Origin of the sequence: Lichenihabitans sp. Uapishka_5 (genome assembly GCF_033947565.1) — a bacterium.
In the GTDB taxonomy this organism is placed as follows: Bacteria; Pseudomonadota; Alphaproteobacteria; order Rhizobiales; family Beijerinckiaceae; genus Lichenihabitans.
In genome coordinates, this window is the sequence record NZ_JARPVX010000030.1 from 1 (window position 1) to 40,779 (window position 40,779).

The following is a 40,779-nucleotide window of genomic DNA, read 5'->3' on the forward strand; positions in this document are numbered from 1 at the left end:
TTTCTTCGATGGCTATAAAAGCAATCCCGGTTTCGCCATGGACTGCCTCGAGGCGTCACGGGTGCCGGCAAGACGGAGGTGTATTTCGAGGCCGTGGCGGCCGCCCTGCGGGCCGGACGCCAGGTGCTGATCGCCATGCCGGAGATCGCCCTGACGGCCCAGGCGCTCGACCGCTTCACGCAGCGTTTCGGCACCCGCCCGGCCGAATGGCATTCGGCCGTGTCGAGCCGCCGGCGCGCCCGGGTCTGGGCCGGGGTGGCGAGCGGTGACGTGAAGGTCGTGGTCGGGGCACGCTCGAGCCTGTTCCTGCCCTTCGGCAGCCTTGGCCTCGTCGTGGTCGATGAAGAACACGATCCCGCCTACAAACAGGAAGACGGGGCGGTCTACCATGCCCGCGACATGGCCGTGGTGCGCGGCCGTATGGAGGGCATTCCCGTGGTGCTGGCCTCGGCCACGCCGGCGCTCGAAACCCGCGTCAACGCCGCCGAAGGGCGCTACGGCCATGTGGTGCTGGCCGGTCGCGTCGGCGGCCGCACCCTGCCGGCGCTTGCGGCCGTCGATCTGCGCAAGACGCCGGCGCCGCGCGGCGCCTGGATCTCGCCGCCGCTTGCGACCGCGGTCGAGGAGGCGATCGGCCGCGGCGAGCAGGCCCTCCTGTTCCTCAACCGGCGGGGCTATGCACCCCTGACGCTCTGCCGCACCTGCGGCCACCGGTTTCAATGCCCGAACTGTTCCACCTGGCTGGTCGAGCACCGCTTCCGCAACGCATTGATGTGCCACCATTGCGGCCATGTGGAACGGCGGCCGACCCAATGCCCGGACTGCGGCAACCCCGACACGCTGGTGCCCTGCGGCCCCGGCGTCGAGCGGCTGGCCGAGGAGGTGACGCAACGCTTCCCCGACGCGCGGGTGCTGCTGTTGTCGTCCGACGCGCCGGGCGGTGCCGATCACATCCGGGCGCAGCTCGCCGCCATCGCGGCCCACGAGGTCGACATCGTGATCGGCACCCAGCTGGTCGCCAAGGGCCACAACTTCCCTGACCTGACGCTGGTGGGCGTGGTGGATGCCGATGTGGGGCTCGCCAACGGCGACCCGCGCGCCGCCGAACGCACCTTCCAGATGTTGCAGCAGGTGACGGGCCGGGCCGGTCGCGGCGCCAAACCCGGCCGCGGCCTGATCCAGACCTGGGAGCCCGACCACCCGGTGATGCGGGCGCTGGTGTCGGGCGACGCGGAACGCTTTTACACGGCCGAAACCGACGCCCGACGGGCCGCCGGCCTGCCGCCCTTCGGTCGCCTGGCGGCCCTGATCATCTCGGCCGGCAATCGCCATGCGGCCGAAGCCCATGCGCGCGGCCTCGCCCGCGCCTGCATGGCGACCGCTGCGGACTGGCGCGGCGACGGCCACCGGCTCGACACGCTCGGGCCCGCCGAGGCGCCCCTGGCGCTACTCCGCGGCCGCCACCGGTTTCGCCTGCTCGTCATGGCGAGCCGCGCAGTCGACCTGCAGGGCTTCCTCCGTGCTAGCCTCGCGGCAGGCCCGAAAGCGCGCGGCGACCTGCGGGTCGACATCGACGTGGACCCGCAAAGCTTCCTTTAGGGCGTGTCGCGCAGCAGCCGGCGCATCACCTTGCCGGAACTCGTCATCGGCAGGGCTTCGAGGAACGCGACCTCGCGGGGGTATTCATGGGCCGACAACCGCGTCCGGACGAAGCGCTGGATGTCGGTCGCCAGCTCCGGCGATCCGTCGTGCCCCGGGCGCAGCACCACATAGGCCTTGACGATCTCGGTGCGGAGCCGGTCGGGCTTGCCCACCGCGGCCGCGGCCGACACCGCCGGATGACCGAGCAGGCACTCCTCGATCTCGGCCGGCCCGATGCGATACCCCGCCGAGGTGATGACGTCGTCGTCGCGACCCAGGAAGCTGACAAAGCCGTCGAGGTCACAGCGGGCCTGATCGCCGGTGAGCATCCAGGCGCCGGCGAATTTCGCGGCCGTGGCTTCCGGCGCGTTCCAATAGCCGAGGAACATCGCCGGGTCGGGCTGCGCTACCGCGATCTGCCCGACCTCGCCCGGAGCACACGGCGTTGCGTCCGGCCGCACGACGCGCACCGTGTGGCCCGGCAGGGCGCGCCCGATGGTGCCGGGACGGCTGACGCCACCCTGCCCCCACGAGCCCAGCACGTAGTTGCACTCGGTCTGGCCGAACACCTCGTTGACCGACACCCCAAAGGCGTCGCGCCCCCAGGCGGCCGTCTCGGCCCCGAGCGGTTCGCCCGCCGCCGTGATGCTGCGTAGCCGGATGCACTGGCGCGTGCCGCCGTGCGGCTCCACGGCGCGCAGCATCCGCAGGGCCGTCGGCGGCACGAAGGCATTGCGGACCTCGCCTTCGGCCAGCAGCCGCCACACCGCGTCGGGGTCGAAACGCTCCGTCGGTCGCGCCAATACGGGCACGCCGCAATGCAGGCTCGGCAGCACGGCATTCAGCAGCCCGCCCGCCCAGGCCCAGTCGGCCGGCGTCCACATCAGGTCGTCGGGCTTCGGGAAGCCGTCGTGGGTCAGGCAGAAGCCCGGCAGATGGCCGAGCAGCACCCGGTGAGCATGCAGGGCGCCCTTGGGGCCCCCCGTGGTGCCGGAGGTGTAGATCATCAGCGCCGGCGCTTCGGCCGCGGTGTCCACGGCGTCGAAGTCCGGAGACTCGCGCGCCATCAGGTGCGGGAGATCCAGCACACCGGCGTCGGCGCCATCCACCGACATGACGGTGTTCAGGGCCGGCAGGCGTGCTCGAAGGCCTGCAAGCTTGGCGGCGCCTGGACCGTCGGTGACCACGGCCGTGCAGCCCGCATCGGCCAGGCGGAACGCCAGCGTATCGACGCCGAACACGCTGGCGAGCGGCACCACGACGGCGCCGAGCTTATAGATCGCCACATGGGCCGACACGACTGCGGCGCCCTGAGGCAGCAGCACGGCGACCCGATCGCCCTTCGCGACATCTTGCCGGCGCAGCGCCCCGGCGAGCCTGTTGGACCGCTCCCGCAGGGCCGCGAAGGGGGTGATGCGGCTATGGCCGCCGGCGTCGCGTTCGATGATGGCGGGACGCTCGGGCGTCCGCGCGGCCCAGCGATCGCAGATGGCGACACCGATGTTGTAGCGGCCCGGCACCGTCCAGCGGAACGGCGAGGCGGTCGCGTCGGGCTCGAGATCGGCGGATAACAGCATCAACAAGCGTCTTGGCGCCGGCAGGGCTGCGGCGGGGCGGCCATTGAATGTGCTGTCGCCGCGATGCACAAGAGCCGGCAGCGCTGCACACCGCCGGGAGTTGAACACCGTGAGCCAAACCCTGCCGTTCCGGCCCAACGTCGGCATCGCCTTGTTCAACCGGGAGGGACTGGTCATCGCCGGAATGGCGCTCAACGAAGGGCCGGAGAAGGTCGTGGCCGGCTTCGAATGGCAGATGCCGCAGGGCGGCATCGATCCGGACGAGGACATCGAGACGGCGGCGCGCCGCGAGCTGCTGGAGGAGACCGGCATCGGCGCCGTGTCGTTCCTGGCCGCCACGGATACGTGGTGGGCCTATGACTTTCCGCCCTATGCCGGACCGGCGCATTCGCTCAGCGGCTTCCGCGGCCAGATCCAGCGCTGGGTGGCACTGCGGTTCGAGGGCAACGACGGGGACATCAACGTGACGGCGCCCGAAAGCGGCCTGCGGCCCGAATTTTCGGCCTGGAGCTGGATGGCGCTCGGCGCCCTGCCCGATCAGGTGATGCCGCACAAGCGCCCGACCTATCGCAAGGTGGGGGAGGCGTTTTTCCGCTTCACGGCCGAAGCGGGCGCCTGAGGGCCGGGGCGCAAGGCGCGCCCCGGCTTTTCAGCTTAGCGAGCCGACTGCCAGCCCTTGTAGTCGCCGACATTCTCGCGCGTCACGAGCTTCGAGGGCACCAGGGTGGTGAGGCTGTCGGGCTTCTTGCCGGCCAGGATCTCGGTGCCGATCTGAACGCCCTTCTGGGCCAGGAAGTAGGGGTCCTGGCTGGCCGAGGCCATGATCATCGGGCTGTTCGGGTTCTTCAGCGCCGCCTCGATGTCGGGCGCGCCGTCGACCGAGGTCATCACGATGCCGGTACGGCCGAGCTGCTTGGCCGCAAGGTCGGAGCCGATCACCTGCGGGTCGTTGATGGCGAACAGGCCGTCCACCTTGGTGAAGCGGGTCAACAAGCTCTGGGCCACCGACAGGCCGCCGTCGCGCGAGCCCTTGGCGTCCTGGTCGCTCGACAGCACCTTGATGTCGGGCGACGCCGCAAACGCCTTCTTGCAGCCGACGACGCGGTCGATCACCGACGACACTTGCGGGCCGTTCTCGATGATGACGTTCCCCTTGCCGCCGATCTTGTCGATGATGAACTGGCAGGCGATCTGGCCGGCCTGGACGTTGTCGGTGGTCACCACCGCGTCGGCGCCGTCAGCCGCCGTATCGACCGCGATCACCACGATGCCGGCGGCCTGCGCCTTCTGGATGGCGGGCTTGAGGGCCTTCGGGTCGCCCGGGTTGAGCAGGATCAGGTCGACACCCGAGGCGATGAAGTTATCGATCTGCGTGACCTGCTTGCCGAGGTCGTAGTCGTAACCGACCGTCTGCACCTTGACGTTCGGGTTGGTCTTCTTGGCTTCGGCCTCGGCGCCCTTCGACAAGGCGATGAAGAACGGGTTGCCCAGTGAGCCGAGCGAGATGCCGATGGACTTGAGGTCCTTGGCCGAGGCGGCGCCATGGAGGCAGGCCAGCGCGGCGCCGGCGAGGAGAAGTTTCTTCAGCATGGTTTCCTTCCTGGATGGGTTGATCCCGGCGCCTTGGATGGTGCCGGTGTTCCAGCGCGAGGCTGAAATGGGGGATGGCCTCAGGTGCGGGCGCCACCGCTCATGCGGTAGCGGTCGAGCGCCACGGCGCCGATGATCACGAGGCCCTTGATGATGAACTGCCAAACGTCCGAAACGCCGGTGAGGATCAGGCCGTTGGCCAGCACCGCAATGATCAGCGCGCCGACCAGCGTGCCCACGATGGAGCCGACACCGCCCACGAAGCTGGTGCCGCCGAGGATCACCGCCGCAATGGCGTCGAGCTCGTAGCTGGTGCCGAGCTGCAGGCCGTTGGCGGCATACAGCCGGGCGGCCTGCATGACGCCGCCGAGGCCCGACAACAGGCCCGACGCCCCATAGGCGAAGAGCAGCACCGCCCACACCTTGATGCCCGACAGCCGCGCCGCATCCGGGTTGCCGCCCACCGCATAGATGTGCACGCCCAGCACCGTGCGGCGCAGGATGAACCACGACACGACGATGACGAGAACCGCGATGACGATCAGCCACGACACGCCGAACAAGCTGCCATTGCCGATAAAGGCGAACGGCAAGTCGGAATTGAACACCGTCTGATCCTGCCCGAGCAGGCGGGCGATGCCGCGCACGGCCGTCAGCGAGCCGAGCGTCACGATGAAGGGCGGCAGCCGCATGGCCGAGATCAGCGTACCGTTGATGAGGCCGAACACCAGGCCGGTCGCCAAGCCGGCCAGGATCGCCAGGATGCCGAAGCCGATCGTCCCGACCCCGGGCAGCAGCGACACGATCAAGGCCGTCATGGCCGACACGGCCAGCATCGAGCCGACCGACAGGTCGATGCCGCCGGTCAGGATCACAAAGGTCATGCCGGCTGCCAGCACCGTGTTGACGGCGGCCTGCTGGGCCACGGTCGACAAGTTCAGCGGGCTGAGGAAGCGACCGCTCGAAAAAGCTTGCGACACGTTGCCCGTGTCGACGTAGCCGCTGAGGAACTGGAACATCAGGCCGATCAGGATCAGGATCGGCAGCATGCCCACGGCGCGCAGGATCGTCTGCATGTGCTGCTTGGCGGCGACGTTCTTCTGCGTGGCGGCGTCGGTGGTCTTGACGGTCGACATGGCGTCCATCCCTCGTTCTGCGGTCCGGGCCTCTTGGGAGGCCTCATGGTGTTGAAGAAAGCCCGTGCGACACGGGCCTGGTTCAGATCGATCAGGATGCCTTGGCGATGTCGCGGTTGGCGGCGGTCGCCAGCGCGATGATGCTTTCCTGGTTGATGGCTTCGCCGCTGAGCGAGCCCTCGAGGTGCCCTTCGCGCATCACCAGAACGCGGTCGGCGATGCCGATCACCTCGGGCAGCTCGGACGAGATCACCAGCACGCCGGCGCCCGCCTTCGCGAGTTCGTCAATGATCCGGTAGATCTCGGATTTGGCACCGATGTCGACGCCGCGGGTGGGCTCGTCGAGGATCAGCACCAGGGGCTTGGTTTCCAGCAGGCGCGACAACAACACCTTCTGCTGGTTGCCGCCCGACAAGGACCCGACATTGACCTCGGGGCTGGCGACCCGGATCGACAAGGCCTGGATGGCGGCCTTGGCGCGAGCCTTCATCTTGCTGCGGTCGAGGATGCCCGAGCGGGCGTCCTTGCCGCAGATCATAAGGTTGAGGTTGTCCTTGACCGACATGTCGAGCAGCACGCCCTCGGCCTTGCGATCCTCGGTGAGGTAGACGAGGCCCGCGTCGATGGCGTCCTGGGGGCCCTTGATGGCGAGCGTCTTGCCGCCCAACACCACCTCGCCGGTCGTATGGCGGTCGGCCCCGAACAGCATCCGGGCCAGCTCGGTCCGGCCGGCGCCGACCAGGCCCGCAAGGCCCAGCACCTCGCCGGCATGCAGCTCGAAGGACACGTCCTTGACCCGGCGGCCGTCGCCCATGTGGCGGACTTCGAGCACGGGCGCCGCATTCGGGCGGAAATGGTGGTTCTTCTTATAGAACGAGCCGAGGTCGCGTCCGACCATCATCTTGACCACCGACTCGGGCGTCATCGCGTCGTGTTCGAGCGTCCCCACATAGGTGCCGTCGCGCAGGATCGAAACGCGGTCGGACAGCTCGTAAACCTCGGCCATGCGGTGCGATATGTAGATGATCGCGATGCCGTCGGCCCGCAACTGGCGCACCAGCGCGAAGAGCCGGTCGGTTTCGCGCGACGACAACGCCGTGGTGGGCTCGTCCATCACCAGGATGCGGCATTCGGAATGCACCGCACGGGCGATCTCGACGAGCTGCCGCTCGGCGATCGACAGGGTGGCGACGATCGTGCCGGGACCGAAGCTCGCGCCAAGCCGCGCCAGAACGGCGGCCGCGCCCTTGCTCATCGTGGCCCTGTCGATGAAGCCGCCGTTGCGCGGCTCCCGCCCGAGATAAATGTTCTCGGCCACCGTCAGGTTCGGCGACAACGCGAGTTCCTGATAGATGATCGAGATCCCGGCCGCCTTCGACTCGAGCGGTCCCCGCGTCACCAGTGGCACGCCACCGACCGATACGGTGCCGCCCGGGTCCGCCTGATAGGCGCCCGACAGGATCTTCATCAGCGTCGACTTGCCGGCGCCGTTCTCACCCATCAGGGCGTGGATCTCGCCGGGGAGCACCGTCAGCTGGACGTTGTTGAGGGCCTTCACGCCCGGAAAGGTCTTCGAAATGTTACGCATCTCGAGGACGGGGGCGCCGTTGCCCGGGGCCGGGACGGATCTTTCGGACATCACACTCCTCCACGTGAGCGCCAGCCCGTCACGATGAGAGCGGGTATGTGGCCCGTGCAACTCAGCATTGTCAAATACGATTGACAGTGTCGGACATGCTTATCAACATGGCATCACCGAGAGGCGAACCACCGCTGTTGCCCGATTGCGGCGACGCTCAACCACGTTCGCAATCCGGACGCAACAAGCCGTTCCGGCGCGAGACCTTCACGGAGGTGTCCTGTACAAGCACGGCATGCTGAGCCTCCAACCCGACACCCTGCAAGCCGTTGCGTTCGCGTCCCCTTCCCGGTCTTCCGCGCTGCACTCCGCCATCGATCGGGCCGTCGCGGCCCTTACCGACAGGCAGCAACCCGACGGCCATTTCGTCTTCGATCTCGAAGCCGACGCCGCCATTCCGGCCGAATACATCCTGTTGAAGCATTATCTCGGCGAGCGTGATCCCGTCCGAGAGCAACAGGGCGCCGCCTATCTTCGGCGCACCCAGGAAGATCACGGCGGCTGGCCCATGCTGGCACGCGGCCGGCTCAACCTGTCGGCGAGCGTCAAGGCTTATCTGGCGTTGAAGGCCGTCGGCGATTCGCCCGACGCCCCCCACATGGTGCGGGCACGCGCCGCCATCCTGGCGGCCGGCGGCGCGGCCCATGTCAACATGTTCACGCGCATCACCCTGGCGTTGTTCGGCCTCGTCCCGTGGCGCGCCGTGCCGGTGATGCCGGTCGAGCTGATGCATGCGCCCCGCTGGTTCCCGGTCCACCTGTACCGGATGTCCTATTGGGCCCGGACCACGCTGGCGCCTTTGCTGGTATTGATGGCCCTGAAGCCGCAGGCCCGGAACCCGGAACGCGTCACCATCGACGAATTGTTTCCCGTGCCGCCCTTCGCCATCCGCCATTGGCCCAAGGGCGCCAATCAACGAGGCCTCTGGGGGCACCTGTTCGGCGGCCTCGACCGGCTGCTGCGGGCGGCCGAGCCCTTGTTCCCGAAGGCGACCCGGCGCTCCGCCATCGACAAGGCGGTCAGCTTCATCCGCGAGCGGCTGAATGGCGACAGCGGCCTCGGGGCCATCTTCCCGCCGATGGCCTTCACGGTGATGATGTTTGACGCACTCGGCTGGCCGGCCGATCACCCTGAAGTGGCGACGGCACGGCGGGCGCTGGAACTGCTCGTCACCGGCAGCGACGCGGAAGCCTTCTGCCAGCCCTGCGTGTCGCCGGTCTGGGATACGGCGCTGTCGGCCCATGGGCTGATGGAGGCCGTGTCGCCCGACGACGGGCGCGCCCGGGCCGGTCTCGACTGGCTGGCGGCCAGGCAGGTGCTCGACGTGGCGGGCGACTGGGCCGTCCAGCGGCCGGGACTGCGGCCGGGTGGCTGGGGCTTTCAATACAGCAACCCGCATTACCCAGACCTCGACGACACGGCCGTGATCGTGATGGCGATGGACCGGGCCCGCGGCCAGGACGGCGACACCCGATACGACAACACCATCGCACGGGCGGCCGAATGGATCATCGGCATGCAAAGCCGCAACGGCGGCTGGGGGGCCTATGACGCCGACAACACCGCCACCTACCTGAATGCCATCCCGTTTGCGGACCACGGCGCTTTGCTGGACCCGCCGACCTCCGACCTGACGGCGCGCTGCATCTCCATGCTGGCGCAGCTCGGCCATCGCCCGGCCACGAGCGCGCCGTTGCGGCGCGGCCTCGCGTTCCTGATGCGCGAGCAGCACCCCGAGGGCAGCTGGTTCGGGCGCTGGGGCGTCAACTACATCTACGGCACATGGTCGGTGCTTTGCGCCCTCAACGCCGCGGGGCTGGAACCGTCCGATCCCGCCATCGCAAGGGCGATCGCCTGGCTCGAGCGCATCCAGAACTCCGATGGTGGCTGGGGCGAGGACGACGCCGGCTACGAGCTCGACTACAAGGCCTACCAGCCCTCGCCCAGCACGGCCTCGCAAACCGCCTGGGCGCTGCTCGGGCTGATGGCGGCAGGCGGGGTCGACAGCCCGGCCGTGGCGCGGGGGACCGCCTATCTGGTGGCCCAACAGTGCTCAGACGGATTCTGGCCCGAGGAACGCTTCACCGGGGTCGGCTTTCCGCGCGTGTTCTACCTGCGCTACGACGGCTATCCGAAGTTCTTTCCGCTTTGGGCGCTGGCCCGCTACCGCAACCTCAAACACGGCAATGCCGCCAGCGTCATGCTCGGCATGTAGGCGGGACCGGCGCTCAGCCGGCCCGCTTGAGCCCCACGGCACGACCGGCGGCCTCCGGCCGCGGCAAGTCGGCATGCAGGGCCACGAGATCCGCCACCGCGCCTGCCATGGCACCTGTGGCGGCCACGACCTTGTCGAGTTTGGTGTCGACGTGCAGCAGCATCTGCTCGGCGCTGGCCACGAGATCACCGTCCTTCAGCAGACGGTGGAAAACATGCAGCCGCTTCGCGTTTCCACCCAGCACCTGGGTTTCGACCGACAGGCGGTCGCCGAGCTTCGCCTGGCCGCGGTGCATCAGATGCGTTTCGGCCGTGAAGAACGAATGGCCGCCCGCCAGATAGCCGGCATCGAGCCCGAGCCGCCGCAGCAGTGCGTCGGTGGCCTCGGCGCAGCACTGCAGGTAGCGGCTTTCCGTCATGTGGCCGTTGTAGTCGATCCACTCGGCCGACACGGTGCCGGACCACAGCGCCAGCGGCCCGCCTGCGACGGGCTCGGGCACCGCGACGCCGAGCCGCTCGACGAGTTGCGCCTCGTAGCGCTTCAGCACCGCGCCGGCGCCGTAATCCTCCGACCGCAGGCCACCCAGCACGGCGATCAGGCAATCGTCGCGCTTGCGTTCGAGCGTGCGGATCGACACGCCGGCCGCCTGGGCGTCGGAATCCGCCGACACGCGGTCGATCAGCGCCCCAGTGAGCTCGGGCGCCTCGAGCCGGGTCCAGGGGAGTTTCAGGGCGGGGCCGAACTGGGCCAGGAAATGCCGCATGCCGGCCTCGCCGCCCGCCAGCCGGTAGACCAGGAAGGTGCCCATGAAGGACCAGCGCAACCCGGCGCCGAACCGCACCGCGTCGTCGATTTCCTCGGTGGTGGCGACGCCGTCATTGACGAGCCACAGGGCCTCGCGCCAAAGCGCCTCGAGCAGCCGGTCTGCGATGAAGCCGTCGATCTCCTTGCGGACCTGCAGGGGCCGCATGCCAATGCGCTCGTAAAGCGCTGTCGCCTCGGCCTTGGCGGCTTCCGAGGTGCGGCTACCCCCGCAAACCTCGACGAGCGGCAGGAGATAGACGGGATTGAAGGGATGCCCCACGACGAGCCGCTCGGGATGCACCATGCCGGCCTGAAGCCGGGTCGGCAGGAGGCCCGAGGTCGAGGTGGCGATCACCACCTCGGGCCGCGTCGCGGCATCGACCTCGGCCAGCACCCGCACCTTGAGCCCTTCGATCTCGGGCAGACTCTCGACCACGAAATCGGCTTCGCCGACCGCCTCGGCCAGAGTGGCCGCAAGGCTCAGCCGGCCTTCCGGCAGGGTCAGGCCGGAGAATAACTTCGCCTGGGCGCGCCGGGCGTTGTCGAGCACCGCGTCCAGCTTGCGGGCGAGCTCCGGGTCGGGGTCGTAGACCGCAACATCGTAGCCGTTCACCAGGAAGCGGGCCGCCCATCCGGCACCGATGACGCCGCCGCCGACGAGCCCGATCGTGCGGATCGCGCTCATGCGGCCGCCCTCTGGCCAGGCTGCCGCAGGTGTAGCCGGGTCCGCACCTCGGCCGGCGTCAGGATGTGGGCCCCCATGCCGGTCAGAACCGAGACGGCGCGCTCGACCAGTTGCGCGTTGGTGGCCGGCACGCCGCGGTCGAGGAACAGGTTGTCCTCGAGACCGACCCGGACGTTGCCGCCCGCCAGCGCCGCCATTGCCGCATAAGGCAGTTGTTTGCGGCCGATCGAGAAAGCGCTGAACACGGCGTTTTGGGGGAGGTTCTTGACCAGCGCCATCAGGGTGAGCGGATCGTCCGGCGCCCCAAAGGGGATGCCCATACAAAGCTGGATCATCGCAGGCCCGTCGATCAGGCCTTCCTTGATGAGCTGGTGGACGAAGACCAGATGGCCCGCATCAAACACCTCGAGCTCCGGCTTGACGCCGAGCGCCTGCACCTGACGGGCCATGGCCCGCAGCGTCGAAGGCGTGTTGGTCATCACATAATCGCCAAGCGAGAAGTTCATCGTGCCGCAATCGAGCGTGCAGATCTCCGGCAGAAGCGCCGCCACATGGGCGAGGCGCTCGGTCGGGCCCACCATGTCGGTTCCGGCGGGATCGAGCGGCAGCGGTCGCTCGCCCGCGCCGAACACCACATCGCCGCCCATGCCGGCCGTCAGGTTGATCACCACGTCGGTGTCGGACGCCCGGATGCGCTCGACCACCTCGCGGTAGAGCGCCACGTCACGGGAGGCCTTGCCGGTTTCGGGGTCGCGCACGTGGATGTGGGCGATGGCGGCCCCCGCCCGCGCGGCCTCGATCGAGGCTTCGGCGATCTGCTGGGGCGTGACCGGCACATGGCGGCTTTTCGCCGTGGTGTCGCCCGCCCCCGTGACCGCACAGGTGATGAAGGTCTCGAAGTTCATGGGCCGGCTCCACTGAGTCGGCTCAAGGTTGCGCAGCCGGGTCGGGCCGGCTTGGCGCCCCGCGACACGGTCGTGGCTCCGGGCGACATCCGTCTGACGGCCGGCGTGCTACGCCCGGCGCCGCGGCCCTGGTGTTGATCTTCAGAATTCTTCCCAGGTCTCCTCGGCAGGCCGCCCCGCGACGGACTTCAGCGCAGCGCCCCCGCGCCCCACCGTTTTCAGCGCCGGCACCGTGGCCCGCACGGCAGAGCGGCCGCCCTGCTGCTTGCGACCCCGGGCCCGGTCGACGGCCGGTGCGGCGCCGGTCTGGAAGCGGTCGAGCATGCGGGTCAGTTCTTCCGCCTCCTGGGTCAGCGACCGGCTCGCGGCCGTCGACTCTTCGACCATGGCGGCGTTCTGCTGCGTCACCTGATCCATCTGGTTGATGGCCGTGTTGACTTCCTGCAGTGCCGTCGCCTGTTCCTGGGCGCTGGTGGCGATGTCCACCACCACGCCGTTGATGTCCGCCACCTGGGTGGCGATGCGGTCGAGCGCCTGGCCGGCGTCGCCGACGAGACCGACGCCTTGGCTGACATGCACCGACGAGGTGGAGATCAGACCCTTGATGTCCTTGGCGGCTTCCGCCGAACGCTGGGCCAGGGCCCGCACCTCGGAGGCCACCACCGCGAAACCACGGCCCGACTCACCGGCCCGCGCGGCCTCGACGCCGGCGTTCAAGGCCAGCAGGTTGGTCTGGAAGGCGATCTCGTCGATGACGCCGATGATCTGGCTGATCTGCTGGGACGAGCGCTCGATGGCGCTCATCGCCTGCACTGCCTTGGCCACCACGTCGCCCGAGCGCTCCGCGTCCGCCTTGGCGCTCGCCACCACGTCGCGCGCATGGGCGGCGCCCTGGGCCGACTTCTTCACCGTGGCGGTGATCTCGTCGAGTGCCGCAGCCGTCTCGGCCAACGAAGCGGCCTGCTGTTCGGTGCGGCGTGACAGGTCCTCGGCGGCGCTGCTGATCTCGCCCGAACCCGCCGTGATGGCGGAAGCGTTACCGGCGATGCTCGACAGGGCCGTGTTCAGTTCGTCCACGGTCTTGTTGAAATCGGTGCGCAATTGCTCGAACTCCGGCTCGAAGGCGTCCGTCAGCTTGTACATGAGGTCGCCATCGGCGAGGCGGTCGAGGCCCGAGGCGAGGGTTTTTACGACATGGCCGTGCACGCGCGCAGCCGCGTCCGAATCCGCTTGCCGCGCGGCGCGCTCGTTCTCGACCGGCGTGATGTCGCTGGCAAATTTAACGACCCGATAAACCTTGCCGGTGGCATCGACGAGCGGGTTGTAGGAACCGAGGATCCAGATGGTGCGGCCGTCACGCCCGACGCGCTTGAACTTTTCAAGTACATATTCGCCGCGGCGCAGGCGCTCCCAGAAGGCGCTATAGTCCGCGCTTTCACCGACCGAGGGTTCGACGAACATCTTGTGATGGCGGCCGACCACGTCGGGCAGGCTGTAGCCCATGACAGACAGAAAAACCGGGTTGGCCGTAATAATGGTGCCGTCCGGCTCGAACTCGACCACGGCCTGGACCTGGTCGATCGCCCGGATCTTGCAGATCATGATCCGAAGCTCGGCTTCCGAGAAGCCGAGATATCCTTTCGCCCGACCGAACATGACATCCCTCTCTGTTATTTGTTCGACCTTCGACTGCAAAACCTAAAATTTTCGCTGCATGACCCAGCGTCATCAAGGCTTTCGCCAATGAGCCGGTCGGATGAGAGCGCTTCCCGTCCATCCATGCGACGGCATGACGAATGGAACCTTTCACACACGGGGCACGGAGGTTACCGCGCCTTCGCATCCTCCTTCCCGCGACGCGAAGGACGGCCACGCCTGTGACCAAGAGCGCTCCGGTGCCGCCGCTTTCCTTCCAAGACGTTTTCCGTTACGGGGTTCACAATCGAGGCAGGTTGTTCGGGCGTGGTCGCCGCCCCCCGGGTGGCCAGCCGTCCGGGATATTCGCCCTCGCGTCACAGATAGGGCCGCTCGCGCGGCCCTTTTTCATGCCGCCGGGCATCTGACCGAGTTGAAGACCCATGCCGAAGCGCACCGATATCGCCACCGTGATGATCATCGGCGCCGGTCCCATCGTGATCGGTCAGGCCTGCGAGTTCGATTATTCCGGCACCCAGGCCTGCAAGGCCCTGCGGGAAGAAGGCTACCGGATCGTCCTGGTCAATTCGAACCCCGCCACCATCATGACCGACCCGGACATGGCGGACCGCACCTATGTGGAGCCGATCACGCCCGAGATCGTGGCCCGCATCATCGCGGCGGAGCGTCATGCCGTGCCGGGCGGCTTCGCGCTGCTACCCACCATGGGGGGCCAGACGGCGCTGAATTGCGCGTTGTCGCTCAACAAGATGGGCGTGCTGGCCGAACACGATGTGGAGCTGATCGGCGCCACCGCCCACGCGATCGACAAGGCCGAAGACCGCGAGCTGTTCCGCGACGCGATGACCAAGATCGGCCTCGACACGCCGCGCTCGCATCACGTCAACAGCCTCGCCAAGGCCCTGGCGGCGCTCGACGACATCGGCCTGCCGGCCATCATCCGCCCATCCTTCACGCTGGGCGGCACCGGCGGCGGCATCGCCTACAACCGCGAGGAATATATCGAGATCGTCGAAGGCGGCCTCGACGCGTCGCCGACCAGCCAAGTGCTGGTCGAGGAAAGCGTCCTCGGCTGGAAGGAGTTCGAGATGGAGGTGGTCCGCGACAAGGCGGACAATTGCATCATCGTCTGCTCGATCGAGAACATCGACCCGATGGGCGTCCACACGGGCGATTCCATCACGGTGGCGCCGGCCCTGACGCTGACCGACAAGGAATACCAGATCATACGCGACGCCTCGCTGGCGGTGCTGCGCGAGATCGGCGTCGAAACGGGCGGCTCCAACGTCCAGTTCGCCATCAACCCGGCCAACGGGCGGATGATCGTCATCGAGATGAACCCGCGCGTGTCGCGCTCTTCCGCGCTCGCCTCGAAGGCCACCGGCTTCCCGATCGCCAAGGTCGCGGCCAAGCTCGCGGTCGGCTACACGCTCGACGAAGTGGCGAACGACATCACGGGCGGCGCGACGCCGGCCTCCTTCGAGCCGACCATCGACTATGTGGTCACCAAGATCCCGCGCTTCGCCTTCGAGAAGTTTCCCGGCGCCGAGCCGATCCTCACCACGGCGATGAAGTCGGTCGGCGAGGCGATGGCGATCGGGCGCACCTTTGCGGAAAGCCTGCAGAAGGCGCTGCGGTCGCTCGAGACGGGGTTGTCGGGTCTCGACGAGATCGCCATCGACGGGCTCGGGCAAGGCGACGATCCCGCCGTGCTGCGGGCCGCGCTCGGTAAGCCGACGCCCGACCGGTTGCTCAACGTCGCCCAGGCGTTGCGCCACGGCATGAGCCATGCGGACATCTACGAGGCGTGCCGCATCGACCATTGGTTCATCGAGCGGCTTCAGGAGATCGTCGACCTTGAGGCGAAGGTGCGCCGCTTCGGCCTGCCGAAGACGCCGGGCGCGCTGCGCGGCCTGAAGGCCGCCGGCTTCTCGGACGCGCGGCTCGCAGCCCTCGCCGACACCACCCCGGACACGGTGGCGACGCTGCGCAAGTCGCTGGACGTCCGCCCGGTGTTCAAGCGCATCGACACCTGCGCGGCGGAGTTCGCGTCGCCCACCGCCTATATGTACTCGACCTATGCGGCCCCCTTCGCCGGGGTGCTGGCCGACGAGGCCCGTCCGAGCGACCGCACCAAGATCGTCATTCTGGGCGGTGGCCCGAACCGCATCGGCCAAGGCATCGAGTTCGACTATTGCTGCTGCCACGCGTGTTTCGCGCTGAGCGAGGCCGGCTACGAGACCATCATGGTCAATTGCAACCCGGAAACCGTGTCGACCGACTACGACACGTCCGACCGGCTATATTTCGAGCCGCTCACGGCCGAGGACGTGTTGGCGATCCTCGACAAGGAACGCGAGGCTGGCACCCTGAAGGGCGTCATCGTGCAGTTCGGCGGCCAAACACCGTTGAAGCTCGCCAAGGCGCTCGAGAAGGCCGGCATTCCGATTCTCGGCACCTCGGTCGATTCGATCGACCTCGCCGAGGACCGCGACCGCTTCAAGCGCCTGCTCGACCGCCTCGACCTGAAGCAGCCCGAGAACGGCATCGCTTATTCGGTCGAGCAAAGCCGCACCATCGCCGGCAAGCTCGGCCTGCCGCTCGTGGTGCGGCCCTCTTATGTTCTTGGCGGGCGCGCCATGGCGGTGATCCGCGATCAGGCCGGGCTCGACGACTACCTGCTCGGCACCCTGCCGGGGCTGGTGCCGGCCGACGTCAAGGCCCGCTACCCGAACGACAAGACCGGCCAGATCAACACGGTGCTGGGCGAGAACCCGCTGTTGTTCGATCGCTACCTGTCGAATGCCACCGAGGTCGACGTCGATTGTTTGTGCGACGGGACCGACGTGTTCATCGCCGGCATCATGGAGCATATCGAGGAAGCCGGCATCCATTCGGGCGACTCGGCTTGTTCGCTGCCGCCGCGCTCGCTCTCCGCCGACACGATCGCATCGCTCGAGGAGCAAACCCGAAGGATGGCGCTGGCGCTCCACGTCGGCGGGCTGATGAACGTGCAATATGCCATCAAGGACGGGCAGATCTTCGTGCTCGAGGTCAACCCGCGGGCGTCGCGCACGGTGCCGTTCGTGGCCAAGGTGATCGGGGTGCCGCTCGCCAAGATCGCGTCGCGCATCATGGCGGGCGAGCCGCTCGCCTCTTTCGGGCTCCGCCAGCGCACGCTTGACCATGTCGGCGTCAAGGAATCGGTGTTTCCCTTCGCGCGCTTCCCCAACGTCGACACGGTGCTGGGCCCGGAAATGCGCTCGACCGGCGAAGTGATCGGCCTGGCCCGTTCGTTCGAGGTGGCCTTTGCGAAGAGCCAACTCGGCGGCGGCACCAAGGTGCCCAAGGAAGGCACGGTATTCGTGTCGGTGCGGGACGTCGACAAGCCCCGCATCCTCCCCACCATGAAGGCCCTGTCGGCGCTGGGGTTCAAGATCCAGGCGACGGGCGGCACCTTCAAGGCGCTGCAGGCCGAAGGCGTGTCGGTGTCCAAGATCAACAAGGTGTCGGAAGGGCGGCCGCATATCGTCGACGCCATCAAGAACGGCAGCATCGATCTCGTGTTCAACACGACCGAAAGCGCACTCGCCTTGTCGGACAGCCGATCGCTGCGGCAGGCTGCCCTTATGCACAAGGTGCCCTATTATACGACCATCGCGGGGGCGATCGCGGCCGCCCAGGGGATCGGTGCTCAAAAGAGCGGGGATCTGGAAGTGCGGGCCTTGCAGGATTATTTCGACTGATCGAAGCTCCGGGCCTCCGCGGAGGCAACCGCGGGCCGGGCCTTGGGTCGACGGTGCCGAACCGTCGACCCAAGGCCCGTTTTGCGTTCGGCGGCGTCGCTGGCGGGCGGTCATCAAGGGGAGCGGCAGGCTGCGCGACGCGGCCGCCACGTTGAGAAGAGTTGAAACCATGGACAAGGTGCCGATGACCACGGGCGGCTATGCCGCCCTTGAGCAGGAGTTGAAGACACGACAGCAGGAAGAGCGTCCGCGCATCATCCAGGCGATCTCCGAGGCGCGCCAGCACGGCGATCTGTCCGAGAACGCGGAATATCACGCCGCCAAGGAATCGCAGTCGCTCAACGAGGGCCGCATCGCCGAGGTCGAGGACAAGCTGTCGCGCGCCGAAGTCATCGACGTGTCGAAGCTTTCGGGCAGCACCATCAAGTTTGGCGCTACCGTGGACCTCATCGACGAGGATACCGACGAGGAAAAGACGTTCCAGATCGTCGGTGAGACCGAGGCGGACGTGAAGCTCGGCAAGGTGTCGATTTCGTCTCCCACGGCGCGGGCCTTGATCGGCAAGAAGGTGGGCGACACCGTCGAGGTGAACACCCCCGGCGGCGGCAAGAGCTACGAGGTCACCAAGGTGTCGTTCCGTTAAGATGCCGGTCGATCGTCGCCGCATCCTGGTCGGGCTCGGCGCGGCCCTGGCGGCGGGCGTCGTGCCCGCCGTGGCCCAGCAGAGCGCCCGCTTCGCGGCCATCCGGGTCGACGCCGAGCCGCTTGCGCAACGCGGCGGCAGCTCTGCGGCGACACTGATCGCCCAGCTCATGCCGGGCAAGATGCAGGACGTGTTCGGCGACCTTCTGGCGCCCCACGACCGCGGCCTGCCGGTGCTGGTGGCCAGGATCGACACCATCTACATGCCGGGCTACGCGGATTCGCGTCAGGGCCCGCTTTACGGGCTGCAGCAGGATACGCTGTCCGGAGCGGGCCTCGTGGTCAGCGGCCGCGTCGTGCAGGCCGAGACGCCGCTGCACGTCAACCTGCCGTCGAGCTATAGCGGCGCCTATTACCTGCCCGATATCGACCAGCGCCGCATCGAGTCCCTGTGTACCCAGTTCGCTTATTGGCTCCGCCGCGGAATGCAGCTCTGAAGTGTTGATTGCCGCGGCGCCGGGCGCTCTTCTGCCCTCCGGCCTCACCAGTTGGGTCATCACGGACGGCAAGGTCGGCGACGAAGTGCATTGCTTCGGCATCGCGGCGGCGCTTGGCCTGACGCCGCACCGTCGCCTCGTTAGACCGCGTGCACCCTGGAGCTGGATGGCCCCCTATGGGCCGGTCGACTGGCGCGATGCCCCGCACCGGCCGGGGAGCCCCATCACAAAGCCGTTCCCGGATATCGCCATCGCATCCGGCCGGCGCACCGTGCCCTATCTCCTGGCCCTCAAGCAGGCGTCGGGGGGACGGACCTTCACGGTGTTCAGCAAGGACCCCTACCGGGGCCGCGGCGCCGCCGACGTCATCACCGTGCCGGCCCATGACGCTTTGCGGGGCGACAACGTCATCGCCACGCTGACGTCTCCGCATCGCCTGACCGAGGCCGGCTTCGCGTCCGCCCGCGCGACGCCCGACGCCCGGCTGGCGACCCTACCCGAACCGCGCATCGCCATGATCCTCGGTGGCCCGAGCGGCCGCATCGACATCACGGCGGCAGATGCGGACACGCTGGCCGGCATCGCGACCCAGATGGTGACTGAGGGGCATGGCCTGATGCTCACCCCGTCGCGGCGCACCCCGGACTTCGTCATGGAGAAGCTGCGGGCCGCGCTGTCGGACGCCATGCGGGCGGGCCGCGCCTTCCTATGGGATGGGTCGGGGGCGAACCCTTATGGAGCGATCCTGGCCCTGGCCGACGCCATCGTGATCACCGGCGACAGCGTCAACATGATCGGCGAAGCTGCCATGTCGGGGGCGCCCATCCATGTCGTCGAGGCGACGGGCCACCATCCGAAGGTGACGAGGTTCATCGACGGCATGGTCGCGGCGGGAGCGGCCCGCCGCTGGACCGGCAGGCTGGAACGCTTCAGCTACGAGCCCATCGATGCGACGCCGACGATCGCGCGCGGCATCGCAGAGCGTTTCCACGCCTTCCAGGCCAAACGAAGCGCCGCCGCCTGACGGTCGGGCAGCGCGCCGGCAGGGCCGGCGACGCTGGATGAACCCTGCCTCGCCGGACAGCCTTCAAAGGCGGATGAGCGCGTCCGGAAAGGACAATTGTTCGCGGGCGCGCCAATCCGGGGTGACGTAGTTCAGGATCACCGATTTGCGGACACCCGAGATCGGACGCTTTTCGAAGCCATGCCAGGTGTCGGAGCCGGGCACGAAGATCATCGCGGCGTTGCGGATGAACGGCGACGCGCCGACATGCTCGGTCTTGCTGGCGTAGATATCGGTGCCGAGCGTCTCGTGGCCGGGCCCCTGCGACAGGTAGATCAGGCAGGTGAACTTCTTGACCCCGAGATCGGTGTGGGGCTCGAGCCAGAAGCCATCGATGTCCTGGGCATATTCGAGCCGCAGGTAGGTGTTGTCGAGAGGCGCGTCGAAAGCCTGCGCCAGGTGGTCGGTGACCTGACGCGACTGCAGCGCCTCGGCGATCCGCGCCATGACGGGAAAGCGGGCCATGTTGGCTTCGTCGAAATACGAGCGCGTGTCGTTGTGCAACTCGCGCTTGCCCGACACGCCGTCGAGCGACGGCGCCTTGAACGGCAGGTCTGCGAGTTCGTCGGCGTCCGCCTTGGGGAACAGATTGTCGACCAGGTAATGCGCATAGGGCGCGGCGAAGCTCCGGCGCTTGTCGACGCTGGCGATCACCGATGAAACAATGTCGGAAACGGCGGGAGCCAGGCCGGCGGACTGAGGCGCTGTGGCTAGAGTCATGAAACAGCTTTCGTGTTGGCACGCGTCGGCGCGCAGGCCGTCCACCATCAGGCGGCGACAGCGCAGCCTAAAGCCGCAGAAAAACGGCGGCAAGAAGACGCCATACGCGCCCACCCGATCTCGGCGTCAAGGCGCCAGCGTTCCGTTCCGCGGCCCTGGGCAATCTTGCGGCAGGACGCCCGCATCCCTATGACTGGATGCAACCTTCTTGCATGACGACCCGCATGGCCCGCGAGGGACAGGCCGGCCGACTGGTAGATCCGATGCCGCAGACCCATCGCACACGCGCCCTCATCATCGGTGCAGGCCCGGCCGGCTACACGGCCGCCGTCTACGCGGCCCGCGCCAACCTCGAGCCCATCGTGGTGCAGGGGCTACAGCCGGGCGGCCAGCTGACCATCACCAGCGACGTCGAGAACTGGCCCGGCGAAACCTCGATCCTCGGGCCCGACCTGATGGAGAAGATGCGCGCCCAGGCCGAGCATGCCGGTGCCCGCATGATCTTCGACATCATCGTCGATGTGGATTTCAGCAAGCGGCCCTTCACCTGCCGCAGCGACGGGGGCGATACCTTCATCGCCGACACCGTCATCATCGCGACGGGCGCCCAGGCCAAGTGGCTGGGCCTGCCATCCGAACAGATGTTCATGGGGGCGGGCGTCAGCGGCTGCGCGGTCTGCGACGGGGCCTTCTTCCGCAACAAGCACGTCGTCGTCGTGGGCGGCGGCAATACGGCCGTCGAGGACGCGCTCTACCTCACCCGCCATGCCAGCAAGGTGACGGTGGTGCATCGCCGCGACCGCTTCCGGGCCGAGAAGATCCTGCAGGAGCGGCTGCTCAACAATCCCAAGGTCGAGGTGGTGTGGAACCATCGCGTGGCGGAGATCACCGGCGGCGGCACGCCCCGCAAGGTCACCGGCATCAGGCTACAGCACACGGGGACCGACGCCGTGACGACCCTCGATACCGACGGCGTCTTCGTGGCGATCGGCCATGCGCCCGCGACCGCCGTGTTCCAGGGGCACCTGCCGACCGATGCGGACGGCTACCTGCTGACCGCGGCCGACTCCACCGCGACCGCCATCCCGGGCGTGTTCGCGGCCGGCGACGTGAAGGACAAGATCTATCGTCAGGCCGTGACGGCTGCCGGCATGGGCTGCATGGCGGCCCTCGAGGCCGAGAAATTCCTGGCCGAGCACGATGCGGACCCGAAGGTGCGGGATCGCGAAGTGCGGCATGAGGACATGATCGGCGCCTACGATTAGCATGCATTGCTCATCGGACGCCCGGGCCATCCGGCGGCCGCAACCATAACAACGGGAGGGCATCGAGGTGGATTGGGACAAGCTGCGGGTGTTTCAAGCGGCGGCCGATGCCGGATCCTTCACCCATGCGGGACAGGTGCTGAACCTGAGCCAATCCGCGGTGAGCCGGCAGATCAGCGCGCTCGAACAGGACCTGGAGGTGCCGCTGTTTCATCGGCACGCCCGCGGACTGTTGTTGACCGAACAGGGCGACCTGCTGTTCCGCACCGTGCAGGACGTCATGCAGAAGCTCGACGCCGTGCGGACCCACCTGACCGACAGCCGCGAAAAGCCGAACGGCGAATTGCGCATCACCACGACATTCGCGCTCGGCACCGGCTGGCTCGCGCCTCGGGTCGGCGAGTTCATGTCGCTTTATCCCGACATCAGGCTGCGCATCATCCTCACCGACGAGGAACTCGACCTCGGCATGCGCGAGGCGGATCTGGCCCTGCGCCTGCGCGAGCCGATGCAACCCGACCTCATCCGCCGCCGGCTCTTCACCGTGCATTACCACGCCTATGCGTCGGCCGATTACCTGAAGCGCTACGGCCAACCGCGATCGGTCGACGACCTCGATAAGCACCGGTTGATCGGCTACGAGGGCGGCCCGGCCAATTACCTGACGCAGCTCCTCAACACGCTGCAGAATACCGGCCGCGACGCCAAGACGGTGCGCCCCTCGGCCTTGACGGTGAACAACATGACCGCGATGCAGCTCGCCGTGCAGAGTGGCGCCGGGGTGGCGGTGCTGCCCGACTACCTGATCGACGCCGAGAACGAGCTGGTGCAGTTGCTGCCGCAGACCGATATGCCGGAACTCGACTGCTATCTGGTCTACCCGGAGGAACTGAAGAGCGTGGCCCGCGTCCAGGTGTTCCGCGACTTTCTCGTCACCAACGCCCAGCGCTGGCGCTACTGAGGGCGCGGGCGTGCTGATTTATAAGATCGTTCCGCGATCGCTCTGGGCCGCTGCCGCGGCGTCCGGCAGTTTCACTGGCGCACCCGTCGATGTGGCGGACGGCTTTATCCATTTCTCGACGGGCGCCCAGGTCCGCGACACAGCCCGGCTGCACTTCGCCGGCCAGGACGACCTCGTGCTCGTGGCCTGCGACGCCGACGCCCTCGGTGCCGCCTTACGTTGGGAGCCGTCGCGCGGCGGTGCCCTGTTCCCCCACCTGTTTGCGCCGCTGCCGGTTGCGGCCGCGTTGTCGGTGATGGACCTGGGGCTCGGCGCCGACGGCGCCCACACGTTTCCGGCCGACCTCGCGTGAGCGGTCTGGCCGACAGGCTGGTGCGGCCGCTCTTGTTGCGCCTCGATCCCGAAACCGCCCACCGGGCCGCCGTCTCGGCCATGCGGCTCGCGCCGATCCGCGCAGCACCGGTCGACCCGCCTGCCCTTGCGGTCGAGGCTTTCGGGCTACGCTTCCCGAACCCGGTCGGGCTCGCGGCCGGTTTCGACAAGAGCGGCAGCCTCGGCGAGGCCGCCTTGCGGTTCGGCTTCGGCTTTACGGAGATCGGCACCCTGACGCCGCGCCCGCAGGACGGCAACCCACGCCCGCGCGTGTTCCGCCTGCCGGACGCGCGCGGCGTCATCAACCGCTACGGTTTCAACAATGACGGCCACGATGTGGCTTGGCGGCGGCTCTCGCAGCGGCCACGGCGGGGGCTGATCGGCATCAATGTCGGGGCCAACAAGGATGCAGTCGACCGCACGGCCGATTATGTAGCCGGCATCGTCCGCTTCGCGGCCTTGGCCGATTATTTCACCCTCAATGTTTCGTCCCCCAACACGCCGGGCCTGCGCGACCTGCAGGCCGCCAAGGCGCTCGACGACCTTCTGGCCCACACCGTCGAGGCCCGCGACCTCGCGACGGCCCGCGACGGCCGCAAGCCTTTGTTGTTGAAGATCGCGCCGGACCTCGACCTCGGCAGCCTCGACGACATCGTGGCGACGGCGCGGCGCCGCGGCATCGACGGTTTGATCGTGTCGAACACCACGATCAGCCGACCCGACGGATGTCGCGACGCTGCGGCCCAGGAGTCAGGTGGCTTGTCGGGACGACCGCTGGCGGCGCTCAGCACAAGGATGCTGGCCGAAACCTTCCTGCGCGTCGAGAAACAGTTCCCGCTCATCGGCGTCGGTGGCATCGACGGCCCGGAAAGCGCCCTCGACAAGCTGCGCGCCGGTGCGACGCTGGTGCAGCTTTATTCCGGCCTGATCTATGAGGGCCTCGGCCTCGTCGGCCGGATCAAGCAGGCGCTCGTCGAAGCTTCGGCGCGGGAAGCGCTGCCGCTCTCGGCCCTTGTGGGGTCGCGAGCCACCCAATGGGTCGAAGCGCGGCTGTAAGGTGTGCGCGCAGGTCGCGCGCCCCGTCGTGCCGCGACCCGATCAAGGGTTCGCCTGCGGCATAACGAAGATCTGGCCCGGGTAGATCAGCCGCGGATCGCGAATCTGTGCCGTATTGGCGGCATAGATCTGCGTGTAACGCCGGCCATGACCCAGCATCTTGCGGCTGATTCGCCACAAGGAATCGCCATGGCTGACCTTGCTGGTCAGCAGTTGCGCCACGACCGCCGGCGTCCCGGTGGGAGCCGTGCCGCTCGAGGGAACTGCAGCCGGAGCAAGGGCCAAAGTCTCGCCGGCGCCCGTCGATGCAGGGACTGCGGCGTCGGGACCAGCGGCCGGCGCGCCCTGCGGCAGGGCCGAAGCCGTCTGGACGGGAGCAGGCGCCGGTGAAGTCGTCACCGCTGGGCCCGTAGGCGGCACCGGCAGGGCGGCATGTCCCTTGCGGGGCCGCAACAGCGACACGGTGCTGGTGGCGCGTGCCGGATAATCGAACGGCACCTCGGCCCGTGCCCGCACGTCGCCCGCCGCCGAGGCCAACTCATCGACCCGGACGGTGTAATGACCCGGCCGCATGCCATGCTGGATCTTCAGCGACCATTGCCCCTCCGGTCCCGCCGTGGCGTTCGCCACAAAGGAGCCGTTCAGATAGATGCGGCACTGGCTTCCCGGCGTCGCATGCCCGGTGGCAAAGACGCCGCCCATCTCCTCGACGTCGACGGTCGAGACAGACACCGGCGGCACCGCTGCGGCGGGCGCCGCGGACAAGAGCTGCGTTGGTCGCCCAGGCTGCAGCATCGCCACAAGGGGTGCCGCCTTAGCCCGCTCGGGCACCGACACCGCGACGCTCTGCGACGACAACGCGTCGGCCGACCCAGGTTCGCCGAGCGACAGCATCAGACTATGGTCGCCGGGTGCCAGGCCCGGGGGCACGAAGGCGACCTGGCCGCTGTCGTCCGCCTTGGCCTCGGCAATCGGGCGGCCCTGGTCGAGCAGCACAACGGTGGCGCCCGCCTTGGCCCGAGCCGCGATGACGCTGTCGCCATTCGGCTCGACCCGGACAATGTCGAAGCTCGGCGTTCCCGCGGGGTGGTCCGCCTTGGCGGATGCATCCGCGGTGCTCCCCGGTGCCGGTGAGCCTGACAGGGATATAGAAGGCGAGGCCGCCTGAGTGTCGGCGAGGGCGACCTTCGTCCGATCAGGCCCTTCGCTTTTTTGGATCGGGGCAGGCATCGACCCTACGGCAGGAGCCGACGCGGGGGTCGAGGCGTGCGGCATCATCGACGGCCATGTCCATCGGTCACCGGTCGCAGACTTCCAGCTCGGAAAGGTGCCGAGCAAGAACAAGAAGATCGCGGCCGTGATGAAGGCGGCGCTTACCGCCAACACCCGGCGGTCGGACATGAAGCTCAACATCGACGCAAGTCCTCACTCGTGCGGCTAATGTAAACAGTTCGTGAATACCTTGCCACCTCTCTGTGCGGTTGATGATTTCCGCGCCAGCCGAAGCCAACCCCATCGTCCCGCTCACGCCTTGACCCGTTCCTGGCCAACCGCCACAACCAAGGCATGACGGCGATCAAGACTTTGTGTGTGTATTGCGGCTCGAGCGCGGGCGTCGATCCGGCGCTCTACCATGCCGCCGAAGACCTTGGGCGGAGCATGGTCGCGGCCGGCATCGACCTCGTCTACGGCGGCGGCAACAACGGGCTGATGGGCGCCATCGCCCGCACGGTGCTGGAGGGCGGCGGCCGGGTCACCGGCATCATCCCGGACTTCCTGCAGCGGCGCGAGAACATGCTGGAAGGCACCCAGGAGATGGTCGTGGTGGCCGACATGCACACCCGCAAGCGGCTGATGTTCGAACGCGCCGACGCCTTCGTGGCGCTGCCGGGCGGCATCGGCACGCTGGAGGAACTGGTCGAGCAACTGACCTGGGTGCAACTCGACCAGCACACGAAGCCCGTGCTGATCGCCGACATCGGCCATTTCTGGAAGCCGCTACTGGCCTTGTTCGCCCACATGCGCGAGTTCGGCTTCGTGCGACAGGACGCAGAACTGAACTATCTGGTGGCCGACCACGCCGCCGACATCGTTCCGATGATCCAGGCCGCGCACGCGAAGACGCTGGCGGCCGGCGGCGAAAAGCGCGATATCAACCCCAAGCTTTGAGGGACTGTGGAGCCCTCATTCCGCGGCCGCGAAGCGGAACCCGGAACCGGGGTTGTGCCCTCAGCGTCGCCGAGACTTTCCGATGCCGGATCTCCGCTCCGCTCCGTCCGGAATGAGGGCCCAGGCTCCGGTTTTCGGAATAAAAACCGCGAACCATGGTCCACCCCTATCAAGCCAGCTTTGCGGCCAGGGCCTGTGCCACGACGGCCGGCACGAAGGCCGTGACGTCGCCGCTGAGCGCTGCGATCTGTCGCACCAGGGTGGCCGCGATATGCCGGGTGCGGCCGGTCGGCGGCAACAGCACGGTCTGGATGGCAGGCGCCATGGCGCCGTTCATGCCGGCGAGCTGCAGCTCGTAGTCGAGGTCCGTGCCGTCCCGCAGGCCCCGGATCATCAGGGCGGCGCCGCAGGCCGCGGCAGCATTCACCGCCAGCGTATCGAAGGTGGTCACCGCCAAGGTACATCCCCGGTCTGCAAGCCGCGCCTCGCAGGTGGCCACGATCATCGCGGCGCGCTCGGCCGCGGTGAACAGCGGGGCCTTGCCGGGGTGGACGCCGATACCCACCACCAGCTTGTCGCAAAGCGCGGCGGCCGCCTCGATCATGTCGAGGTGCCCGTTCGTCAGAGGATCGAACGAGCCCGGGTAGAAGCCGATCCGCATCACAGCTCCGGCGGCACCTCGTCGGCATCGGGCGCATCCGGGGTCGAGCCGTCCGACACCTCTGGGATGCGCTCGACCGACACCACGCGCTCGGATTCATGCGTGTTGAACACAATGACGCCTTGCGTCTTGCGGCCCGCGATGCGGATGCTGTCGACCGGGCAGCGGATCAGCTGGCCGCCATTCGTCACCAGCATGATCTCGTCGCCCCCCTCGACCGAGAAGGACGCGATGAGGCTGCCGTTGCGCTTGGTCACCGACATGGCCGCGAAGCCCTTGCCGCCGCGGTTCGTCACCCGGTACTCGTAGGACGACGTGCGCTTGCCGTAGCCGTTCTCGGACAGCGTCAGGATCGTCTGTTCGGCCGCGCCCATCTCGATATAGCGTTCGGTGGTGATCGTGACGGAGTCGGTCTCCTCGTCCGGAACCTCCTCGGCCACGGCCTCGGCGGCTCCTTCCTCGACGGCGGCATCGCCCGCCATGGCCCGACGACGGCGGAAATAATCGGCGCGTTCCCCCGGGCTCGCATCGGTGTGGCGCAGGATCGCGAGCGAGATCACCTGATCGGCCTTGCCGAGCGCGATGCCGCGCACGCCCATCGAGTCGCGGCCCTTGAACACACGCACGTCGGTGACGGCGAACCGCACGCACTGCCCCATGGCGGTGGTCAGCAGCACGTCATCGTTTTCCGAGCAGATCTGCACGTCGACGATGCCTTCGCCCTCATCGAGCTTCATGGCGATCTTGCCGGAGCGGTTCACCTGGGCGAAGTCCGAGAGCTTGTTGCGTCGCACGGTGCCGCGTGTCGTCGCGAACATCACGTCGAGCTTGTCCCAGGTGTCGACGTCCTCGGGCAGCGGCATGATGGTGGTGATGCGCTCGCCCTGCTCGATCGGCAGCAGGTTGACCAGGGCCTTGCCGCGCGCCTGCGGGGCCGCGAGCGGCAGCCGCCACACCTTTTCCTTGTAGGCCTGCCCCCGCGACGAGAAGAACAGCACGGGCGTGTGGGTCGAGGCCACGAACAGCCGGGCCACGAAATCCTCGTCGCGGGTCTGCATGGCCGAGCGACCCTTGCCGCCGCGCCGCTGCGCCCGGTAGGTCGAGAGCGGCACCCGCTTGATGTAGCCGCCGTGGCTGACGGTGACGACCATGTCCTCGCGCTGGATCAGGTCCTCGTCGTCGAGGTCGGCGACGCTGTCGAGGATCTCGGTGCGGCGTGGCGTGGCGAAGCTGGTCTTCAGCGCCAGCAACTCGCCCTTGATGATGTCGTGGATGCGGACGCGCGAGCTCAGGATGTCGAGCAGGTCGGCGATCTCGGCCGCCAGTTTGTTCAATTGTTCGGCGATCTCGTCGCGGCCGAGCGCCGTCAAACGGGCGAGCCGCAACTCGAGGATGGCCCGCGCCTGCGCTTCCGACAGACGATAGGTGCCGTCCTCGCCAAGCGCATGGCGCGGGTCGGCGATCAGCAGGATGAGAGGCGCCATGTCGCGTGCCGGCCAGGCCCGTGCCATCAACGATTCGCGCGCGGCGCCAGTATCGGGCGCGGTGCGGATCAGCCGGATCACCTCGTCGATATTGGCCACCGCGATGGCGAGGCCGACCTGGATGTGGGCGGCGTCGCGCGCCTTGGTGAGGCGGAACTTGGTGCGCCGGGTGACCACCGTTTCGCGGAAATCCACGAAGGCCACTAGAATGTCGCGCAGCGTCAGCATCTCGGGCCGGCCGCCGTTCAGCGCGATCATGTTGCAGCCGAAGCTCGACTGCAGCTGAGTGAAGCGCCAGAGCTGGTTCAGCACCACGTCCGACACGGCATCGCGCTTCAGCTCGATGACGATCCGCATGCCGTCGCGATCGGATTCGTCGCGCAATTCCGAGATGCCCTCGATGCGCTTTTCGCGCACCATCTCGGCGATCTTCTCGATCAAAGTGGTCTTGTTGACCTGGTAGGGGATCTCCGAGACGATCAGCGCTTCGCGCTCGCGCCGCAGCGTTTCCACCTCGACCTTGGCCCGCATCAGGATGGAGCCGCGTCCGGTGTTATAGGCCGAACGGATGCCACTGCGCCCGATGATCGAGCCGCCGGTTGGGAAATCCGGGCCGGGCACGATCTCGATCAGCGCCTCGGTGTCGATGTCGGGCTGTTCCAGCACCGCGATGGCGGCGTCCAGGATCTCGCCGAGATTGTGGGGCGGGATGTTGGTGGCCATGCCGACCGCGATGCCGCCGGCGCCGTTGACCAGCAGATTCGGGAAGCGCGCCGGCAGAACAACCGGCTCGTGTTCCTTGCCGTCGTAGTTCGGCTGGAAATCGACCGTGTCCTCGTCGATGTCGGCGAGCAGCGCCAGCGCCGGCTTGGCGAGGCGCGATTCGGTGTAGCGCATGGCCGCCGGCGGGTCGCCGTCGATGGAGCCGAAGTTGCCCTGCCCGTCGATCAGCGGCAAGCGCATCGAGAAGCTTTGCGCCATCCGCACCAAGGCATCGTAGATCGCGCTGTCGCCATGCGGATGGTACTTACCCATCACGTCGCCGACGATACGGGCCGACTTCACATGCGCCTTTTCGGGCATGTGGCCGTTTTCGTTCATCGAGAAAAAGATACGCCGATGCACGGGCTTCAAGCCGTCGCGCACATCCGGCAGCGCCCGGCTGACGATCACGCTCATGGCGTAATCGAGGTAGGAGCGCTTCATCTCCTCCGCGATGGACACGGGACGGATGCCCGACGCGTCCTCCGGCTTGTTGTCAGTCTCGGCCAAAACTCATCCGTTCCAGGCTGCGCCGGGCGGCCGCGCGAGCCTGACCCCTTCGAATTCCAAGGACGAGCTTTATCGCCTTTTCGCCAGCCGGCCTAGGGGCATGGGCGCGGCGACCAGGGCTGGAGATCGCTTCATTGGGACGGCGGCGTCGGTTTCGCCTCATCGACGGCGGACGAGACTTGGCGGTCGCTCGGATCCGAACCGGATTCGGCCGTCACAGGCGGACCAATCGCCATGTCGAAGCAACTGAGCCGCTCCACCGGATCGCTCATCGACCAGCAGCCGTATGGAGTCCCGTGGCTCTGCGGCAGAGACTGCGCAAGGACGGCATGCGCGAGGAAGACGCTCGAACCGGCGAGCGCAACGCGCCAGAAGGCGCGCCATCCACGCCTCACCGGAAGAACACGGCCGCCGCCACCACAATGGCGATCACCACGATGACGCCGACCATCAGACCAATGGAGACGCCTTTCGGGCTGGTGGTGTCGCGCACCGCCGGGCCTGCCGCGGCGCCGATCCGGGTCTCGATACGACGCGCCATGTCGATCCGATCGGGCGACACCGGATTGCCGGCCGCCTCGTCGTCGGTGCCGAGCGGCGATAGCCCTGGATCCGCATTGGCGACCTTGTCGCCCGTGCGGCCGGCATCGATGTCAGCCTTGAGCTGGGCGACGGTCGAATGATCGTTCTGGGCTTGGCGCTGCTGTGTCATGCGGCGTCAACGCGCCGGCCCGGCTGGCGCGCCTGTCGCAAAAGGTCGCGTCGGGTCAATGCTGATCGCCATGGCCGCTCCTATGCTGCGCCACCGCACAATCGGCCATGCTGGCATCACTCCAGGCGAGGCAGGCCACAGGACGTCGAAGGGCTGGGTTTTGCTTGCGCGGATCGTTCTTCGCCAGGAGCGGCAGCATGCCGGTCATCACGAACAGGATGTTCAACACCACGAAGATCAGGATCACGGCCTGGGCGGCCCGCGCGGCCTGGGGCGTTTCGCGCTCAGGACGGGGCTCCGGCCGCATCGGCGGGACGGGAGGAAGGAAGCACAGCATGGATGTCGCTTCGACGGGCCGCGAAACCGGAGTGTACGAAGCCTGAGAGCGGAATGTCACGCGAGATGGCGTCGCGGCGAACGCTCATACTTGCGACCGAATGGCACCACGGGCCTATGGTCCCGCACCATGGCGGCCGTCCCGGAGGGAACGAGCGAAGCCGCATGTGTTGCGGTCCTCGGCGTCATTCCGATGCCCCCTTTGCAGCGGCAACTCGGCGCAGTTGATGGCCGGGGCGGGATCGAGGCCCATGTTGCTGGCTATGGAACAAACATCGTGAGCCGTCCGCCCGCATTTCTGGTGTCTGAAAGCGAGACCGCCGAGGCGCGACAAGAACGGCGCCAGGTCACCGGCCGCAGCAGCGGTGAATCCTTTGCCGACCTGTTGCGCGCCATGGTGCCGGGCGCCGCGTGCGAACTGGTGCAGACGGTCGAAGCCGGTCCCGCCGGTGAGCCTTCGCGGGATCTCGCGGGCTATGATGCGGTGTTCCTGGCCGGCTCTCCGCTGCATGTTTATGAGGAAAGCCCGGCGGTGCGGCGCCAGCTCAGCTTCATGCAGGCCGTCTTCGCTTCCGCGACGCCGTGCTTCGGCTCCTGCGCCGGCTTGCAGATCGCAGTGGCAGCCGCAGGGGGACGGGTCCGGCAGAACAAGCGGGGCCACGAGGTCGGGATCGGCCGCCGCATCCTGCGCACCGCGGCCGGACAGGATCATCCCCTGTTGTCAGAGCGGCCCGACGTATTCGACGCCTTGTCGCTCCACTCGGACGAGGTCGAGGCCTTGCCGCCCGGAAGCACGCTGCTGGCCACGAACCGGGTCACCACCGTGCAGGCCGCCGAAATCCGCCATGACGGTGGCGTGTTCTGGGGCGTGCAGTACCATCCCGAGCTGCCGCTCGAGGAGATCGCCGATGCGCTTCGGCGTCAGGGCGAGGAGATCGTCGATCAGAAGCTGGCGCGATCGGAGGCTGACGTGGAGGGCTACGCGGCGGCCATCGAGGACCTCGGCCGCGACCCCGGCCGGCACGACTTGGCGTGGCGGCTCGGCCTCGACGAGCAGGTGACCGACGCGCGGTCTCGCCGGTCGGAAATCTCCATGTTCGTCCGCCATCTCGTCGAGCCGACCCGAAGCCAGCGCGGCCGCGCCTGACGAAACCATCGTCTGAGACTCGGCGGTGAGTTACCGATCCAGGCGAGGTGAAGGCCACCCCGCCTGAACGGCTTTCAGAACGGGATGTCGTCGTCGAGCGTTTCCGACAGATTGCTGCGCCCGCCGCCGCCGCTTCCGCGGCTCTCGCCACCCCGGCTTTCGCCGCCGCCGGACGGTCGGCCGAAGCTGCGGCCACCGCCACCGCCGCCCGATCCACCCTCGTAGCCGGCATCGTCGCCGTAGTCGCCACCGCCGCCGCCGCCGCCAGCACCGCGGCTATCCATCAGCGTGAGCTCACCGCGATAGCGTTGCAGGACAATCTCGGTGTTGTACTTCTCAGCGCCGTCCTTGTCGGTGTATTTGCGCGTCTGCAGCTGCCCCTCGACATAAACCTTGGAGCCCTTCTTCAGGTACTGCTCCGCGATCTTGGCGAGGTTCTCGTTGAAGATCACCACGCGGTGCCATTCGGTCTTGTCCTTGCGCTCGCCCGACTGCTTGTCGCGCCAGCTTTCGGTGGTGGCGAGGCGGAGGTTCACCACCGCATCGCCCGACGTCATGCGACGCACTTCCGGATCGGCGCCGAGATTGCCGATCAGGATTACCTTGTTGACGCTTCCCGCCATGGCTCAGGTCCTCTCAATTACCGGTATCCTAGCTTAATCCGATCCGGGCCGCTGCAACTCTTCCCGGCTTGTCCCCAACCACAGGATGGCGGGCCTGGACCGACGCGTCATCGCGAGGCGTCGCCGTCGTTGCGGCACAGCCCGCGGCGCCGCGGTTCTGGTATGCTTCGCTTCGCTCGCAAGGACGTGCGGGATATCCCGGCATTGCTTGCGTTCCTGCTTCGTTCTAGCCTGGCGCACAATCATCGCAGGCCTGAGTCGCGCCTGCCTGCTGACGCGCGGCTTCCTGCGACTTACATGGGGGTCACGCCCCTCGTTCCGGTCCCTTGCCGATGCCGCCTCGCCAGAAGATTGCCGCCCCGAAGCCGCCCGCGTCGAAAGCCGTCGCGGCCGTGACGGCTGGACAGGTGGAGCAATTGTTCGAGGGCCGTGCCATCACCATCCGTGGGGCACGCGAGCACAATCTGAAGAACGTCGACCTGACGATCCCGCGCGACAAGCTGGTGGTGTTCACCGGGCTGTCGGGTTCGGGCAAGTCGTCGCTCGCTTTCGACACCATCTATGCCGAAGGGCAGCGGCGCTATGTCGAGTCGCTGTCGGCCTATGCCCGGCAATTCCTCGAGATGATGGGCAAGCCCGATGTCGACCAGATCGACGGCCTGTCGCCCGCCATCTCGATCGAGCAGAAGACCACCTCCAAGAACCCGCGCTCGACCGTTGGCACCGTGACGGAGATCCACGACTACATGCGCCTCCTGTGGGCGCGCGTCGGCATTCCCTATTCGCCCGCGACCGGCCTGCCGATCGAAAGCCAGACCGTGAGCCAGATGGTGGACCGGGTTCTGGCCCTGCCCGACCGCACGCGCCTCTACCTGCTGGCGCCCGTGGTGCGGGGCCGCAAGGGCGAATACCGCAAGGAGATCGCCGAGTTTCAGAAGAAAGGCTTCCAACGCCTAAAGATCGATGGCGAATTTCACGACATCGACGACGTTCCGGCGCTCGACAAGAAGCTGAAGCACGACATTGCCGTGGTGGTGGACCGCCTCGTGGTGCGGCCCGACATCGCCACCCGCCTGGCGGAGAGTTTCGAAACGGCACTCGACCTGGCGGATGGCATCGCCGAGGTGGAATTTGCCGAGGCGATCGAGGGTTACGGCCCTGTTCTCACGTTCTCGTCGAAATTCGCTTGTCCGGTTTCCGGCTTCACGATCCCCGAGATCGAGCCGCGGCTGTTCTCCTTCAACAACCCGTTCGGGGCCTGCCCAACCTGCGCCGGCCTTGGGTCGCAGATGACGGTCGACCCGGAACGGGTGATCCCCGATCCGAAGCTCACGCTGAAGCGCGGCGTCGTGGCGCCCTGGGCCAAGTCGACATCGCCCTATTACGGCCAGACCCTCGAAGCCTTGGCCAAGCACTTCAAGTGCAAGATGGACACCAAGTGGGACGCGCTGCCCGAGGAGATGCGGCAGGCGGTGCTGTTCGGCACCGGCAAGACCGAGGTGACCTTCACCTATAATGATGGGGCGCGTGCCTATGGGGTGACGAAACCCTTCGAGGGCGTGGTGCGCAACCTCGAACGCCGCTTCAAGGAAACCGAAAGCGAGTTCGCCCGCGAGGAGATCTCGCGCTTCATGGGCGCCACGCCCTGCGTCGCCTGCGGCGGCGCCCGGCTGAAGCCCGAGGCTCTCGCCGTGAAGATCGACCGGGAAACCATCGCGGCGGTGTCGGACCTGTCGATCCGCAAGGCCAAGGTCTGGTTCGAGGGGCTGCCGGAGCGGCTCGACGCCAAGCGCAACGAAATCGCGGCCCGCATCCTGAAGGAAATCCGCGACCGCCTGTCGTTCCTGCTCGACGTGGGGCTCGACTACCTCACCCTGTCGCGCGCCGCCGGCACGCTGTCGGGCGGCGAAAGCCAGCGCATCCGGCTGGCATCACAAATCGGCTCGGGGCTGACGGGCGTGCTCTACGTGCTGGACGAGCCCTCCATCGGCCTGCACCAGCGCGACAACGAGCGCCTGCTCGACACCCTGCGGCGGCTGCGGGGCCTCGGCAACAGCGTCATTGTGGTGGAACACGACGAGGATGCCATCCGGGCCGCCGACTATGTGGTGGATGTCGGGCCGGGGGCCGGCATCCATGGCGGCGAGATCGTTTCGGTCGGCACGCCGGCCGAGATCATGGCCGACCCCAATTCGATGACCGGACAATACCTCACGGGTGTCCGCATGGTCGGGGTGCCGCGCCATCGCCGCTCGCCCAAGGGGGGTGAACACCTGCAGATCGTCGGCGCTCGCGGCAACAACCTGAAGGATGTGTCGGTCGACATCCCGCTCGGCACCTTCACCTGCGTCACCGGCGTGTCGGGCGGCGGCAAGTCGACCCTTGTGGTCGACACCCTCTACAAGGCCGTGGCCCGCAGGCTCAACGGCGCCATCGAGCATCCGGCGGCTTTCACCGACCTGATCGGTCTCGAACACCTCGACAAGGTGATCGACATCGACCAGTCGCCGATCGGCCGGACGCCGCGCTCGAACCCCGCCACCTATACGGGCGCCTTCACGCCCATCCGCGACTGGTTCGCGGGCCTGCCCGAGTCGAAGGCCCGCGGCTACCAGCCCGGACGCTTCTCGTTCAACGTCAAGGGCGGCCGCTGCGAAGCGTGCCAGGGGGACGGCGTCATCAAGATCGAGATGCACTTCTTGCCCGACATCTACGTCACCTGCGACGTCTGCAAGGGCAAGCGCTACGGGCGCGAAACGCTCGAAGTGAAATATCGCGACCGCTCGATCGCCGACGTGCTCGACATGTCGGTCGAGGAAGCCGCGACCTTGTTCCGCCCGGTGCCCTCCATCCGAGACAAGATGGACACGCTGGCGCGGGTGGGGCTCGGTTACATCCGGGTCGGCCAGCAGGCCAACACGCTGTCGGGCGGCGAAGCGCAGCGCGTCAAGCTGTCGAAGGAACTGTCGCGCCGCTCGACGGGCCGTACTCTCTACATCCTGGACGAGCCCACCACCGGCCTGCATTTCCACGATGTCGCAAAGCTGCTCGAGGTGCTGCACGAGTTGGTCGACCAGGGCAATACCGTGGTGGTGATCGAGCACAACCTCGAGGTCATCAAGACGGCCGACTATGTGATCGACATGGGTCCGGAGGGCGGCGACGGCGGCGGCCGGGTGGTGGCGACCGGAAGCCCGGAAGAGATCGCCCAGAACCCGGAAAGCCACACAGGACGCTTCCTGCGCGAGGTGCTGGACCGCAGGCCCCTGCAAAGGGCGGCCGAATAGGGCGAGCCTGTCGCCTGCAGGACCACCCTGGGGGCGAAATCCGGCGTCCTCTGAAGCGTTGCGTCATGCGGTTGACACATGCGGTATGCGCGCACGGGACACCGGAAATTGGCCTCGACAGGCCCGAAATGCCCGCTATCGCGAAACTCTTAACGAAGTGTCGCGCCGGACCATGCGATGAACGCATGGCTGACTGGGATGATTGAGCAATTCTCAAGGTGCTGAGCGTCTGTATATTGCACTGCATCAACCCGATGGTTGCGGGCAAGCCCGACAGGGTGACCCGCCGATGCAAGGACAACATCCCATGTTCAAGACCCTGACCCTGAAGTACGTGACCTGGCGCCGGTTCCGCGACTCGGTTCGCGAACTGTCCCGCCTGTCGGATCGCGAGTTGAGCGATCTTGGCATCGGCCGCGCCGACATCAGCACGGTGGCTCGCCAGAGCCTCCAGAGCTAAGCCACCCATTCATTTTGAGTGGCGGCAGGGTTCTGGCCCTGTGGCCTCAACAAACGCCCGCCGTCCTCCCACGGTGGGCGTTTTGCCGTTTGAGGGTCACGGAGGGCCTGCTAGAAGCCTCCGATGAGCACCCTTCCCCCCGTTCACGTCATCGGTGCCGGCCTGGCCGGCAGCGAGGCCGCCTTTCAGATCGCCGAAGCCGGTGTCCCGGTGGTGTTGCACGAGATGCGACCCGTTCGGCCCACCGAAGCGCATCATACGGATGGCTTCGCCGAGCTGGTCTGCTCCAATTCGTTCCGCTCCGACGATGCCGATACGAATGCGGTCGGCTTGATCCATCGCGAAATGCGGACCCTGTCGTCGCTCATCATGGCGGCGGCCGACAAGCATCAGGTGCCGGCCGGCGGCGCGCTCGCGGTCGACCGCGACGGCTTTTCGCAGGCCGTCACCGCCACGCTCGAAGCCCACCCGCTCGTCACGATCGACCGCAACGAGGTGGCCGGGCTGCCGCCAGCCGATTGGGACCTGGTGATCGTCGCCACCGGCCCCCTCACATCCCCGGCCCTCGCGGCGGCGGTCGGCACCCTGACGGGCGAGCAGGAGCTCGCCTTCTTCGACGCCATCGCGCCCATCGTCTACCGCGACTCGATCGACATGGGTAAGGCGTGGTTCCAGTCGCGCTACGACAAGGCCGGACCGGGCGGCACGGGGGCCGACTACATCAATTGCCCGCTCGACCGCGACGGCTATTTCGCCTTCATCGAAGCGTTGCGGGCCGGCGACACGACGAGCTTCAAGCAATGGGAGGGCACGCCCTATTTCAACGGCTGCCTGCCCATCGAGGTGATGGCCGAGCGGGGGGCCGAGACGCTGCGGTTCGGGCCGATGAAGCCCGTCGGCCTCACCAACCCGCATAACCCCACCGTCAAGCCCTATGGCATCATCCAGCTCCGCCAGGACAATGCGCTCGGCACCCTCTACAACATGGTCGGCTTCCAGACGAAGCTGAAGCATGCCGACCAGGTTCGGGTGTTCCGCACCATCCCCGGCCTCGAAAAGGCCGAATTCGCCCGGCTCGGCGGCCTGCACCGCAACACGTTCCTGAACTCGCCCCGCGTGCTCGACACGCGGCTCCGCCTGAAAGCCATGCCGCGCCTGCGCTTCGCCGGGCAGATCACCGGCTGTGAAGGCTATGTGGAAAGCGCCGCCATCGGACTCGTGGCTGGCCGGCTCGCCGCTGCCGAGCGTCTCGGTCGCGACTTCGCCATGCCGCCCGTCACGACGGCGCTCGGCGCCCTGCTGAACCACATCACCGGCGGACATATCGCGGTGGTGGATGCGGGCCCGCCCTCGTTCCAGCCGATGAACGTCAATTTCGGCCTGTTCCCGCCGCTCGAGGCCGCCCCTAAGGCGACGGACGGCAAGCGGCTGCGCGGCCCCGAAAAGGCGATGGCCAAGAAGCGCGCCTTCACGGCGCGGGCCGGGGACGACCTGCAACGCTGGATGGCGGCCGGCGCCTGAAAGCAGCGCCTCATACCAAGCTGCGTTGACGACGACGGGTCCTTCATTCCGGGCAAGCGCAGCGCAGACCCGGAACCGGAGAGCCTCGGCGTCGCGGGCCGGAGCACACCGGTTCCGGGTTCGGCTGCGTCGCCCCGGAATGAGGGTCGTCGAGAGGGTACGACCGATGAAGGTTGGAATTACAGGTTGAGTTCGGCGAAGAGATCGCTTCCGGGCCGGTAGCCGATCAGGCGCGCGCCGCTGGCGAGATCCCAATCCGTATCCCGGTTATTCGATACGCCATTCACCACGATGCCGGGCTGTGGCCAGGCGGACGGGTCGGCCGAAACCGCTGCCAGCGCCAGCGCCGCGAGATCCGGGTTCGAGAGCCACATGCCGCGAAACCAGCGCAGATCGCGCCGTGCCTCCGGGGTGTCAGCCTCAGGCAAGCCGCCGATCACCGAGCCGGCGTGGCTGATCGTGTCAGGCCGGTTGTCGCCGGGCTGGGCCCAGCCGATGCGCAGCGCGACGCTCGTCAGGCTGCCGCCCGATCCCGCCGCCATCGCGGCACAAAAGCGCTCCCCCATCAGCTTTGCCGTCGCGTAAGCGGTCGAGTCCTGCTGGCGCGTGCCGTCGTGCCATCGCGTGCCCGGCGCAGGCGGCAATGTGGCGGTGAGACCACTGGGGCGAAGCCGATCGGCGAGCGGCGCATCCTTGTAGCCGCCCATGACGTGGTTCGAGGAAGCGAAGACGAACCGCCGCACGCCGTGCCGAGCCGCCGCGAGCCCCAGATTGGCGGTCATGTCGAAGGACCGCGCCGCCTGGAGCCATGTCGCGTCGACGTCCGGGTTCTCGGCCGCCAGATGCACCACGGCATCGAGACCCACGAGGGCCTCGACCCAGGATCCGGCAGGGTCGGTCAGGTCGCCGGTGACGAAACTCAGGCGGTCGTCGGCGGAGGACTCGGGCACGGCCGCGAGGTCGAGCCCGACGACCCGGCGGCACCAAGGTGCCTGCAGCAGCGCCGAAACCAGCTTGCGGCCGAGATTGCCTGCGGCGCCCGTGACCAGCACCGAGGACGGAATCGCGAAATCCATGGGCGGCTCCGACAAGGGTGGGAGGTCAATCGACCTTGACGAGGACGTGCTTCTTGCGGCCGAGCGACAATTTGACGGCGCCATCGGCTACCCGGTCGGCCTCGGTCAGCACGCGGCGATCATCGGTCAGCGGCATGTCGTTGATCCTGAGGCCGCCCCCCTTGATCTGGCGGCGCGCTTCGCCGGTCGAGGCCACGAGGCCGGCCCGCACAAAGGCGGCCAGCACGCCGAGACCCGCCTCCCATTCCGGCGCCGGCACGGTGACGCTCGGCAGGTCGGCCGCGGTCACGCCCTCGACAAAGGTCTGCTGGGCCGTCGCGGCGGCCCGGTCGGCCTCCTCGCGGCCATGCATCAGCGCGGTCGCCTCGGTGGCCAGCACCTTCTTGGCCTCGTTGATCTCGGCGCCCCCGAGCGCCGCCAGCCGCGCCACCTCGTCGAGCCCGAGCAGCGTGTAGAGTTTGAGGAACCGCCCGACATCGGCGTCCTCGGTGTTGCGCCAGAACTGCCAATAGTCGTAGGGCGACTTCATATCGGCGTTCAGCCACATGGCGCCCTGCGCCGACTTGCCCATCTTGGCGCCGGACGCTGTGGTGATCAGCGGACACGTCAGGGCGTAGAGTTGCGGCGTCCCCATCCGGCGGCCGAGGTCGATGCCGGTGACGATGTTGCCCCATTGGTCGGAGCCGCCCATCTGCATGCGCATGCCATGCCGGCGGTTCAGCTCGACGAAGTCATAGGCCTGCAGACACATGTAGTTGAATTCGAGGAACGACAATTCGTGCTCGCGCTCAAGCCTGAGCTTGACGCTGTCCATCGACAACATGCGGTTGACCGAGAAATGCCGGCCGACGTCGCGCAGGAAGGCGATGTAGTTGAGCCGCGTCAGCCAGTCGGCATTGTCCACCATGGTGGCGTCCGTGGCGCCGTCGCCGAAGCGCAGCAGTCGCGCAAAGGTTCGCTTCAGGCTGGCCTTGTTGGCTTCGATGCCGTCGAGCGTCAACATCTGCCGGCTTTGGTCCTTGCCGGAGGGGTCGCCGACCTGGGTGGTGCCGCCGCCCATCAGCACCACGGGCTTGTTGCCGGTCTGCTGCAGCCAATGCAGCATCATGATCGACAGGAGATTGCCGACGTGGAACGACGGCGCCGTGCAGTCGTAGCCCACATAGGTGGTCAGCTCGCCCTTCAGCGCCAGCGCGTCGATGCCGGCGAGGTCGGATGCCTGGTGCAGGTAGCCGCGCTCGGTCATCAGGCGCAGGAAGTCGGATTGCGGCTTGGGCGTGTCGGACATCGCTTAAGGGTTCCGGGCCGCCGCCACGCACCCCGGGGCGCGGCACGGCAGCACTGTGTTAAGCTCGACCGGCGAGGATGCGTCCGGCTCGGCTGGTGCTTAGGGGGTCGGTCGCCCCCTGGCAACCGAGGGCGCCGCGGCGGGGGGCACGGCATGCGCGCGATCGGGCTGATGAGCGGCACCTCGATGGACGGCATCGACGTCGCTTTGCTGGACACCGACGGCGAGGCGGCGTTGCGCTTCGGCCCGAGCGATGGCTTTCCTTATGCAGAGGCCGATCGCGCCCTCCTGCGCGCGGCCTTGGCCGCCGCCACGGTACTCACCGACCGCGCCGCGCGGCCGCAACCGCTAGCCGAAGCGGAGCGGCGCCTCACGGCCCTGCATGCGGAAGCGGTCGAAAACTTTCTCGACCGGCATGCCATCGACCGGGCCGGCGTTGACCTCGTGGGATTTCATGGGCAAACGGTGCTGCACAGGCCCGAGGCCCGACTGACGGTGCAGATTGGCGACGCCGGCGCGCTGGCGGACCGGCTCGGCCTGCCGGTGGTGGCCGACCTGCGGGCGGCCGATGTC

At 67.6% G+C, this 40,779-nt stretch carries 33 protein-coding genes and 1 pseudogene; 17 read left to right on the forward strand and 17 right to left on the reverse strand.

Going from position 1 to position 40,779, the window contains the following annotated elements; all coding sequences use genetic code 11:
* Nucleotides 1-42: 42 nt before the first annotated feature.
* Nucleotides 43-1,599 (forward strand): annotated as a pseudogene (gene priA / locus P7D22_RS12300) (replication restart helicase PriA); the annotation flags it as partial.
* Here the strand turns inward: priA and P7D22_RS12305 are convergent.
* Nucleotides 1,596-3,218: an AMP-binding protein gene (locus P7D22_RS12305; protein WP_319934533.1), complete on the reverse strand. Its 1,623-nt coding sequence runs from the start codon at nt 3,216-3,218 to the stop codon at nt 1,596-1,598. The pseudogene priA and the gene P7D22_RS12305 overlap by 4 nt on opposite strands.
* Nucleotides 3,219-3,327: 109 nt before the next feature.
* Here P7D22_RS12305 and P7D22_RS12310 point away from each other — a divergent pair, with 109 nt between their 5' ends.
* A complete protein-coding gene (locus P7D22_RS12310; RefSeq protein ID WP_319934534.1) occupies nt 3,328-3,837 on the forward strand; it encodes an RNA pyrophosphohydrolase in 510 nt (169 codons plus the stop codon).
* Nucleotides 3,838-3,872: 35 nt separating this feature from the next.
* On the opposite strand, the gene P7D22_RS12315 is transcribed toward P7D22_RS12310, so the two are convergent.
* The 3 genes from P7D22_RS12315 to P7D22_RS12325 form a co-directional block, all read right to left on the reverse strand.
* Nucleotides 3,873-4,808, reverse strand: coding sequence for an ABC transporter substrate-binding protein (locus P7D22_RS12315; protein ID WP_319934535.1), 936 nt, complete (start codon nt 4,806-4,808; stop codon nt 3,873-3,875).
* Nucleotides 4,809-4,888: 80 nt separating this feature from the next.
* Nucleotides 4,889-5,944 carry an ABC transporter permease subunit gene (locus P7D22_RS12320; RefSeq protein ID WP_319934536.1) on the reverse strand — a complete coding sequence of 352 codons (1,056 nt, stop codon included), beginning with the start codon at nt 5,942-5,944 and terminating at the stop codon, nt 4,889-4,891.
* 91 nt (nt 5,945-6,035) lie between these two features.
* Complete coding sequence (locus P7D22_RS12325) at nt 6,036-7,583, reverse strand: sugar ABC transporter ATP-binding protein (protein WP_319934537.1); 1,548 nt, start codon at nt 7,581-7,583, stop codon at nt 6,036-6,038.
* A 235-nt stretch (nt 7,584-7,818) separates the two neighbouring features.
* Here P7D22_RS12325 and shc point away from each other — a divergent pair, with 235 nt between their 5' ends.
* Nucleotides 7,819-9,798: a squalene--hopene cyclase gene (gene shc, locus P7D22_RS12330; protein ID WP_319934538.1), complete on the forward strand. Its 1,980-nt coding sequence runs from the start codon at nt 7,819-7,821 to the stop codon at nt 9,796-9,798.
* 13 nt (nt 9,799-9,811) lie between these two features.
* Here the strand turns inward: shc and P7D22_RS12335 are convergent, their stop codons facing one another.
* The 3 genes from P7D22_RS12335 to P7D22_RS12345 form a co-directional block, all read right to left on the reverse strand.
* The gene (locus tag P7D22_RS12335) at nt 9,812-11,287 is read right to left on the reverse strand and encodes a carnitine 3-dehydrogenase (protein ID WP_319934539.1); all 1,476 of its coding nucleotides are present in this window, start codon (nt 11,285-11,287) and stop codon (nt 9,812-9,814) included.
* On the reverse strand, nt 11,284-12,192 hold the full coding sequence (locus P7D22_RS12340) for a 3-keto-5-aminohexanoate cleavage protein (RefSeq protein WP_319934540.1): 909 nt from the start codon (nt 12,190-12,192) through the stop codon (nt 11,284-11,286). The genes P7D22_RS12335 and P7D22_RS12340 overlap by 4 nt, the downstream gene beginning before the upstream one ends.
* 141 nt (nt 12,193-12,333) lie before the next feature.
* Nucleotides 12,334-13,848, reverse strand: a complete 1,515-nt coding sequence (locus P7D22_RS12345; RefSeq protein ID WP_319934541.1) for a methyl-accepting chemotaxis protein — start codon at nt 13,846-13,848, stop codon at nt 12,334-12,336.
* 422 nt (nt 13,849-14,270) lie between these two features.
* On the opposite strand from P7D22_RS12345, the gene carB reads away from it, so the two are divergent.
* The 4 genes from carB to P7D22_RS12365 all read left to right on the forward strand — a co-directional run bounded on the left by carB (nt 14,271) and on the right by P7D22_RS12365 (nt 19,757).
* On the forward strand, nt 14,271-17,594 hold the full coding sequence (gene carB, locus P7D22_RS12350) for a carbamoyl-phosphate synthase large subunit (protein ID WP_319934542.1): 3,324 nt from the start codon (nt 14,271-14,273) through the stop codon (nt 17,592-17,594).
* A 169-nt stretch (nt 17,595-17,763) separates the two neighbouring features.
* Complete coding sequence (gene greA, locus P7D22_RS12355) at nt 17,764-18,237, forward strand: transcription elongation factor GreA (RefSeq protein ID WP_319934543.1); 474 nt, start codon at nt 17,764-17,766, stop codon at nt 18,235-18,237.
* Nucleotide 18,238: 1 nt separating this feature from the next.
* Nucleotides 18,239-18,733, forward strand: a complete 495-nt coding sequence (locus tag P7D22_RS12360) for a hypothetical protein (protein ID WP_319934544.1) — start codon at nt 18,239-18,241, stop codon at nt 18,731-18,733.
* Nucleotide 18,734: 1 nt separating this feature from the next.
* Complete coding sequence (locus P7D22_RS12365) at nt 18,735-19,757, forward strand: mitochondrial fission ELM1 family protein (RefSeq protein ID WP_319934545.1); 1,023 nt, start codon at nt 18,735-18,737, stop codon at nt 19,755-19,757.
* Between the two features lie 63 nt (nt 19,758-19,820).
* Here the strand turns inward: P7D22_RS12365 and P7D22_RS12370 are convergent, their stop codons facing one another.
* The gene (locus P7D22_RS12370) at nt 19,821-20,450 is read right to left on the reverse strand and encodes a 2OG-Fe(II) oxygenase (RefSeq protein ID WP_319934546.1); all 630 of its coding nucleotides are present in this window, start codon (nt 20,448-20,450) and stop codon (nt 19,821-19,823) included.
* Between the two features lie 329 nt (nt 20,451-20,779).
* Here P7D22_RS12370 and trxB point away from each other — a divergent pair, with 329 nt between their 5' ends.
* The 4 genes from trxB to P7D22_RS12390 all read left to right on the forward strand — a co-directional run bounded on the left by trxB (nt 20,780) and on the right by P7D22_RS12390 (nt 24,170).
* Complete coding sequence (gene trxB, locus P7D22_RS12375; protein WP_319934565.1) at nt 20,780-21,781, forward strand: thioredoxin-disulfide reductase; 1,002 nt, start codon at nt 20,780-20,782, stop codon at nt 21,779-21,781.
* A 67-nt stretch (nt 21,782-21,848) separates the two neighbouring features.
* On the forward strand, nt 21,849-22,742 hold the full coding sequence (locus P7D22_RS12380; RefSeq protein WP_319934547.1) for a LysR family transcriptional regulator: 894 nt from the start codon (nt 21,849-21,851) through the stop codon (nt 22,740-22,742).
* A gap of 10 nt (nt 22,743-22,752) precedes the next feature.
* On the forward strand, nt 22,753-23,094 hold the full coding sequence (locus P7D22_RS12385) for a DUF952 domain-containing protein (RefSeq protein ID WP_319934548.1): 342 nt from the start codon (nt 22,753-22,755) through the stop codon (nt 23,092-23,094).
* The gene (locus P7D22_RS12390; protein WP_319934549.1) at nt 23,091-24,170 is read left to right on the forward strand and encodes a quinone-dependent dihydroorotate dehydrogenase; all 1,080 of its coding nucleotides are present in this window, start codon (nt 23,091-23,093) and stop codon (nt 24,168-24,170) included. The genes P7D22_RS12385 and P7D22_RS12390 overlap by 4 nt, the downstream gene beginning before the upstream one ends.
* Nucleotides 24,171-24,212: 42 nt before the next feature.
* Here the strand turns inward: P7D22_RS12390 and P7D22_RS12395 are convergent, their stop codons facing one another.
* Nucleotides 24,213-25,583 (reverse strand): LysM peptidoglycan-binding domain-containing protein, encoded by a 1,371-nt coding sequence (locus tag P7D22_RS12395; RefSeq protein ID WP_319934550.1) that lies wholly within the window; start codon nt 25,581-25,583, stop codon nt 24,213-24,215.
* A 153-nt stretch (nt 25,584-25,736) separates the two neighbouring features.
* On the opposite strand from P7D22_RS12395, the gene P7D22_RS12400 reads away from it, so the two are divergent.
* Nucleotides 25,737-26,339, forward strand: a complete 603-nt coding sequence (locus P7D22_RS12400; protein WP_319934551.1) for a TIGR00730 family Rossman fold protein — start codon at nt 25,737-25,739, stop codon at nt 26,337-26,339.
* A gap of 169 nt (nt 26,340-26,508) precedes the next feature.
* Here the strand turns inward: P7D22_RS12400 and coaD are convergent, their stop codons facing one another.
* The 5 genes from coaD to P7D22_RS12425 all read right to left on the reverse strand — a co-directional run bounded on the left by coaD (nt 26,509) and on the right by P7D22_RS12425 (nt 30,805).
* Nucleotides 26,509-27,003, reverse strand: coding sequence for a pantetheine-phosphate adenylyltransferase (coaD, locus tag P7D22_RS12405; RefSeq protein WP_319934552.1), 495 nt, complete (start codon nt 27,001-27,003; stop codon nt 26,509-26,511).
* On the reverse strand, nt 27,000-29,756 hold the full coding sequence (gene gyrA / locus P7D22_RS12410; protein WP_319934553.1) for a DNA gyrase subunit A: 2,757 nt from the start codon (nt 29,754-29,756) through the stop codon (nt 27,000-27,002). The genes coaD and gyrA overlap by 4 nt, the downstream gene beginning before the upstream one ends.
* A gap of 131 nt (nt 29,757-29,887) precedes the next feature.
* Nucleotides 29,888-30,028: a hypothetical protein gene (locus P7D22_RS12415; protein ID WP_319934554.1), complete on the reverse strand. Its 141-nt coding sequence runs from the start codon at nt 30,026-30,028 to the stop codon at nt 29,888-29,890.
* A 119-nt stretch (nt 30,029-30,147) separates the two neighbouring features.
* On the reverse strand, nt 30,148-30,468 hold the full coding sequence (locus P7D22_RS12420) for a hypothetical protein (RefSeq protein ID WP_319934555.1): 321 nt from the start codon (nt 30,466-30,468) through the stop codon (nt 30,148-30,150).
* Between the two features lie 55 nt (nt 30,469-30,523).
* Nucleotides 30,524-30,805: a hypothetical protein gene (locus P7D22_RS12425; protein WP_319934556.1), complete on the reverse strand. Its 282-nt coding sequence runs from the start codon at nt 30,803-30,805 to the stop codon at nt 30,524-30,526.
* A gap of 276 nt (nt 30,806-31,081) precedes the next feature.
* Between P7D22_RS12425 and P7D22_RS12430 the strand changes: the two genes are divergently transcribed.
* A complete protein-coding gene (locus P7D22_RS12430; RefSeq protein ID WP_319934557.1) occupies nt 31,082-31,951 on the forward strand; it encodes a type 1 glutamine amidotransferase in 870 nt (289 codons plus the stop codon).
* A 74-nt stretch (nt 31,952-32,025) separates the two neighbouring features.
* On the opposite strand, the gene ssb is transcribed toward P7D22_RS12430, so the two are convergent.
* Nucleotides 32,026-32,574, reverse strand: a complete 549-nt coding sequence (gene ssb, locus P7D22_RS12435) for a single-stranded DNA-binding protein (RefSeq protein WP_319934558.1) — start codon at nt 32,572-32,574, stop codon at nt 32,026-32,028.
* A 332-nt stretch (nt 32,575-32,906) separates the two neighbouring features.
* Here ssb and uvrA point away from each other — a divergent pair, with 332 nt between their 5' ends.
* The 3 genes from uvrA to trmFO all read left to right on the forward strand — a co-directional run bounded on the left by uvrA (nt 32,907) and on the right by trmFO (nt 37,842).
* On the forward strand, nt 32,907-35,861 hold the full coding sequence (gene uvrA, locus P7D22_RS12440; protein WP_319934559.1) for an excinuclease ABC subunit UvrA: 2,955 nt from the start codon (nt 32,907-32,909) through the stop codon (nt 35,859-35,861).
* A 307-nt stretch (nt 35,862-36,168) separates the two neighbouring features.
* Complete coding sequence (locus tag P7D22_RS12445; protein WP_319934560.1) at nt 36,169-36,321, forward strand: DUF1127 domain-containing protein; 153 nt, start codon at nt 36,169-36,171, stop codon at nt 36,319-36,321.
* Nucleotides 36,322-36,444: 123 nt separating this feature from the next.
* Nucleotides 36,445-37,842 carry a methylenetetrahydrofolate--tRNA-(uracil(54)-C(5))-methyltransferase (FADH(2)-oxidizing) TrmFO gene (trmFO, locus tag P7D22_RS12450; RefSeq protein ID WP_319934561.1) on the forward strand — a complete coding sequence of 466 codons (1,398 nt, stop codon included), beginning with the start codon at nt 36,445-36,447 and terminating at the stop codon, nt 37,840-37,842.
* A 179-nt stretch (nt 37,843-38,021) separates the two neighbouring features.
* Here trmFO and P7D22_RS12455 read toward each other — a convergent pair whose 3' ends face one another.
* Both P7D22_RS12455 and tyrS read right to left on the reverse strand, forming a co-directional pair.
* Nucleotides 38,022-38,918, reverse strand: coding sequence for an NAD-dependent epimerase/dehydratase family protein (locus P7D22_RS12455; RefSeq protein ID WP_319934562.1), 897 nt, complete (start codon nt 38,916-38,918; stop codon nt 38,022-38,024).
* A gap of 25 nt (nt 38,919-38,943) precedes the next feature.
* Nucleotides 38,944-40,206: a tyrosine--tRNA ligase gene (tyrS, locus tag P7D22_RS12460; protein ID WP_319934563.1), complete on the reverse strand. Its 1,263-nt coding sequence runs from the start codon at nt 40,204-40,206 to the stop codon at nt 38,944-38,946.
* Between the two features lie 153 nt (nt 40,207-40,359).
* Between tyrS and P7D22_RS12465 the strand changes: the two genes are divergently transcribed.
* The coding region (locus P7D22_RS12465; protein ID WP_319934564.1) for an anhydro-N-acetylmuramic acid kinase at nt 40,360-40,779 on the forward strand (420 nt) is incomplete at its 3' end.

What these genes read in the sequence shown, in the direction of transcription:
- P7D22_RS12305 (WP_319934533.1), bottom strand. Translation starts at nt 3,218, where the DNA reads ATGCTGTTATCCGCCGATCTCGAGCCCGACGCGACCGCCTCGCCGTTC.
- P7D22_RS12315 (WP_319934535.1), bottom strand. Translation starts at nt 4,808, where the DNA reads ATGCTGAAGAAACTTCTCCTCGCCGGCGCCGCGCTGGCCTGCCTCCAT.
- P7D22_RS12320 (WP_319934536.1), bottom strand. Translation starts at nt 5,944, where the DNA reads ATGTCGACCGTCAAGACCACCGACGCCGCCACGCAGAAGAACGTCGCC.
- P7D22_RS12325 (WP_319934537.1), bottom strand. Translation starts at nt 7,583, where the DNA reads ATGTCCGAAAGATCCGTCCCGGCCCCGGGCAACGGCGCCCCCGTCCTC.
- shc (WP_319934538.1), top strand. Translation starts at nt 7,819, where the DNA reads ATGCTGAGCCTCCAACCCGACACCCTGCAAGCCGTTGCGTTCGCGTCC.
- P7D22_RS12335 (WP_319934539.1), bottom strand. Translation starts at nt 11,287, where the DNA reads ATGAGCGCGATCCGCACGATCGGGCTCGTCGGCGGCGGCGTCATCGGT.
- P7D22_RS12340 (WP_319934540.1), bottom strand. Translation starts at nt 12,192, where the DNA reads ATGAACTTCGAGACCTTCATCACCTGTGCGGTCACGGGGGCGGGCGAC.
- P7D22_RS12345 (WP_319934541.1), bottom strand. Translation starts at nt 13,848, where the DNA reads ATGTTCGGTCGGGCGAAAGGATATCTCGGCTTCTCGGAAGCCGAGCTT.
- carB (WP_319934542.1), top strand. Translation starts at nt 14,271, where the DNA reads ATGCCGAAGCGCACCGATATCGCCACCGTGATGATCATCGGCGCCGGT.
- greA (WP_319934543.1), top strand. Translation starts at nt 17,764, where the DNA reads ATGGACAAGGTGCCGATGACCACGGGCGGCTATGCCGCCCTTGAGCAG.
- P7D22_RS12360 (WP_319934544.1), top strand. Translation starts at nt 18,239, where the DNA reads ATGCCGGTCGATCGTCGCCGCATCCTGGTCGGGCTCGGCGCGGCCCTG.
- trxB (WP_319934565.1), top strand. Translation starts at nt 20,780, where the DNA reads ATGCCGCAGACCCATCGCACACGCGCCCTCATCATCGGTGCAGGCCCG.
- P7D22_RS12395 (WP_319934550.1), bottom strand. Translation starts at nt 25,583, where the DNA reads ATGTTGAGCTTCATGTCCGACCGCCGGGTGTTGGCGGTAAGCGCCGCC.
- P7D22_RS12400 (WP_319934551.1), top strand. Translation starts at nt 25,737, where the DNA reads ATGACGGCGATCAAGACTTTGTGTGTGTATTGCGGCTCGAGCGCGGGC.
- P7D22_RS12415 (WP_319934554.1), bottom strand. Translation starts at nt 30,028, where the DNA reads ATGAGCGATCCGGTGGAGCGGCTCAGTTGCTTCGACATGGCGATTGGT.
- P7D22_RS12420 (WP_319934555.1), bottom strand. Translation starts at nt 30,468, where the DNA reads ATGACACAGCAGCGCCAAGCCCAGAACGATCATTCGACCGTCGCCCAG.
- P7D22_RS12425 (WP_319934556.1), bottom strand. Translation starts at nt 30,805, where the DNA reads ATGCTGTGCTTCCTTCCTCCCGTCCCGCCGATGCGGCCGGAGCCCCGT.
- ssb (WP_319934558.1), bottom strand. Translation starts at nt 32,574, where the DNA reads ATGGCGGGAAGCGTCAACAAGGTAATCCTGATCGGCAATCTCGGCGCC.
- uvrA (WP_319934559.1), top strand. Translation starts at nt 32,907, where the DNA reads ATGCCGCCTCGCCAGAAGATTGCCGCCCCGAAGCCGCCCGCGTCGAAA.
- P7D22_RS12445 (WP_319934560.1), top strand. Translation starts at nt 36,169, where the DNA reads ATGTTCAAGACCCTGACCCTGAAGTACGTGACCTGGCGCCGGTTCCGC.
- trmFO (WP_319934561.1), top strand. Translation starts at nt 36,445, where the DNA reads ATGAGCACCCTTCCCCCCGTTCACGTCATCGGTGCCGGCCTGGCCGGC.
- P7D22_RS12455 (WP_319934562.1), bottom strand. Translation starts at nt 38,918, where the DNA reads ATGGATTTCGCGATTCCGTCCTCGGTGCTGGTCACGGGCGCCGCAGGC.
- tyrS (WP_319934563.1), bottom strand. Translation starts at nt 40,206, where the DNA reads ATGTCCGACACGCCCAAGCCGCAATCCGACTTCCTGCGCCTGATGACC.